This is a genomic window from uncultured Paraglaciecola sp. (genome assembly GCF_943787955.1).
Lineage (GTDB): Bacteria > Pseudomonadota > Gammaproteobacteria > Enterobacterales > Alteromonadaceae > Paraglaciecola.
The window spans coordinates 57,672-115,342 of record NZ_CALSOK010000014.1; the positions used below are offsets into that span (position 1 = coordinate 57,672).

50 protein-coding genes and 2 pseudogenes (1 of these 52 only partly in view) are annotated in these 57,671 nt (G+C 40.0%); 24 read left to right on the forward strand and 28 right to left on the reverse strand.

Features of this window, described 5'->3' with window-relative positions:
• Positions 1-72: 72 nt before the first annotated feature.
• A complete protein-coding gene (locus Q0Y52_RS13855; RefSeq protein WP_297822501.1) occupies positions 73-756 on the reverse strand; it encodes a hypothetical protein in 684 nt (227 codons plus the stop codon).
• A 363-nt stretch (positions 757-1,119) separates the two neighbouring features.
• Complete coding sequence (locus tag Q0Y52_RS13860; protein ID WP_297822503.1) at positions 1,120-1,263, reverse strand: hypothetical protein; 144 nt, start codon at positions 1,261-1,263, stop codon at positions 1,120-1,122.
• Between the two features lie 684 nt (positions 1,264-1,947).
• Between Q0Y52_RS13860 and Q0Y52_RS13865 the strand changes: the two genes are divergently transcribed.
• The gene (locus tag Q0Y52_RS13865; protein WP_297822505.1) at positions 1,948-2,892 is read left to right on the forward strand and encodes a putative nucleotide-diphospho-sugar transferase; all 945 of its coding nucleotides are present in this window, start codon (positions 1,948-1,950) and stop codon (positions 2,890-2,892) included.
• Between the two features lie 310 nt (positions 2,893-3,202).
• On the opposite strand, the gene Q0Y52_RS13870 is transcribed toward Q0Y52_RS13865, so the two are convergent.
• Entirely contained in the window at positions 3,203-3,856 is a 654-nt protein-coding gene (locus Q0Y52_RS13870; protein ID WP_297822507.1) for a hypothetical protein, read from the reverse strand.
• 637 nt (positions 3,857-4,493) lie between these two features.
• On the opposite strand from Q0Y52_RS13870, the gene Q0Y52_RS13875 reads away from it, so the two are divergent.
• Together Q0Y52_RS13875 and Q0Y52_RS13880 are read left to right on the forward strand one after the other, a co-directional pair.
• The gene (locus Q0Y52_RS13875; protein ID WP_297822509.1) at positions 4,494-4,628 is read left to right on the forward strand and encodes a hypothetical protein; all 135 of its coding nucleotides are present in this window, start codon (positions 4,494-4,496) and stop codon (positions 4,626-4,628) included.
• A 350-nt stretch (positions 4,629-4,978) separates the two neighbouring features.
• Positions 4,979-5,160 (forward strand): annotated as a pseudogene (locus Q0Y52_RS13880) (hypothetical protein); the annotation flags it as partial.
• Positions 5,161-5,282: 122 nt separating this feature from the next.
• On the opposite strand, the gene Q0Y52_RS13885 reads toward Q0Y52_RS13880, so the two are convergent.
• From Q0Y52_RS13885 to Q0Y52_RS19580, 7 genes and pseudogenes are all read right to left on the reverse strand, one after another.
• Positions 5,283-6,377 (reverse strand): adenylate/guanylate cyclase domain-containing protein, encoded by a 1,095-nt coding sequence (locus Q0Y52_RS13885; protein ID WP_297822512.1) that lies wholly within the window; start codon positions 6,375-6,377, stop codon positions 5,283-5,285.
• 45 nt (positions 6,378-6,422) lie between these two features.
• Positions 6,423-7,718 (reverse strand): glutamate-1-semialdehyde 2,1-aminomutase, encoded by a 1,296-nt coding sequence (hemL, locus tag Q0Y52_RS13890; RefSeq protein ID WP_297822514.1) that lies wholly within the window; start codon positions 7,716-7,718, stop codon positions 6,423-6,425.
• Between the two features lie 24 nt (positions 7,719-7,742).
• A complete protein-coding gene (locus tag Q0Y52_RS13895; protein ID WP_297822516.1) occupies positions 7,743-8,780 on the reverse strand; it encodes an aspartate carbamoyltransferase in 1,038 nt (345 codons plus the stop codon).
• A 367-nt stretch (positions 8,781-9,147) separates the two neighbouring features.
• The gene (locus Q0Y52_RS13900; RefSeq protein WP_297822517.1) at positions 9,148-10,371 is read right to left on the reverse strand and encodes a DUF3300 domain-containing protein; all 1,224 of its coding nucleotides are present in this window, start codon (positions 10,369-10,371) and stop codon (positions 9,148-9,150) included.
• Between the two features lie 124 nt (positions 10,372-10,495).
• Entirely contained in the window at positions 10,496-11,113 is a 618-nt protein-coding gene (gene ribA / locus Q0Y52_RS13905; protein ID WP_297822520.1) for a GTP cyclohydrolase II, read from the reverse strand.
• Positions 11,114-11,255: 142 nt separating this feature from the next.
• The gene (locus Q0Y52_RS13910; protein WP_297822522.1) at positions 11,256-14,102 is read right to left on the reverse strand and encodes an EAL domain-containing protein; all 2,847 of its coding nucleotides are present in this window, start codon (positions 14,100-14,102) and stop codon (positions 11,256-11,258) included.
• A 166-nt stretch (positions 14,103-14,268) separates the two neighbouring features.
• Positions 14,269-14,364: pseudogene (locus tag Q0Y52_RS19580) on the reverse strand (hypothetical protein); the annotation flags it as partial.
• A gap of 260 nt (positions 14,365-14,624) precedes the next feature.
• Here Q0Y52_RS19580 and Q0Y52_RS13915 point away from each other — a divergent pair.
• From Q0Y52_RS13915 to Q0Y52_RS13925, 3 genes are all read left to right on the forward strand, one after another.
• Entirely contained in the window at positions 14,625-14,951 is a 327-nt protein-coding gene (locus Q0Y52_RS13915) for a cytochrome c (RefSeq protein WP_297822524.1), read from the forward strand.
• A gap of 55 nt (positions 14,952-15,006) precedes the next feature.
• Positions 15,007-15,588 carry an HD family hydrolase gene (locus Q0Y52_RS13920; RefSeq protein ID WP_297822526.1) on the forward strand — a complete coding sequence of 194 codons (582 nt, stop codon included), beginning with the start codon at positions 15,007-15,009 and terminating at the stop codon, positions 15,586-15,588.
• Positions 15,589-15,682: 94 nt separating this feature from the next.
• Entirely contained in the window at positions 15,683-16,363 is a 681-nt protein-coding gene (locus Q0Y52_RS13925; RefSeq protein ID WP_297822528.1) for a glutathione S-transferase, read from the forward strand.
• 69 nt (positions 16,364-16,432) lie between these two features.
• On the opposite strand, the gene metJ is transcribed toward Q0Y52_RS13925, so the two are convergent.
• Positions 16,433-16,750 (reverse strand): met regulon transcriptional regulator MetJ, encoded by a 318-nt coding sequence (gene metJ, locus Q0Y52_RS13930; RefSeq protein WP_297822708.1) that lies wholly within the window; start codon positions 16,748-16,750, stop codon positions 16,433-16,435.
• Positions 16,751-16,904: 154 nt separating this feature from the next.
• Here metJ and metF point away from each other — a divergent pair, with 154 nt between their 5' ends.
• Both metF and Q0Y52_RS13940 read left to right on the forward strand, forming a co-directional pair.
• The gene (metF, locus tag Q0Y52_RS13935) at positions 16,905-17,789 is read left to right on the forward strand and encodes a methylenetetrahydrofolate reductase (RefSeq protein WP_297822530.1); all 885 of its coding nucleotides are present in this window, start codon (positions 16,905-16,907) and stop codon (positions 17,787-17,789) included.
• Positions 17,790-17,818: 29 nt separating this feature from the next.
• Positions 17,819-18,718 carry a virulence factor BrkB family protein gene (locus Q0Y52_RS13940; protein WP_297822531.1) on the forward strand — a complete coding sequence of 300 codons (900 nt, stop codon included), beginning with the start codon at positions 17,819-17,821 and terminating at the stop codon, positions 18,716-18,718.
• Between the two features lie 21 nt (positions 18,719-18,739).
• Here the strand turns inward: Q0Y52_RS13940 and Q0Y52_RS13945 are convergent, their stop codons facing one another.
• Positions 18,740-19,378, reverse strand: a complete 639-nt coding sequence (locus Q0Y52_RS13945) for a DUF2959 domain-containing protein (RefSeq protein WP_297822533.1) — start codon at positions 19,376-19,378, stop codon at positions 18,740-18,742.
• A gap of 2 nt (positions 19,379-19,380) precedes the next feature.
• On the reverse strand, positions 19,381-19,608 hold the full coding sequence (locus Q0Y52_RS13950) for a hypothetical protein (RefSeq protein WP_101197531.1): 228 nt from the start codon (positions 19,606-19,608) through the stop codon (positions 19,381-19,383).
• 96 nt (positions 19,609-19,704) lie between these two features.
• Here Q0Y52_RS13950 and pip point away from each other — a divergent pair, with 96 nt between their 5' ends.
• The 3 genes from pip (at position 19,705) to Q0Y52_RS13965 (ending at position 22,095) form a co-directional block, all read left to right on the forward strand.
• Positions 19,705-20,673: a prolyl aminopeptidase gene (gene pip, locus Q0Y52_RS13955; protein WP_297822537.1), complete on the forward strand. Its 969-nt coding sequence runs from the start codon at positions 19,705-19,707 to the stop codon at positions 20,671-20,673.
• Positions 20,670-21,107, forward strand: coding sequence for a D-aminoacyl-tRNA deacylase (gene dtd, locus Q0Y52_RS13960; protein WP_297822709.1), 438 nt, complete (start codon positions 20,670-20,672; stop codon positions 21,105-21,107). The genes pip and dtd overlap by 4 nt, the downstream gene beginning before the upstream one ends.
• 88 nt (positions 21,108-21,195) lie before the next feature.
• On the forward strand, positions 21,196-22,095 hold the full coding sequence (locus Q0Y52_RS13965; protein ID WP_297822539.1) for a bifunctional GNAT family N-acetyltransferase/hotdog fold thioesterase: 900 nt from the start codon (positions 21,196-21,198) through the stop codon (positions 22,093-22,095).
• A gap of 80 nt (positions 22,096-22,175) precedes the next feature.
• Here the strand turns inward: Q0Y52_RS13965 and rpoH are convergent, their stop codons facing one another.
• Entirely contained in the window at positions 22,176-23,030 is an 855-nt protein-coding gene (gene rpoH / locus Q0Y52_RS13970) for an RNA polymerase sigma factor RpoH (protein WP_297822541.1), read from the reverse strand.
• 617 nt (positions 23,031-23,647) lie between these two features.
• On the opposite strand from rpoH, the gene Q0Y52_RS13975 reads away from it, so the two are divergent.
• A complete protein-coding gene (locus Q0Y52_RS13975; RefSeq protein ID WP_297822543.1) occupies positions 23,648-24,031 on the forward strand; it encodes a succinylglutamate desuccinylase/aspartoacylase family protein in 384 nt (127 codons plus the stop codon).
• 26 nt (positions 24,032-24,057) lie between these two features.
• On the opposite strand, the gene Q0Y52_RS13980 is transcribed toward Q0Y52_RS13975, so the two are convergent.
• The 3 genes from Q0Y52_RS13980 to Q0Y52_RS13990 all read right to left on the reverse strand — a co-directional run bounded on the left by Q0Y52_RS13980 (position 24,058) and on the right by Q0Y52_RS13990 (position 26,947).
• On the reverse strand, positions 24,058-24,459 hold the full coding sequence (locus Q0Y52_RS13980; RefSeq protein WP_366939297.1) for an Lrp/AsnC family transcriptional regulator: 402 nt from the start codon (positions 24,457-24,459) through the stop codon (positions 24,058-24,060).
• Between the two features lie 65 nt (positions 24,460-24,524).
• The gene (locus Q0Y52_RS13985; RefSeq protein ID WP_297822545.1) at positions 24,525-25,643 is read right to left on the reverse strand and encodes an anhydro-N-acetylmuramic acid kinase; all 1,119 of its coding nucleotides are present in this window, start codon (positions 25,641-25,643) and stop codon (positions 24,525-24,527) included.
• Positions 25,644-25,651: 8 nt separating this feature from the next.
• Positions 25,652-26,947 (reverse strand): peptidoglycan DD-metalloendopeptidase family protein, encoded by a 1,296-nt coding sequence (locus Q0Y52_RS13990; protein WP_297822547.1) that lies wholly within the window; start codon positions 26,945-26,947, stop codon positions 25,652-25,654.
• Positions 26,948-27,155: 208 nt separating this feature from the next.
• On the opposite strand from Q0Y52_RS13990, the gene tyrS reads away from it, so the two are divergent.
• On the forward strand, positions 27,156-28,355 hold the full coding sequence (tyrS, locus tag Q0Y52_RS13995; protein ID WP_297822549.1) for a tyrosine--tRNA ligase: 1,200 nt from the start codon (positions 27,156-27,158) through the stop codon (positions 28,353-28,355).
• Positions 28,356-28,421: 66 nt separating this feature from the next.
• On the opposite strand, the gene Q0Y52_RS14000 is transcribed toward tyrS, so the two are convergent.
• From Q0Y52_RS14000 to Q0Y52_RS14015, 4 genes are all read right to left on the reverse strand, one after another.
• The gene (locus tag Q0Y52_RS14000) at positions 28,422-28,844 is read right to left on the reverse strand and encodes a DUF2721 domain-containing protein (protein WP_297822551.1); all 423 of its coding nucleotides are present in this window, start codon (positions 28,842-28,844) and stop codon (positions 28,422-28,424) included.
• Positions 28,845-28,871: 27 nt separating this feature from the next.
• On the reverse strand, positions 28,872-29,246 hold the full coding sequence (locus tag Q0Y52_RS14005; protein ID WP_297822553.1) for a rhodanese-like domain-containing protein: 375 nt from the start codon (positions 29,244-29,246) through the stop codon (positions 28,872-28,874).
• Between the two features lie 102 nt (positions 29,247-29,348).
• Positions 29,349-30,272: a cobalamin biosynthesis protein gene (locus tag Q0Y52_RS14010; protein WP_297822556.1), complete on the reverse strand. Its 924-nt coding sequence runs from the start codon at positions 30,270-30,272 to the stop codon at positions 29,349-29,351.
• A 38-nt stretch (positions 30,273-30,310) separates the two neighbouring features.
• A complete protein-coding gene (locus Q0Y52_RS14015) occupies positions 30,311-31,006 on the reverse strand; it encodes a 5'-methylthioadenosine/adenosylhomocysteine nucleosidase (RefSeq protein ID WP_297822559.1) in 696 nt (231 codons plus the stop codon).
• A 160-nt stretch (positions 31,007-31,166) separates the two neighbouring features.
• On the opposite strand from Q0Y52_RS14015, the gene Q0Y52_RS14020 reads away from it, so the two are divergent.
• Both Q0Y52_RS14020 and Q0Y52_RS14025 read left to right on the forward strand, forming a co-directional pair.
• Positions 31,167-32,324: a tetratricopeptide repeat protein gene (locus tag Q0Y52_RS14020; RefSeq protein WP_297822561.1), complete on the forward strand. Its 1,158-nt coding sequence runs from the start codon at positions 31,167-31,169 to the stop codon at positions 32,322-32,324.
• Between the two features lie 90 nt (positions 32,325-32,414).
• Complete coding sequence (locus Q0Y52_RS14025) at positions 32,415-33,584, forward strand: tetratricopeptide repeat protein (RefSeq protein ID WP_297822564.1); 1,170 nt, start codon at positions 32,415-32,417, stop codon at positions 33,582-33,584.
• An 88-nt stretch (positions 33,585-33,672) separates the two neighbouring features.
• Here Q0Y52_RS14025 and Q0Y52_RS14030 read toward each other — a convergent pair whose 3' ends face one another.
• The 3 genes from Q0Y52_RS14030 to udk are packed head-to-tail and all read right to left on the reverse strand — an operon-like array spanning position 33,673 to position 36,418.
• Positions 33,673-34,512: a 2OG-Fe(II) oxygenase family protein gene (locus Q0Y52_RS14030; RefSeq protein WP_297822567.1), complete on the reverse strand. Its 840-nt coding sequence runs from the start codon at positions 34,510-34,512 to the stop codon at positions 33,673-33,675.
• Between the two features lie 27 nt (positions 34,513-34,539).
• Complete coding sequence (locus tag Q0Y52_RS14035) at positions 34,540-35,748, reverse strand: NupC/NupG family nucleoside CNT transporter (protein WP_297822569.1); 1,209 nt, start codon at positions 35,746-35,748, stop codon at positions 34,540-34,542.
• Positions 35,749-35,794: 46 nt separating this feature from the next.
• Positions 35,795-36,418: a uridine kinase gene (udk, locus tag Q0Y52_RS14040; protein WP_297822571.1), complete on the reverse strand. Its 624-nt coding sequence runs from the start codon at positions 36,416-36,418 to the stop codon at positions 35,795-35,797.
• Between the two features lie 358 nt (positions 36,419-36,776).
• Here udk and Q0Y52_RS14045 point away from each other — a divergent pair, with 358 nt between their 5' ends.
• Entirely contained in the window at positions 36,777-39,983 is a 3,207-nt protein-coding gene (locus tag Q0Y52_RS14045) for a TonB-dependent receptor (protein ID WP_297822572.1), read from the forward strand.
• 81 nt (positions 39,984-40,064) lie between these two features.
• On the forward strand, positions 40,065-41,231 hold the full coding sequence (locus Q0Y52_RS14050; protein WP_297822574.1) for an endonuclease/exonuclease/phosphatase family protein: 1,167 nt from the start codon (positions 40,065-40,067) through the stop codon (positions 41,229-41,231).
• Between the two features lie 195 nt (positions 41,232-41,426).
• On the opposite strand, the gene Q0Y52_RS14055 is transcribed toward Q0Y52_RS14050, so the two are convergent.
• Complete coding sequence (locus tag Q0Y52_RS14055; RefSeq protein ID WP_271864221.1) at positions 41,427-42,842, reverse strand: FAD-dependent oxidoreductase; 1,416 nt, start codon at positions 42,840-42,842, stop codon at positions 41,427-41,429.
• 9 nt (positions 42,843-42,851) lie between these two features.
• A complete protein-coding gene (gltB, locus tag Q0Y52_RS14060) occupies positions 42,852-47,318 on the reverse strand; it encodes a glutamate synthase large subunit (protein WP_297822576.1) in 4,467 nt (1,488 codons plus the stop codon).
• 544 nt (positions 47,319-47,862) lie between these two features.
• On the opposite strand from gltB, the gene arcB reads away from it, so the two are divergent.
• From arcB to galK, 3 genes are all read left to right on the forward strand, one after another.
• The gene (gene arcB / locus Q0Y52_RS14065; RefSeq protein WP_297822578.1) at positions 47,863-50,208 is read left to right on the forward strand and encodes an aerobic respiration two-component sensor histidine kinase ArcB; all 2,346 of its coding nucleotides are present in this window, start codon (positions 47,863-47,865) and stop codon (positions 50,206-50,208) included.
• Positions 50,209-50,352: 144 nt separating this feature from the next.
• Positions 50,353-51,402: a galactose-1-phosphate uridylyltransferase gene (gene galT / locus Q0Y52_RS14070; RefSeq protein ID WP_297822580.1), complete on the forward strand. Its 1,050-nt coding sequence runs from the start codon at positions 50,353-50,355 to the stop codon at positions 51,400-51,402.
• A 4-nt stretch (positions 51,403-51,406) separates the two neighbouring features.
• Complete coding sequence (gene galK, locus Q0Y52_RS14075; RefSeq protein ID WP_297822711.1) at positions 51,407-52,594, forward strand: galactokinase; 1,188 nt, start codon at positions 51,407-51,409, stop codon at positions 52,592-52,594.
• Between the two features lie 261 nt (positions 52,595-52,855).
• Here the strand turns inward: galK and Q0Y52_RS14080 are convergent, their stop codons facing one another.
• Together Q0Y52_RS14080 and mgtE are read right to left on the reverse strand one after the other, a co-directional pair.
• Complete coding sequence (locus tag Q0Y52_RS14080) at positions 52,856-53,119, reverse strand: hypothetical protein (RefSeq protein ID WP_297822582.1); 264 nt, start codon at positions 53,117-53,119, stop codon at positions 52,856-52,858.
• Positions 53,104-54,459, reverse strand: coding sequence for a magnesium transporter (mgtE, locus tag Q0Y52_RS14085; protein ID WP_297822585.1), 1,356 nt, complete (start codon positions 54,457-54,459; stop codon positions 53,104-53,106). Before mgtE ends, Q0Y52_RS14080 begins: the two co-directional genes overlap by 16 nt.
• 998 nt (positions 54,460-55,457) lie before the next feature.
• Between mgtE and Q0Y52_RS14090 the strand changes: the two genes are divergently transcribed.
• The 4 genes from Q0Y52_RS14090 to Q0Y52_RS14105 all read left to right on the forward strand — a co-directional run.
• On the forward strand, positions 55,458-55,670 hold the full coding sequence (locus tag Q0Y52_RS14090; RefSeq protein WP_297822588.1) for a hypothetical protein: 213 nt from the start codon (positions 55,458-55,460) through the stop codon (positions 55,668-55,670).
• Between the two features lie 78 nt (positions 55,671-55,748).
• A complete protein-coding gene (locus tag Q0Y52_RS14095; RefSeq protein WP_297822590.1) occupies positions 55,749-56,375 on the forward strand; it encodes a DUF4082 domain-containing protein in 627 nt (208 codons plus the stop codon).
• Positions 56,376-56,551: 176 nt separating this feature from the next.
• Positions 56,552-56,674 (forward strand): hypothetical protein, encoded by a 123-nt coding sequence (locus Q0Y52_RS14100; RefSeq protein ID WP_297822593.1) that lies wholly within the window; start codon positions 56,552-56,554, stop codon positions 56,672-56,674.
• 110 nt (positions 56,675-56,784) lie between these two features.
• Positions 56,785-57,671: the 5' portion of a glycoside hydrolase family 43 protein gene (locus Q0Y52_RS14105; RefSeq protein ID WP_297822596.1), read on the forward strand. It continues 754 nt past the right edge of the window; 887 of the gene's 1,641 nt are visible here — the first part of the coding sequence; the start codon lies at positions 56,785-56,787; the stop codon falls past the right edge of the window.

Sequence of the window (57,671 nt, forward strand, 5' to 3'; positions counted from 1 at the left end):
GCCGGAAATGGATTGAAGACACTAGAGTTTAAAATCGAATATCGTTAGCAAAAAAAAGACATATCTTCACCTCTATATAGACATTGGTGAATTTTGATATTTGTAGTTGAAATATTTCTCGACATCCCAGTCAATATTGGCTTGGATGAACTCGAGGTCTTGCTTATCAATTGAGGTTTGTTCTTTTGGCACAAACAGTTCTTGCCGTAACCGCCCGCCTTTGATATATCGTTCTTGGTTGACGAAAGGGTTATTAACTTGCAGAATATTGAATTCATTTGCAATATTTTCTAGTGTGCTCATCCCTTTATATAAAGCTTCATAATTGATAAAAGCAATATTTTTGACACGTTTTCTCAAATTTAACCAATGCTGAATCTTCATCGAACGTAAAACCATTATGTTTTCTGCTTCTTCAATAAAATAGGCCCCATCATCACTTAATGGCCAAATACTATTTACTCTAGTTTGTTCATAGGATACCCAACGTTTTCGAATAAATGTTGAGAAGGGTAACCCTACATGTTTGGGCGCATGATACGGGTTGACAGCCATTGAGCAAAGCCAGTCGAATGGGTTACGCAGAATTACTAAGAAAAGTGTGTCGTCACTATCATCTAAAGATCGCGTACATTCCATATCGGTAGAATTATTTGGTAGAGTTCTTGGATAGTGATCCTTGATGAACCAATGCTTAAATCCAAAGCTATTGGTTATATCTATAGCTGGAATGTTTTTCTGAATCAAACTGGCCAAGTAGTTTGTTCCTGAGTTTCTTTCCCCTAGTATCTGTAAATGCTTAATCAATATAGCTTGCCTATATGTAGTGGAATGGTTATACAAGTGTTAGATAATGGGATTTTATTCACCTTAGCCAATATTACCATGCTACGATTTTAAGAAATACTCTAAATCGCGCCGAAGTAATTTAAATAGGTGGCTTCAAAAGGTAGTTCATACGTATTTCAAACCATCAAATGAATGTTCACGATTACTTTTAACCGGCTGTACATGTTCGTAAAACTTCTTATCTGCAGCATACAGTTTTTCTACCATGTCATGATTTGAGGGTGTAAGTAAATAATCATAATACGGTGTGTTTGCATTAAACTTCGGTAGTTAAACTTGCCCAATAATTGGTCGAATACGCGCAAGCTCTTCATCGATGTTATCGACCATCAACTTATGACCGTGAAGGTAATAGTCTTTCATCGGTCGAAAATAATCATAGTGACGACGCTCAAAATAGCGGCCGCCCTCCATTGCTTGTTCTGCAAACTGCAATTATTGTGCAAAATTTATTATTGTAAACTTAAAGTAAGACTTAAATAGTCTTCATTTATTAAACCCGACTGCAGCATGTTGCGAATTGTTAGGTGATGAAGAGAAATAACCTGGTCATCTCTTTCAATCACACCATACATTTTTTTCGGTGTAGATAGACCTAAAGATGATTCAATGGCATTATCTGCGCATCGGGTATATGGAAGAAGATAAAACTTCGTTAGTGGCATACCGGCATAAACTAATTTCTTTAAACGGATATTTCATTCTTATGATAGTAAACAAATTTTTTCATAGTAACTAATAAAACCTGCCTAGGACCTTGTGCGAAAAAGTCTGGCTATATTGTCAAATTATTGATTACAGCTAAATTCCTTGGCAGTTATAAACAAGCAATGTTCTCACTAATAAGTGTTTAGACGATACATTGAGGTTTATCACACTGTGTAAACTAAAGTTTGATGTTTTGGCTGTGTTACTATTCATCCACACAATAAATTCAGTGCGATAAAGCGGCCATGAAAAGTGCATTTGTACTTCTAACTCACTATGGGTTGTGCTGGTTTAAATTACAAAGGCATCCAATGGAATCAAGTGAATTGACCCTGTGTAGATATACCATGGTAATGAATATTATTTTCTTTTTTAAGGCTTTAAGAAACCATGATTACAGAAAGAAAGGTAAAAGACCTTCATCCAAACCAGATTAGATTCTTCAACATAGAGGATGTAGCTTTTAGGAAAGAAGATGAAAAGGTAAAAATGGCTAAGAGGGTTTCACCATTTTTTGATGCCTTCGAGGCAACTAAACAATCTCGCATGATAGAATTGCGTCTAATTATAGATAAGCTTGATGAAGGGCCCATTACGATCACCACTTTCAATGAGGGCTTTATCCAATTATTTGAGAATTGGGCTGCTTCATGTGATCGTAACAAAATCTCGGTCAGAGATTCGACGATAATATTTCCTATGGATAAACCATCCAATGAAAGGGCTTTGTCTTTAGGCTTTCATACTTGGTATAGAGAAGGTGCCTACGGGCCCATACCCCAAACTGCCGCGAGTAATTATGGTGATAGAACATTTATTCTTTGTATGTTTGCAAAGAATGCCATAGTGGAGGCGATGATGCCATTTGACAGAGATATCCTATTTCAAGATATTGATATGGTGTGGAACAAGGATCCAAGAGCCTTTCTTGAGCGTCAGGCGAGGGAGAAGCAGATTGACTTCCAGTTTATGTACGACGGTTACAATCCTCGGTTTCAACCACTTTATTACAATTCAGGTTTTTTTTATATCAAGGCGAATGACTTCACCAGGACTGTTTGGAAAGTTATATTTAACCATTATGACAAAGTCATATATTATAGAAGTCAGCAGACTCCGATCAATATTATTATGAACACATACCGTGAAAGAGGGCTGGTAACTGCGAGGATGCGGGAAGATCTTTTTGTTAATGGCCATGCTATTCCGAAAGAGGCGCATAAATTGGCACCTGAATTAGCGCAGGCGGCCTATGTTGTTCATTGCAGTTGGACTCAAAATCTTGAGAAGAAAATTGACAAGCTAAAACTCTATAATCTATGGTTTCTTGGCTAGGCAGAGTATAAATAATATACCCCCCGCTTTTCCTAGCAAACTAAAAGTCCGTTTGGTTTTTGAAAGGAAAAAGTCTAATATTGAATAGGTTTCTGCAATATTGGTCAAAATAACACCCCGGTCTGGTCTATTATTTTGACTTAACCTCAAACTAGGCCGATTGCTGCTCTACTGTCGTATACGAAGGGCAAGTTTCATAGTTAGCAAAAACTAAAAACTAAAAACTAAAAATTAGAATAGACCTATTTGCGGTGACCCTCGAAATACGAATTAAAGGCATTTATCATCGCCCATTTTATTGCTAACCCGCTTAAAACCACCGACCTGTGGGCTTCTCAAACAGCCTGCAGGCGGTCTTGTAAAGTTCGATGTCTAACTCATTTACCTCTGTCAGCCAAATCGATGTTTGCTGGTCGAAAAGTTCCTCATCCGTCATTTCTGGTCGTGGCAATTCTGGGTATTTGAACATTGGGACTGGATGGTCAATGCCGAGTTTCTTTTTCAGATATTGTGATGTCTTCAAGTAACTCAATTGTTCGGTTAACAGCACAATGTCGAATTTTAGCAAATTCTCTTTTGCTAGTTCAAGCTCTCTTCGCCCTATTTTATTTTGACGAAATTTCGGGTATCCGATTAGCGCCATAATGTAATAGTTTTCAGTGCACACCCAAACAAAATTGCTATCGTTATTGCAGCGATTTTTAGCCGCCCAGATTGAAAATGGCTTCATTGTGTCAATGGACACATTCTTATCGTGCTGCTCCCATCTGCCTTCAAATCGGTATGAGCTTTTAATACGTTCGATCGGGTCCCGAAGGCATTTTACAGCAAGTTCTTGTGACGTTTTTCTAGATAGTCGCTGGGTATCTATCGTGTACCCCTCGTCAATTTGGATCGGGATTTTGTTTTTTGATGAATACTCAACCAAGTATTTTCTGAGACTAGTTCCACCTGCTTTTCGCATATGCTAGAAGTATACTTCGTGATATTTTTTATTTGAAAGTTTCCAAAACATGGTATTTCTTATCAATAGAGAAAACGACAATTAAATTTATGTATTTGGCTGAAGCATAAGGCCCTGTTTCGCATAAATTCATAATTAAAAACTAAGGGGGCACCCATATTTAATTTAAAGAATCTTCAGGGATGCATATGAATAATATAACTGTGTTTATCGGCAATATAAAGTATAGAGAAGATCTGGTGCCTGAATTTGTTATTAATAGGTTGCAACCAAATTAACAACAAACCAAATGTTGATTAAAATTGTTCTAAATAATCCCCATAAGTTTAAAGGAGTGTAATACGTTTAAGAAAAATTCAAAGGACGTCCAACATAATTTGACTGTTTCATGAACGGTTCTATATTTTAAGTTACGTATCGTTATATAAGTGGCTGTCCCTTGACTCAAAAACATGCGTGTCTGGTGTGTCTGTCGGATACACCTTATTACCACTGCGTATCCCGTTGTGTGTCGTTCATTCTTGTGTGGAGCGGCAGATTCGCGCTGTCGATAGTTATTCCGGTCAGAGTTATGAGCACTGGCTGGAGATGGGTTTAAGAGCGCTTGTTGTAACTGTCATCGATGTATGTGATGGATATGTGTAATTATGCCATGATGAGTAATCACGTACATGTGGTCGTGCACGTTGACGTAAATAAAGCACAAGAGTGGAGTGATAAACAAGTTATTAGCCTATGGCATACCTTATACAAGGGCACCTTGATTACATAAAAGTGTATGCGAGATAAATCCCTCAGTTCGAGTGAGGAAGTGACGTTACAGGATACTATCAAAGAATACCGTTTTTGCTTGATAACAGCATCTGGTTTATGCGTAATCTGAATGGATATATAGCTCGTGAAGTCAACAAAGAAGAGGATTGTAACGGCCGATTTTGTGATGGTCGTTTTAAACCTCAAACATCATTAGATGAAAGTGTGATATTGCCCGTATGGCTTATGAGAACCTAAATCCTATCAGAAAAAGATGGCAAATACTCCCGAGGATTTAATTCAAAGAATTATTAAAACACGAATGTTAGCGGTTAGATATAAACGTCTTCAACCACAGACTCTTATCCCTTTAGTCTACAGGATTATTAAGAGTTGGAAGATAACAGTGCATCCGCGAAGATAGAGGACATATAGAGCATCAACACAGCCCTATTCTTAGGCGCTTAGGCTTAAACGCTGAACAATGGCTTTGTCTCATCACTGAATTTGAAAAAACATTTTGCTATGCCGCTCGACGAAAAATGATGAATAGCTTATAGGCATAAAGGCAAGAACGAATGCATGTTATGGGGCGGTGTAAAAACTGTTAACGGGAGTACCATAGGTTAGGTGAATTTGTGTTTTGATAGTTATTTTGTTGAAGCTGAAATATTTACTCTAAGTATATCGAGCCATCCCAATCTTCAGCTAGTTCAGATTGTTGTAACCTAGCACATTGTTCTAGGTGATGAATGGCGAGGGTATCTCCAGGGTATATATCCAAAGCTTGTTGGAAATGAGTGATGGCTTGTTGCCAATTTTGTTGTTTTCTATAATCCAAGCCTTGTTCAATCAACGTAGCATTGGATAATTTTAATTGTTTTACGTTTGTGTCTTGGTGATCGATGATTTCGTAGACTTCTATTGAGGCTTTTCTGCCTTTGACTCTCACCCAGTCTAATAAACGGTATTCAAATATACCCTTAGCTTCTGCTTGGTGCAAAGTCTGGGCGCTGATGACGATGTCGGAATTGTATTTTGGAGCAAGGGCTTCGAGTCGAAAGGCGATATTCACACTGTCACCTATGACAGTGGTGTCCATACGCTCGTCTGAGCCGACAGTGCCTATAATCACTGGGCCAAAATGGATGCCTATACCAATATTTACTGCTGGATAATCACAATTGGCGCGATGTTGATTATATAAATCTATGGCATAGCGTAAGTCGAGCGCCGCACGGATAGCGTCTTGGGCTTTATCGGTATTAGTGCCTGTTGGATTGTCGAATAAGGCCATGACTGCATCACCAATAAATTTGTCAATAAAGCCATTATTTTTATGAATAGGTTCGTTCATACGCAGGAAATAAGAATTTAAAAAATTCATTAATTCTTGAAGGCTCATTTGTTCAGATAGGCTAGTAAAACCCCGAATATCTGAGAATAAAATCGCCAGTTCATCTTCCTCGGCCCGGCCAAGTTCTAATGTATCAGAGCCGTGTTTGGCTAAGTGATCGACAAATTGCTTAGGCACAAACTTACGAAAGGTTTGGTTTAAACGCATCGCCTCGTCAGCTTTGTCTTTGTATTGTTGTAATGTTGCTTCGCTTGGTGATTGATGCCCACGTTGTTGGGCATTTTCGATACTGGTGGAAGCGCTGACCTTTAAACGCGATATTTTTTTAAGCAGCGCGACTAACACTAGTGTGTAGAGTGCAATAATAGCTAATAAAAATAGCGACAATGGTTGTAATACTTGCTCAAACATTAGGTGTAATTTATCTCTTTAAAATTATCGAGTTATTATTGTTATTTAAATGCAACGGGCTGCAACATTAGCCAAAACTTTATCGGCAATGGTTAATGTTTGTTGCACAATTTCGTCGGTATGTGCTGCGGATACAAAACCGCCTTCGTATGAAGCAGGAGCAAAGTACACGCCATTTTCTAACATACCGTGATAAAAGTGATTAAATTGTTCGATGTTGCAACTAGTGGCTTGTTGATAATTGATGACGCGTTCTACGTCAGTAAAAAACAGCCCAAACATGCTGCCTGCATAGTTAACCGACATGGTAATGCCATGTCGGTTGGCTATTTTCTTAATTCCTTCTGCTAAGGTCTGAGTTGTTTTGGTTAGTTGCTCGTATAAACCTTCTTTTTCAATTTCCCCTAATGCCGCTAAACCTGCGGCCATTGCGACGGGGTTACCCGATAATGTGCCTGCCTGATATACCGGCCCGTCAGGAGATATATGCCTCATGATTTCAGCTTTTCCACCAAATGCGCCCACTGGCATACCACCGCCGATTACTTTACCTAAACATGTCAGATCGGGTTTGATATTGTATTTTTCTTGAGCTCCACCTCTTGCTACACGAAAGCCAGTCATGACTTCATCAAAAATAAGCAATGCACCGTATTGGTCACAAATATCTCTAAGACCTTGTAAAAAACCATCAACAGGGGGAATGCAGTTCATATTGCCAGCTACGGGCTCAACAATGATACAGGCGATATCCTCAGGATGTTGCTCAAATACATGAGCCACAGAGTCGAGATTGTTAAAATTTGCGGTGAGGGTATGTTTAGCATAATCAGCTGGAATACCCGGTGAGCTAGGTACGCCAAAAGTTAATGCACCTGAGCCGGCTTTTACCAGTAATGCATCAGCATGGCCGTGGTAACAACCTTCAAATTTTAGAATTTTATCGCGATTTGTAAACCCGCGCGCCAAACGAATAGCACTCATGGTTGCTTCTGTGCCTGAGTTCACCATACGAAGTACTTCCATAGATGGAACTAACTCATTAACCTTTTCAGCCATAAATACTTCTGCTTCGGTCGGTGCGCCAAAACTTAAACCATTGGCGGCTGCATCAATCACGGCTTGACGAACAACCGGATTGTTATGGCCTAACACCATGGGTCCCCAGGATTGCACGTAATCGATATAACGTTTGCCGTCTACGTCAAAAATATAGGGACCATCAGCCTTGCTGATAAAAGGCGGGGTTCCGCCTACTGCCTTAAAGGCTCTAACTGGGGAATTAACGCCGCCGGGGATGTGTCGTTTGGCGCGGGCGAAAAGGCTTTTTGATTTTTGCATAGTAACTTCTTTAATTAAGTGAATTTATTTACTGATGATCCGGTGATCATTTGGTTGTAAGCTATTTACGTGCCAAAGCACTTCTCGATCAAACTGAGTAACAATATTTTCTACCCCAAGGGTCATTGCAAACAATGCCATACGCACTAAAACGCCATTATCGGTTTGGCGGAAAATGGCAAGATTAGGATTGAGATTTAAATCGTTATCCAGCTCATTTGCCTCTACTCGAGAATCACGAGGTAGGGGGTGCATGATAACTGTCTTAGACTGAAAATGTTTGGTGTAGATCTGTTGATTTAAACGAAATTTTCCTCTGTATTGGTTGGCTTCTTCCTGGGAAGGAAAACGTTCTTCTTGAATACGCGTTTGGTAACAAATATCTGCGTCCACAATGCCTTCAAATTGATCTGTGATTTTGCATTGATGACCTGCGTTCTCGATAGCATCAATAATCGAGGTCGGCATGGCTAATTCTTTAGGCGATATCAAGGTAAAACGAACATTATTAAATAAACATAATAACTTAGACAATGAATGCACGGTTCTACCGTATTTTAAATCGCCAATCATAACGATGTGCATGCCATCGATACTACTACCATGACTGAGTAATTCTTTTTGGATAGTGTACAAGTCTAATAATGCCTGAGTGGGGTGCTCATTAGCACCATCGCCACCATTGATGACAGGTATGCGACTGCCTTCTGCAAATTCTGCCACAGATCCAGAATCGGGGTGACGCATAGCTATGATGTCGGAGTAACCACTTAAAACCCGCGCGGTGTCATATAAAGACTCCCCTTTAGCTAAGGCTGAGTTACTTAGTCCTGTTGTTTCCCGTACTTCGCCACCTAACAAATTAAATGCGGTGCCAAAACTGACTCTTGTTCGGGTACTAGGCTCAAAGAACAAATTGCCTAAGATAGCCCCATCTAATACGGTTGTACGTTTTTTCCGCTTAGCATAGGGCAACATTTGGTGAGCTACATTAAATACTTTTTCAATCGCGTCGCGGTCAAACTGATTGACCGACAGGATATGATTACCTTTAAAATTCATCTACTGCTTAACTTATACAAGCTTATATGTTCTATATTTTACCAAAATTAGTCCACACTCCCTAATACCATTGTCATAAATTTACTATTATGATCATCTTTATAGTGTGCAAAGGGTTTACAAAGCTCAAATAAACCGTCCAGAAGGTTATATTCGGTTTGCGAAGTACAATGCACTTATACTTTGGCAGGTGTGGGATACAGATTATCTTTGTTTATTCTTATTTTGACGAGACACTTTTATTAGCCTGGACTTGTTTTGTTTATTTGAACTGGCTCGATAGTTTTTACTTTTATGAACACTTTTATTATTTGAGTTGTAAGTGCTTGCTGTCTTCTGAGTGTCAACTGTGGAGGGTTTTACTTTGTTACTTTGCGCTCCTATCGATACCCTTTTGTGACTTCCCACTATTTTGCTGCTTATTATCAATCTTAGAGGGGGTGCGAGGGCGATAATCATTGTTCCGTTTATGACTTTGGTGTTTTTTATTTTGATTAATAATCCGTTTTTTATTACTCATTAACTTATCAGTCTTCATTACTTTTGTTTGACGGTCAGTCTGTGGTTGCTCACCTAAAGCTTGTTTGAACTTTTTAGTATTAGCTCTGTTATGATTTTTTGAGTAATCATTAACATTTAACACCCTTTGTTTATCAATCTTTTGGTTACCTTGTCTTTTATTACTACCGTTAACGTTTCGCACAATACGTTGACCATTAATTCGATGATGTGCACCCCGTCTATGTTGCTGGTTATGACTCCAGCGAGGGTACTCTTTAACTCGAACCACTTGACGATTATTGTGGACATTGTGATTATTTGACCAATATCTGTTTGCATGGCTTCGGTAGTGATAGTTAGCGACAACATGACGATTACGCCAATTAAAGCCCCCAAAATAGAAGCTGGGGCGAATGTTGAACCCTATGCTCCAATACAAACCAGCATTAAACACGCTATGTACTGGTCTATGCCAATAATAGGGTGGGTGGTTTTGCCACCACCAGTTGCCATAAACAACGCGCGTATCATAGTAGGGCACAGAGACGATTTCTTCCCGCACCGTTTCTATAATAATTTCACCTTCTTCTTGCTCTACATTGACATAGTCATTATTTGCTAAATTACCTTGTTGGTAGGCTTTTTGACGTAAGTTTTGAATGCTTGTTAGTATCTGCTTTTCGTTTACTAAAAACGCACTACCTAGTGATTGTAACCAGTTCAAGTCTGCACTGAGTTTCTGTAATAGTTCATTAAACGGAACCAGTGCTTGGATGCTGGGCTCCCAATTTTTATTTCCCACTGCATTGAGAGCTTGTTGTTCATCTAAGTCTGCATTTGTTGCTCGCCAACGAGCGGCTTGAATGACTTCTAAGGGGTAGGTTGATGCCACCAAAATATGTGAGAGTAACGTGTCAGGATAAAGGGCGATTGGCGCTAATATTTGATCGAGTTGTGCTTGGTCAAGCACAACAGGTTTAGAGGTTTCTGAGCTTAATTCATCCTGCGCTTGAGCAAGTTGCACAACGCTACCTATCAATAGGCATAAAACACATATATAGATGTATATGTACTTGGTTTGATTACGCATAACCCTTTCCTTCTTAAATGGAAAAATCCAGTGCTACCCAAAAGTATAGGCAACATTTATAACTGTAGGTTAGGTTATACGTTAGCTAGCCTTAACCATGGCTGAATGCTCGCTGACGGGAATGTTATTTAAGCAGGGCCTTATCGAACTGATGACCTAACTTCTCTGTTTTAGTACGAATGTAGTTTCGATTATCATCGGTTATGCCATGATCAATGGGGGTGCGTTGTGCCACGTTAATTCCCATATTGGAAAGAGCTAATACTTTCTTGGGATTGTTAGTCATGAGGTTGACATTATTTATTTTTAATTTATGTAACATCAACTTGCAGATACCATAATCCCTGATATCGGCATCAAAACCCAAGTGTTCATTTGCTTCGACAGTATCCATGCCTTCATCTTGTAATTGATAAGCCCGAATTTTGTTGAGTAAACCTATGCCCCTCCCTTCCTGACGCAGATACAACAATACTCCTTTGCCTTGCTGAACAATATTTTCCAATGCCTTTTGTAGTTGTGCACCACAATCACAGCGAGTACTGAACAGTGCATCGCCGGTCAAACACTCGGAATGAATACGAATAGGCACGATATCTTCTGCGTCCCATTGGCCGTATGAGAGGGCAATATGCTCTTGCGCTAGTTCATTATCAATAAAACCATGAATATGAAACTTACCCCAGTGAGTGGGTAATTTGGCCGAACTAACATATTGATACTGATCTATTTTGGACTTCATATTTTGTAAAACGTACTTAATTAAAGGAAATTATGGGTTAAATATACATTTATTGTGTAATGGGATATTCAAGTTCATGAACATATATTTACTTTTTGGATCTCTATATGGGCATCATTCAGTCTTTTGCAATAGCTTGAGATTATCTATGTTGAGTAAAATCAGCCAGTGCATGAGGTTTAGCAACACCATATCCTTGGGCAAAATCAACACCCATTTTACCCAGTTCAACCATTATTTCAGTTGATTCAACAAATTCGGCGACTGTTTCTATTCCCATGGCTTTCGCGACGTCTTTAATTGAATTAACCATAGCCATGTCTATGGGGTCAACCAAAATGCCCTTTACAAAACTTCCGTCTATCTTGATCTGATCAACAGGCAAGTTTTTCAAATAGTTATAGGATGAGAATCCATTACCAAAATTATCCAAGGCAAACAAGCAGCCCAATTTGTGAAAGGTGTTAATAAATTCTAAGGTTTCATCCATCTTTAAAATGGCCATGCCTTCGGTAATTTCGAAGCATACTTTTGTATAAGGAATTTTATACTTTTCAAAGGCACTCAAAACAAATAGTTTGAGCTCTTTATCTGCTAATGAGTGCCCACTTAGATTAATGCTTACTCGCATCAGTTCAGCGTTATGTTGGGGATTGTTCGCCAACCAGCAAAAATAATTTTCTACTACCCAACGGTCTATGTTCCCAGTGAGGTTATAACGTTCGGCAGCAGGTAAAAAAGTAACTGGACGGACAATATTGCCTTCCTGATCGCGCATTCTGAGTAATATTTCATAGTGATGACCTTCTACACGTTTACTCAGTGCTTGATAATGTTGGTAATACAATTCAAAGCTGTCGTTTTCAAAGGCATAATTTATATGTGATACCCAAGATATCTCACACTCATAGCGCTGCATATGTTTATCTTGTGCCGCGTAAGTATGCACTTGATTACGACCACGCTCTTTGGCTAAATAACAGGCTGAATCGGCCATACTTAATAATTGCTCCGGCGAATTGATATTAGGCTGCCAAGGTACTTGGCCAATGCTAATACTTAATGTGAAGATCCGATTTTCCCAAATGAAACGAAACTCCTGAACAGCATTGAGAAGTTTGTTGGCCAGCAGATAGGCCATTTGCGCATTATCCCCCTCAAGTAATACGCCAAACTCAGCACCACCGAGTCTTGCCAAAATTCCTTTTTCCATCACTACTGCATCAAGCTTTTGTGTTATCTGCTTGATTAGCAAGTCGCCTGCTTTATGCCCGCAGGTGTCGTTAACCACCTTAAATTGGTCTAAGTCCATGTAAAGTAGGGTTAAATCATTTTTGTGATTTTGAGCTTTATGTAAACCGCTTTGAAGTCGACGTTCAAATTCACTTCTATTGTAGACCCCCGTAAGCGAATCGTGTGTGGCCAAATATTCCAGACTAATATTTGATAGCTTGCGTTCGGTTACATCTGATATAGAACCAAACAGGTACTCTTTATCATCTTCTCGCTTGATTTGACATGAGATTGAAAACCAAAATTCGCTGCCATCTTTTCGTACACCTTTTATCTCTTTGCTAATGACCTTACCGCTTTTATGTATCTCTCCAAGCATAACTGCACGGTCTTGGGGGTTGGAATAAAATTGAGCCGCATTATATATTTCCCTCAACATCTCTGTCTCGTCAAGATAGCCAAACAGGCTGCACATGGCAGGATTTACACTTATTAGTTGACCGTCGAGGTTGGAAGTATATAGCCCCTCTGCAGAATTCCTAAATAAGTCATAAAAGTGTTGCAGATCTTTAATTGCTAGTTGTTGTTGCATGTTGTGACGGTATGTTAGAACGCGGTCATGTGCTTCAATCGCTAATGCAATTATCATGATGCCTAACATTATTAGCACGGTGAAGATCAGGGATATCTGTTGCGTTAATGGCATGCCAGATAAAAATAACGACACTTGTCCAAAGCCGCTTATGGTAATAAAAGCCAGTCCCAACAAACCAACCAAGTTAACCGTTTTTTTATCAGGTTTATGATAGAAAAATCCTAGTAACCCGATAAGCGTTCCAGATATAGCCGCCATCAGCGTCGAAAATGTGATTTGCAGTGCGCTATCAGAGGAAAATGCCATTCCCAGTGTTATAAATCCAAAGCTATATAGAGCATATCGCCAGACAGTAGGGACTCTCTCTAATATTGCAAAAGTGACTTTTGCTGACGTTAATAATAATAGTCCAAGCAATGCACAGCTAAGATTCGATATGTAGGCAGTAATCCCCGTTATTTGACCTAATACCCCCTTGGTGTTTAAAAATAATAATAAAAATGCGGCACTAGAAAGCGCAAACCAAAAACGCACGGGGCTGCGCATAAAGATGTAGGTAATTAAAAAATAACAGGCTAGCAAAGTAAGCCCACCACTAATAAAACCAATGATTGCTAAAAGAAATTGTTCTCTTTCGACCAATGATGATTGTCTGTCTAGGTTGACGGGAAACACTAATGGGCCGTCGTCGTTAATTCTTATAAAAACTGTTACCGTTTGTTGTTCTGCACTTATCGGGGTAATAAATGTTCTGTATTTGAAAGCCCGTTTTGAATAATCCTGATTACTACCCATTAGGTAAGAGCCTAAAATACGATCTTTTTCATCCAATAAAAAAACGTCAACATAATCCAATTGGGGATTACCAATAGTCAAAAAATACTGCTCTTCGGCAGGATTATCAAATACAATTTTGAACTTGCCCCATAGGCTCTGCTCTTGGTTAATTTGATTAGGCATAAAGCTGGACTGCCAATCTTGTAAGTTTTGAATGTCAGATAGTTGTAAGCTCTTTGCTTCTATCAACCAATCAATTTTACCAAGTAAATTAATATGAGTGTCATGCTTTGATATTATCACCTGCTCTGATGCAATGTTTTTTGGGTGCCAGAATGCACATAAAAAACATAACACAAAACCAATTGAGTAGAGTGATTTCATTTTTTTCCTACAAAAATTACGAATTATATACGTTGGCGTATATTGTATGTTATTGCCACTACTTTTGAAAAATATCTAAGCTTATGCAAGGGCGATATCCCTAACTACTAAAAATATTTCTCACTCTTTTCCCAAATCACAAGGGAAGTACAGAGAATTTTTGTTGTTCATCTATATCTTCTGCCAGAAAGAGTCCGCGTCCACCTCCCAATTCAGGGTTCCATTGTTCAATTTGGTGCCCTCCATATTTTTGCGCCACAGACCTGTAATTCAATACACCTGTTCAGTAAATATTAGGTTGAATAAATGGCTTTCGTGTTGCTACTCACTCTGGAAGTTTAAAGCAGTTGCAAGGCAGTGATTAAAAACTTCTAAGCGTGAGTTTTTCAATTTAATTGGCTTGACTTCACTACTCAGTGCAGTAAATTCCTCAACAAACGAATATTCTAACTTCATATAAAACGCTTATTTAATAACGCTAATATCTACTCATACATTTGGGTGAAATACTGAGGATTAAACATGAAAAAAAATCATAGCAATTTATTATGCATTGTTTTTGCTACCGCTGGACTTATGTCGTCACCCATACTCGCAGCAGATATTGCGGCAGGCAAAGCTAAATCTGTTGCTTGTGGGGCGTGCCATGGTAGTAATGGTATTTCTATGATACCAATGTATCCTAATCTAGCTGGACAGAAAGAGCAGTATTTGGTTTTACAGATGAAAGCATTTCGTGATGGAGAGCGCAAAAATATGATAATGGCACCTATGACCACTGGATTAAGTGATACCGATATTGCCAATCTATCTATATATTTTTCGAGTTTAGATCCAGCTGGGAAGTAAACGAGCTATTAACTTACCTTAATACGATCACTGCCACTCGTTCAGAGAGTAATAAATGACTGAGAATTTTCAAGCTATCACCCAGTTTATCGTCGAAATTGAAAAATTAAAAAATGTTGAACGTAAGATTAAACCTGTTGGTTTATTACGTTATGAAAATAGTGCTGAGCATAGCTGGCAAATTGCTTTATTGTCCTTAACACTTCTGCCCTACGCAGAGCAAAATCCAGACCCACTAATAGTCGTCACAATGTTGTTGTTACATGACATTGTAGAAATAGATACGGGTGATAAGTTCGCTTATGACGCTAACCACGATGACTATGAAAATGAATTGGTATCAGCGCAAAGAATTTTTGCTATTTTGCCTAATGAACAAGCAAAAAACTATCTCAAACTCTGGATGGAATTTGAACAAGCTAAAACACCAGAAGCGCAATTTGCGAAAGCAATAGACAGGTTAATGCCTGTGATACAGAACCTTTATAACGGCTGCCAAAGCTGGATTGATCACGATATTTCTGTTAGCCAAATATTGCTTAAAAACTCTGCTATTGAAAAGGCTAATCCACAATTGTGGCAATGGATAAAGCAGCAAATTATAGAAGCAGGTGAACGGGTGGGTTTGAGGCGTTAGAAAAAGTTGAATTGTATACATTAATAAATAAGGTGGTCTTAGCCAAGGTCTACGTGTATAAAATACAAACAACTTTTTTATTAAGGAAGGCTAGATGATTGTAGTTCACCATTTAAATAACTCCCGTTCACAACGTATTTTGTGGTTGCTGCAAGAGCTTAATCTGGAATACGAAGTTAAACCCTATCAGAGGGATAGTGTAACCAATCTAGCCCCTATCACGCTGACATTAATTCACCCTTTGGGCAAATCCCCAATCATTACCGATGGGAATATTACTGTGGCTGAATCAGGTGCCATAATTGAATATTTAATCGGGGCCTACAACAAAAACGGAGCTGAGGGTCACCTCACTGTTCCACAACGTGGTACTGAGGTACATAGGCAATACATATACTGGCTGCACTTTGCTGAAGGCACACTGATGCCACCTCTAGTGGCTAAGTTAGTGCTGGATAGGGTAAGAACTAATGCTAAGCCGTTTTTTATTAAAATAATTGCAAATAAGATTGTGGATAAATTAATGGCAGCTTATTACGGGCCGATTATAGCTCAAAACATGGATTATATTGAAAGCCATTTAGCACATAACGCTTGGTTTGCAGGTGAAGAGTTAACAGGTGCTGATATACAAATGAGTTTTCCACTTGAAGCTGCAGTGGCACGAGGTAATACCAAAACCTTCCCAAACATTACCAAGTTTGTTGAAAAAGTCCATGCGAGACCTGCTTATCAGGCGGCCTTAGAAAAAGGTGGGAAATATGATTATGTATAGATTATTTTAGAGTCATAAACTTTAAGGTTTTAAATGAACATATTTGGCTTAGGCTTTACCCTCTGCCAATTAGTTTTCTTCTGTTTTTTTAGATAAGTTCATCTCCATCATAAGTTTCCTTACTTCTTTGGGAATGAGTTGAGTATTGTCTTTTTCTAAATCTTCATCATCAGGTAATGGTTGTCCGGTAAAAGCATGTAAGAATGCTTCACACAATAATTCAGAATTGGTTGCGTGACGCAGATTATTCACCTGACGGCGAGTTCGCTCGTCGGTGAGTACTTTCAATACTTTAAGCGGTATAGAGACTGTGACTTTTTTTACCATCTCGCTTTTTTTGCCGTGTTCTGCGTAAGGATGAATATATTCACCGTTCCATTTTGTCAAATTAGCCATTTTTTCGTTCTTTTATCTTTCTTATGCATTGAAATTCTAAACATTACGGGGAAAAGGTCAATGGTAGACTGCTAAACATCTTGACGGCTTTACGTTCAAAGTTTATTTTGGACGTCTATACGGCTAAATATTTTTGGAGTTACCCATGGCGTCTTACGCTCAAGGGATAGATGCATTAAATCAATCATTATCAGAGGTGAAAGGGATTGATGTATCGTTTGAATTCTTTCCACCTAAAACCGAGTTAATGGAAAAAACGTTGTGGAAATCTGTAGAGCGTTTAGCGCCCTTAAAGCCGTCTTATATGTCTGTGACCTATGGGGCGAATAGTGGTGAACGAGACAGGACCCATGATGTGGTGAAACGTATTCAGGCTGAGACCGGCATTAAGGCTGTGCCACATTTAACCTGTGTTGATGCAACCCGTGAAGAACTCATTGAAATTGCTAAAGATTATTGGCAAAGCGGGATCAGAAAAATTGTCGCATTGCGAGGTGATTTACCAGACGGTGTTGAAAAGCCCCAGTCTTATGCTTCTGATTTAGTCACATTGCTAAAAGATGTAGCAGACTTTGAAATTGCAGTTGCAGCTTATCCAGAGAAACACCCAGAAGCACCCAATAGCCAGTTTGATTTACTCAATTTAAAGCGGAAGGCGGATGCTGGTGCCACCGAAGCGATAAGTCAGTTTTTTTTTGATGCCGAAGTCTTTTTACGTTTTCGTGATCGTGCTGCGGCTGCAGGAATTGATTTAGACATTGTGCCAGGAATATTACCTGTGACCAATTATCAAACATTGCAACGTTTTGCCGGTTTTACCAATGTACATGTGCCTCAGTGGTTGCATAAAATGTACAGTGGTTTAGAAACCGACGATCAGACAACTCGAAATTTAATGGGCGCTAACATTGCTATGGATATGGTCAAAGTCTTAGCTAAAGAAGGGGTGAGGAAATTCCATTTTTATACTCTTAATCGTAGTGAACTGAGTTACGCTATTTGCCATATGCTGGGTGTTAGAGCAGACTAACCAGAAGTTATGACTAATGGTATCAATGCATGCAAAAAAATACTTTTGACATTCAAAAAGTAAGACAAGGGTTAATCACAGCAAAAGAATTCTCTTTGCTGTTTGTTAGACACTGTAAACAAGACAAAATAACCGTGTCTGCAGGCCATCTAGCTTTCGTATCTTTGTTGTCCCTTGTGCCTTTTATTATGGTGTCCTTAACTATATTGTCAGCTTTTCCTGCATTTGCCGATGCCAGAGGTGAACTTGAAGCGCTTATTTTTAACAGTTTTGTACCTCATGCAGGTGGGCAAGTGCAAACCTATGTCACGGAGTTTGTGAGTAACGCATCTGGAATGGGGGCCATTGGGATCCTGTCATTGATGGTCGTCGCATTGATGTTGATATCCAATATCGATAAAACCCTTAACAGCATCTGGCAATCACAAAGTGAAAGACCAATAATCTTTACCCTTGCGATTTATTGGATGGTGCTGACACTCGGCCCTCTATTAATGGGGTCAAGTGTAGCTGTGAGTTCTTACTTAATGAGTTTGGCCAATTCAGCCGAAGAATATACACTTGGCGTGACGACAACCATTCTCAAAGTCGTGCCTTTTGTTACTTCTGTTGGTGCATTTTTTCTTATCTATATGTTGGTGCCTAATAAAAAAATTGATCCGAAACATGCTGCCTTTGGTGCTTTAGTCGGTGCTGTGTTATTTGAAACCAGCAAAAAAGCGTTTGCCTTATATGTGACAAGCTTTCCTTCATATCAGCTGATTTATGGTGCTTTAGCGGTGATCCCAATCTTGTTTGTTTGGGTTTATTTGTCTTGGATGGTGGTGTTGATTGGGGCAGAGGTGACCCATGTACTGGAGATGTTTTTAAACGATGAATCACAAGACATGTTTATTGAAGAAGATGAAGAACCCAATTCGACATCCTAGGCTGTGTTGAGCCAGACTTAGTTATTGGCTTTTTATACTAGATATAAAGCTGTTGGATTCAGCAATTGCGTTGTTCATTTCTGATACAAGCTGATTAATCTCTTTCTTTATTCCACTAAATTCGTCTTGCAATGCCCCTATGGCACTGGCGTTTAGATTGTGTTTTAAATACAGCACATTGTCTCTTAAAGCCGATAACACCGGGTCCATCTTTCTTTCTGCTCTACGCATGGCGCTAAGCAACGATTTGTAACGGCGTTGAGTGTCTTTTAGTTTGCGTTGGCTATCTCGTTTGAGCGTTTCATTAGTGTATTTTTCAAGTTCTTCTTCCCACTCATTAAATAAAGCCTCAGCAACACTTTCTACCTTGTCAATTCTGTTGGTTACCGAAGCTGCAGATTGGTCACTGGCTTCAAATTGATCTTTGAGTTGGCTGTATATATCTTGCAGTTCGCCGCCGTTAAAGTTAATGAGCTGACTAAGTTCATCTAATGCTGAGCTAAATTGCTTTTGGGCATTTTCTTGAGATTTTTTTGCGTCTTCAACTCTGTCGACTAAGATATCGCGCTTTTCGACACCCACCTTTTCCCATGCAGCATAATAGGCGCTTTGGCATCCAGTTAAGAAAATCAGTAATGATATTAATATAATTTTTTTCATAGTTAACCTTTATATCGGGCAGCATCAATGATGGCCCAGACATGAAAAATAAAACCAAAGATAGCCATAAAAAATAAAATGCCAGTGGCGGCTAGGGAATAATTGACACTCACCAACACAAAAAATAATATGGCAGCTAGAATTCTACCCTGTACCAATTGCCCCAATCCGGGAATAAAAAAACTGCATATTGCGGCCAATACGTTGCCACCTGAACCTTGTCCTGACATATTCTTTCTCCGTTGATAATAAAGTAACTTTTAATGTGCTTAAGTAGTAAATTAAATCATTACAGAAAAATAAACAAATAGGATATGTAAATTCGTATGACTAAACTCTTCCCTGATATTCAAGCTTTTGCATCAGAAATGTTAGCCGTATCCAGCGATCATTCATTATATGTGGAACAAACTGGTAATCCCAGAGGTATTCCAGTGCTTTACTTGCATGGTGGCCCTGGGGCTGGAATAGGGAAGGATTACCGCCGATTTTTTGACCCTGATAAATATTGGATCATTGGGTTTGACCAAAGAGGGTGTGGGAAATCGACTCCTTTTGGCGAGCTTGACAATAATAACAGTCATGCTTTGGTTGATGATGTACTTTTGATCCAGCAACACCTTAAGATTAAAAAATGGGTTTTATTTGGTGGTTCTTGGGGTTCCACATTGGCTTTGCTGGTGGCAATTCGGCAACCTGATAATGTGATAGGACTTATTTTACGTGGAATTTTTCTAGCAAGAGAGCAAGATTATACTTGGTATCTAGAGGCGTCAGGTGGGGCTGCGCAGCTTTTCCCAGAATATTACCAAGACTTTCTCACACCCATAAAAAGTAGACCTGCGGATTTATCCATTGTTGATGCCTATTACCAAATATTTAACAGTAATAACGAAGTGACAAAAATGGCAGCCATCAAGGCATGGTGTTTGTGGGAAGCTAGAATTAGCCGACTTCATTGCCAGTTTGATGAGGGCCAGTTGGTTTCAGATGTACATCGAGCTATCAGCTTAGCTCTGTTGGAATGCCACTACATAAAACATCTTTGTTTTATTTCTGAAAATTATATTTTGCAAAATGTTGAGAAAATACAACATTTGCCCGTTACTATTATTCACGGACGATATGACTGTGTATGCAAAATTGAAGCAGCTTATTCATTAAATCAACACTGGCAAAATAGTCAACTCAATATCATTCCCGAGTCCGGGCATAGTGCGGGTGAGAAAATGACCACTGAGGCCTTATGTGCCGCCACTCAATCTATGGCCAACTTTTGGTCAGAACAGCAATGATTGCGCTGATCCAACGGGTTAAGCAAGCAAAAGTAGAAGTAGCTGGACATACTGTAGGTGAGATTGGTCAAGGTATTTTAGTATTACTGGGGGTTGAAAAAGATGACGATAAACTGAAGACACAAAAACTGTGTCAGAAAGTTATGAATTATCGAATTTTTTCTGATCAACAAGGAAAAATGAATCTTAATGTACGGCAAGTGGAAGGTGAATTGCTGATTGTTTCACAGTTTACTTTAGTCGCGGATACACAAAGCGGTAATCGACCAAGTTTTTCCTGTGCAGCACCAGCTGAGTTAGGCGAAACCCTGTATGAATATTTTATCGAATGTTGTCAAACCAACGGGATGCCTTCTCAAACAGGAAAGTTTGGTGCAGACATGCAGGTTTCATTATTGAATGATGGCCCTGTCACTTTTCAATTAAAAGTATAATTTGCTGCTGCCTGTTTTATAGTTTCTAATAGTTTGTTTCTGCTGAGAGTGTCTTCAGCCAAATAAATCCATGGGGAGCCTTGAACAGATGTATAAAATTGATACGCCATCAAGTGAACAAGATTTTACAGACTATTTTGCATGTCGGTGGAAAATGTTAAGAGAGCCTTGGAAATACCCTGAGGGCTCTGAAAAGGATGAATACGAACAAGTCAGTCAACATCGAATGATCCGTAACCCTGATGGCGATGTGATTGCTGTTGGTCGAGTACACATGAATACGGCAGAAGAAGCGCAAGTGCGCCATGTTGCGGTCGAAAAAGACTACCAAGGAAAAGGGTTGGCAAAAATGTTGGTGGCCTCTCTAGAAGCGGTGGCCAGATCAGAGGGGGCGGTCCGCATTGTGACCAATAGTACCCAGGCATCTATCGCGTTGTTTACCAGCTTGGGGTTTGAAGCTCAAAGTGGGGCACCTAAAGAACTAGGAGAGCAACAGCGTCAGCAGATGGTGAAAAAGCTCACTGACCCAAGCAGTATTCTGTTGCATCCCAAATGGTGCAAGTTACTTCAAAGCACTTGGCATGACACTATTCCTATTAGTAAACAAATGGGTATCAAGATACATCAATATACAGGGCGTACTATTGAGACTCGAGCATCTTTGAACAAAAATATTAATCTACACGGCACTATGTTTGCAGGCAGCATCTTTTCTTTGGCAACTTTGACTGGCTGGGGTATGATTTTTTTACAGCTCAAAGAAAAGGGGCTAGATGGTGAGATTGTGTTAGGTGACGGTAATATTCATTATCATAAACCTATTACCATGCAGCCTAGAGCATTGTGTAACATTGAGTCACTGAGTGGTAAATTAGAACCTTTGGGTAAAAACAAAAAGTGCCAGATTAAGTTGAGTGTTGCTATTTTAGACGGTGATAATGCTGTAGCTGAATTTTCTGGAGTATTTTGGGTACTGCCCAATAGTTAAATTGAAGATTGAGTTTATTTTAGACAAAAAAAAGCACATTAATTGCGCTTTCTTGTTGACTATCGATACATAGAATTTTGTTAAGCCACCATTGAAGTCTGTAGCTTTTTCATCGCATTCTTTTCAATTTGACGAACACGCTCAGCAGACACTTGGTACTTATCAGCCAAGTCTTGTAAGGTTGTTTTGTCATCTGATAACCAGCGAGTTTGGATGATATGTTGACTACGGTCGTCAAGTGTTTTGAGTGCAGCGTATAATTTTCCGGATGCATTCGAATCCCAGTCTGCATTGATAACATCAGATTCTACGTCTGTCGTTTTATCCTCAAGAAATTGAACTGGTGCAAAGCTACCACTTTCATCATCATCAGCAGACAAGTCGAAAGCTTGATCATGACTGCTCATGCGAGCTTCCATTTGCAATACTTCTTTGGTGCTGACACCTAACGTTTCTGCTACCTTTTGTACTTCTGCATGGGTGAACCATCCGAGGCGTTTCTTGTTTTTACGCAGATTGAAAAATAACTTACGTTGTGCTTTGGTGGTCGCCACTTTAACGATACGCCAGTTCTTCAGTACGAATTCATGTATCTCAGCTTTTATCCAATGCACAGCAAAAGAAACTAAGCGAACACCTACCGTTGGATCGAAGCGTTTAACCGCTTTCATCAAGCCAATGTTGCCTTCTTGAATCAAATCAGCTTGAGGCAAACCATAACCGGAATACGATTTTGCTATGTGAACTACAAAACGCAAGTGAGACATAATCAGCTTTCTGGCAGCTTGTAAGTCACCGTCTTGTTGTAAACGTTCAGCTAACCCACGCTCATCTTCAGCGCTGAGCATATTAATGCTACTCACAGCTTGTACGTAAGTCTCGATACTTCCCGTCTGCGGGACAGTTAATGTCAGTGCGCGTAAATCTGTACTCATAATTACCCCCGTATTTAACCTTAGCTCGCGATTTTAGCAAAAAAAAATTAAATCTGCGAACTAAATTCATTCCATTATATCCAAAAATTGATGCCGAATTGATTGGAACTATACTTTTTTTTGCAAATTTGAATGTGTTAAATGTGACTCAAATATTTATTTCGAGCTAATATAAAAATTATCTTGGAAATATATAATGTATTTTGGTTTCGAATTAAATCCTTTTTATTACGAAATAAAGGTATCTCATGGATCAACAACCTCTTTGATAAATATTCTGGGAAAGTAAATGTTCCATGTTTATATACGTTGCATGCCGAGTAATATTAAATAAGAAAGAAGTTATTTACCTACGAATTATTATTTAGTGATGCTGATAATGAATGCTTAAGTCATTCGCCTGATAAAGCGACATCAAAAATATTAACTAGTAGCTATTTAGATTTAGAATAATTCAGCGGGTAAATCCGTTTTTATTAATTTTTACCAAGATCCGCTATTGTTTGGTTTTTCGTCTTCTCTTGAACCAACGAGGTGTTGATTAAAGTATTAGAAACGGCGAAACATTCTTCTGAGTTGATTCAAAATTTTAGGACATGTAAAGATTTAGGTTAGATATGGGTAGTCAAGAGGTGATTAGTTTTCAAGACGGCGTATATGACGTTAAAAGCATTCTGACTCATTTAATTGCCAAGGGCTGCTTACCTGGTGGTTCATTCTTACCTGAAAACATTTCACCCAATGCTGTCACTCTAAATAACTACAAAACACTTTTTACCCAACAAGGTGGCATAGTGGAATATATCGCTAAGCCTGGTGATATAGTCAAAAAAAGTGGATTACTAGCCAGGGTGCTTAATGTCGAAAATTTAGATATAAATAAAGCGACGACAGATATCTTAGCTCCCTGTAACTTGGTGGCCATTTTACATTTTCCATCCGCTTCTGTGCTTAGTGGTATCCAATTGTATAGGTGTTTTACTGAGTGTTTTGAGCTGTAGTAGCCGAGATTATAGTGAGGTTTACGTCAAACTTTAGGTAGTACAGTTCCGTTTATTTGTTTGTAAATCAGAGCTGTTTCAACATGGTTGACTTCTTTTCTTGCGGTAATGGCATTAAACACAAAATCTCGTAAATGTTCCGTATCACCCAAACTTGCATGCAGTAAAAAGTCGTTTTCGCGACCCATATGATAAAGACTTATCACTTCAGGTAATAAAGCTAATTGTCTTTGAAAAGTATTGATTGTAGGCCGACTGTGATCAGAAAGACGAATAGAAATCATCACTTGAATGTTGCCTCCTAAGGCTTGAAAGTCGACATTTAACCGCACGCCTTTAATGACCTGTTCGCTTTGTAATTTCTTAATTCTTTCAAGACATGAAGACGGTGCCAGTCCAACCAATTCAGCGATATCTTTATTGTTCATTCTAGCGTCTTTGTATTAGGCCGCTAAAATGGCGATATCTGTTTTATCTATCTGGCGTCTTGCGATCACTCTTTTCTACCTGGACAATAAGTGCCTAATATGGCTCCTTTTTTCGCACCCGTCACACTGGCGATACTGCCTTGTATTTTATTAACATGGGCATAGGCAAGCCAAGCAAAGGCCATAGCTTCAACTGCATCGGCTTCTACGCCCAGTTCATCTGTGGTGAATAACTCACATTCGTGTAGTTGAGACTCGAGTTCTTCAACTAAAAACTCATTTCGAGCTCCTCCACCACAAATATACACCTGCTCAACATCTTTAAATTGTAAAACTTGCTTGGCAATTGTATGTGTAGTCAACATTACCAATGTTGCCTGCACAACTTGTGGATCAATAAAGCGTCTCATACTGCTTAGGTTTTGCTGTAACCACGACAGGTTAAATTGTTCACGCCCGCAACTTTTGGGTGCTGGCACTGAAAAATATGGATGTTTGCTTAATAGTTGGAACAGCTCAGAGTCTACAGAACACTGAGATGCCCATTGCCCTTTTTCATCATAGTTTTGTCCCGTATGAAGCTTACACCAAACATCTAACAAAGTATTTCCAGGGCCTGTATCGTAACCGATAATGTCATCAGAATCGTTTTTGGGTAGATAGGTAATATTTGCAATACCACCAATATTGATCACCACCCTTGATTTTTTTGAACTGGCAAACACTGCTTTATGAAAAGCCGGTACTAAGGGGGCGCCTTGACCGCCTAAAGCGATGTCTTTTCGCCTAAAGTCGGCGATTACGTCAATGCCTGTTAATGTTGCTAGTGTGTTAGGATCACCAATCTGCAAACTAAAGCCATGTTCACCTAAGGGAATATGACGAATTGTTTGTCCGTGTGAGCCAATTGCTATGATTTGATCAGGGCGAACATGGTTGTCTTTAAGCAATTGCAATGAAGCCTCAGCAAACGTCTCAGCCACAGCTCTGTCCGCGCGACCCATTCGTTCTATTTCATTATCACTTGGTGCGCTCAGTTGGTGTAATTCATCAGATAAAGAAGATGGAAAAGGAAAGGTTCGGCAGTCTAATAGCCTTGGGTGAGACCCAGAAAAATCTACTAAGGCAGCATCAACTCCATCAATACTGGTTCCGGACATCAATCCTAGATATAGATGTGGCATAGCTGCCCTTAATTCATTGCTAACATAATACGTTTGTTATTATTTAATTGCTGCAATCTGATTGCTGCAATATCAGTAAATTTAACTTTCTCTTTATTTGCGATGGGCTCAGCTTTTGGTAAATTTACTGTGCGGGGATTGCGATGCACACCATTCACTAAAAACTCATAATGTAAATGTGGTCCTGAAGCCAAACCGGTAGATCCTACAGTGCCTATCAGTTGGCCTTGCTTAACGGTTTGGCCTTTTTTTGCTTTACGTTTTGTAAAGTGTAGATATTTGGTCACATATTTTTCACCATGTTGAATAAATACATGGTGACCATTATATTTGTCGTAGGCTGATTTTATCACTTTACCATCACCTGCTGCCATCACTGGGGTGCCACGGTCTGCAGCATAGTCGACGCCTCTATGGGCTTTCCAACGTTTTTGCACTGGGTGAAAGCGGTTTTTCTTAAAACTTGAGCTGATATATCTGAAGTTGACTGGCGCGCGCAAAAAACTTTTGCGCATACTATTGCCTTGGGGAGTGTAGAAATTACCATCATCATAACGAATAGCTGTGAACGCTTCACCCTGATTGATAAATTGTGCGGCGACTATGTTGCCATTTTCAATGAACTCACCTTTTATGTAATGTTCTTCAAACATCACGTAAAAACTGTCTCCGGCTCTAAGGCCTAAAGCAAAATCAATATCCCAGCCAAAAATACCTGCTACTTGCATGATTTGGTTATTGGTTAAATTAGCCTTCAGTCCTGCATTCCAAAAGCTGTTGGTAACGTCGCCATGTGTATAATTTAGACGGGTATCTACTTCAAGTGTATCAATTTCACTGATAAATGTATTATTTTCATTTTTAGTAACAACCAGAGTATCTGTGCTTGAAAATGGGTACTTCAATGAGATTAACTGGCCTTGTGGATCGATTTGCAACTCTAATACGTCACCAGGCATTATTTTTAGTAGTTTTTTTGCCAGTTTACCCGCTTTGCTGACACGATAGGTTTGCTGTGGAGACAAACCGCTGCGTTTGAATATCATAGCCAAATTATCACCTTTTTTGACAACGACCGACTTCGCCTCGTTTATTGTTTCAAGACCCAAAAGGTTTTCTACAGGTAAGTTATTAAAGTTAACTTCTAGTTCATATCGTTTACCAACTTCTAAAGTAGAGACTGTGCTTTTGTATGCGCTGACTGGCTCTGAAGGTAAAAGAAACAAAATAAATAGACATCCTGCAACCGCAGACATCAACCATCTGTGGGGTTTAGGAATATTTTTAAGGGTCTTTTTAATCACAAATACAACACATTTGGTGAGACAGACCTGCAGAATATATGCATTATAAAAGATATTCCAGTTGCCGCTACGTTTTCGCGCCGTTTATTGGGTGTAGGTAATCACTTTTAGTTATCGTAAAAAATACCATAGCCCTTTCATTGCTGGGTCTTGGCAAGTAAAATATAAGTATTAAGATAAATTGCAGATTTTTAAGAAGGTTATAAAAATGTCAGATTGGCAAAGTGCGATGGCTGAAATTCAGCGTGGAGCAGAGGAAATATTATTAGAAGATGAGCTTATTGCTAAACTAAAAGAAGGCAAACCATTAAAAATTAAAGCTGGATTCGATCCTACCGCACCTGACTTACATTTAGGTCATACTGTACTGATCAACAAGTTACGTACTTTTCAGCAACTTGGTCATGAAGTGATATTTCTAATTGGCGATTTCACTGGCATGATTGGTGATCCAACCGGTAAAAATGTTACCAGAAAACCATTGACTAAAGAAGATGTGTTGGCCAACGCTGAAACCTACAAAGAGCAAGTATTCAAGATCCTTGACCCAGCAAAAACATCCATTCGTTTCAACTCTCAGTGGATGGAAAAATTGGGTGCCGCAGGCATGATAAAACTTGCGTCTAATCAGACTGTAGCGCGAATGTTGGAAAGGGATGATTTCAAAAAACGTTATGCCGGTGGTCAACCTATTGCGATCCATGAATTTCTCTATCCTCTTGTGCAAGGTTGGGACTCCGTTGCATTAGAAGCAGATGTCGAGTTGGGTGGCACCGATCAACGATTTAATCTTTTAATGGGTAGGGAATTACAAAAATCTGAAGGTCAAAGACAACAAACAGTATTGATGATGCCGTTACTTGAGGGATTAGATGGTGTACAAAAAATGTCTAAATCTTTGGGGAATTATATTGGGATTACCGATGCGCCAAACGATATGTTTGGCAAGGTGATGTCTATATCTGATGATTTAATGTGGCGTTATTATGATTTATTGAGCTTTATCCCTAAGAATGAAATTGAAGTTATTAAACAAACTGTTGAAGCAGGGGCAAACCCAAGAGATAGTAAAATCAACTTGGCAAAAGAGTTAATTGCGCGCTTTCATAGCGAACAAGATGCAGAAGCGGCACATCAAGACTTTATCCAGCGCTTTCAGAAAAATGTTATTCCTGATGAGATGCCAGAATTTGAATATTTGTTGCCTTCCGAAGGGTTGATGATTGCGAATGTTTTAAAAGATGCTGGTCTAGTTAATTCGACCTCTGATGCTATGCGGATGGTCAAACAAGGTGCAGTTAAGATCGATGGTGAAAAAGTCAATAACTCTAAACATCGTTTTACTCAACCTTTACAGGTGGTTTTGCAGATTGGTAAACGCAAATTTGCTCGCATCACGTTTAAGTAAAATAAGAGGTCAGTTTCCTTAGAAATTGACCTCTTGAAAATATTCTTGGTGAGTTGTCTTTTTGTTTTATCGGTTGATATTTTGTTTATTCCAAGAACGTTTTTTAGCGGGTAAATTCAAGTGACTTAAATGCATATCTAGAGCCTCGACAGAAATATGTATTTCTCTTACTGACAACCAAAGCGAATATAATAATAACACTAGGCTAGAGGCGAATATTGTGCTCCCAACTGTTTGATAGTTAGCATAAATAGCTAACATGGACAAGACACATAAGAAAAAACTTCCCATGCCAGCACCTTGCATATTTTTGATCAATTGAATGCGTGAGCGTAGGCTTTTTATTTGTCCTTGATCATTTTCGTTACTCTCACTTAGGTCAAAGTTTCTGATAATACTTGCTAGCGCTAAAAAACGGTTGGTATAGGCTAGTAGCAACAGCGATATGGCCGGAAACAACATTGCTGGCGTGGTGAGGGTGATATCCATAAGCTGAATCTACCTACTTAATGAAGATTACTTTGCAACGGGCAAGCCTGCTTTTAACCAAGCCTGCATATCACCTTTAAGATGACGAAGGTTTTGGTGACCATTTTTTTGTAAAGCCTCGGCTGCTTTTCCCGCTCGGTAACCGGAACGACAATAAAGCACGATTGGCTTTTCCTTTGAAATTCTCAAAATAGCAGGATTGTCAATAATGTTGCTCAATGGGACATTGATAGCATTCGGTACATGTCCTTGTTGGAATTCTTCAGGTGTGCGAACGTCTACTATTACAACACTATTTGTATTTGCTTCGAGTAATTCTTGTTGGCTTATGTCACCAACGTTGGAAGAGAAGGCTGAAAAACTTAGCAAGCTTAATATCCAAAAGGTAACGTGATTGAACATAATATATTCTCCGTCTTGGTGAGTAAGATCTGATAGTAAATAGTGCGGTACAGCCTGTAAAGGATATTAGCAGTTGATTTGCCAATACAAGTTAACATTTTGTTATTTAGTAATTAAAAATGACAATGCACACCCCAAAAAATAAAGGGTTAACCATACCCATGTTGCCCGAGCTGTTGCGGCTAAGGCTCTGGTGTTATCGGCCAGTATGATTTGTCTGTTTCCACCACATTTTTTAGTGCGTACTTTTTGTTGATCGTAGTAGGCTGGACCACCAAGTTCGATTCCTAAACTCGCTCCACACAAGTTTAAAACAAATAAGTGATTACATTGATAACTTATACGCTGGAATATCGCAGCTGAACCCTGGTTAATGTTGACTGCTATCACAACACTCAGGCTCGCTAGCTTACTAGGTAACCACTGTAATATATTGACAACGTGACGGACAGGTTGGCCAAAATACCTAAACTTTGCTAATTTAGTATTCCAACACAAAGATAATTCGTAGATTAAACGGTAAGTCAGTGCGCCCACTCCTCCGGTTAGTAGATACCAGAAAACCACTGAACAATACTGGTAGCTATATCGTAATAATAATGACTCAATATTGGCTTTGACCATGCCTAATGGAGACATTTGTTCGGTTTCCCTTCTGACTATTTGTGATAGTGCATGCCGCGCTAACATTTTTTGCTGTCTTGATAACGCAGCGCAGACTCGACGGGTTTGTTTGGGAATATTTTGAAAGCGTAAAGCAACAAGAAGCATTAATGCTTCAAAAAAAATAGGATACTCAGATAAGTATTTAAATACCGCTAATATGCTACAAAAAGGTAGCAGTAAAACGATACAAGCTAAGGTGCCTGATATTTCTTGTTGCCGAATAGAATTTCGTTCTGGCGAAAGTACTTTAGCTTGCATACCTGATGCTAAGACTTTTATAAAACTGATTGGGTGGTATTTGTCAGGCCAAGGTAAGTAACGTTCCACAACAATAATCAACAATAATACCCAAAATGGCAAAAAATGCTCATTTAATAAGGTATTGATAATGCTATGCATTACGCTAATTTTGCAATAGTTTGCATCACTAGCGTTGCCGAATTTTTAGCTGCATGGTCGAGGTATGCTTGAAAAGAAACAGTCGACGTTTTACCAGCAATATCAGACAGTGAGCGGATAACCAAAAATGGAGTACTTAATAAGTGGCAACTCTGAGCAATGGCTACACCTTCCATTTCTACTGCACAGACAGCTGGAAAGTTTTGCCTAATAACGTCCGCAGATTCATCACTTCCAACAAATGAATCTCCTGTACAAATAAGCCCTTGCTGAACTTGTATGTCTTTTAGGCTAGTTGCAGCATTAGAAGCGTGCTCAAGTAACACTTTGTCACATTCAAAATATGCTGGCATACCTGCGGTTTGACCAAGTTCGTAGCCAAAGTGTGTTAAGTCAGCGTCGTGGTGTCGTAACTCATTCGCTATAACAATATCCCCAATGTTCAGGTGACTAGAAAAACCCCCAGCCGAACCCGTATTTATAACGAAATCAGGAGCGAAATGATGGATCACCACGCTAGTTGAAACAGATGCTGCCACTTTACCTATTCCACATTTGACCAAAGCAACATCGACTTCACCAAGTTTGCCAATATATACGGTAAGGTGATTAAAGTGTTTTTCTTGGCAACTTTTCAAAGATGCACGAATAAGGGTTATTTCTTCATCCATGGCACCTAAAATAGCAATTTTCATATCGTTTTCTATATTCACAATTAGTTAATATCATTAACCTAAGTCTATTACGTCTGCTAGTGTTATAGAACAACTCAAAGGTTTAAATTTCGAGAAAATCAAAAACAATACATTATATTGGTAAAAGTTCGACAACCTTTTTACTAACTGTAGGTGAGCTATGAAACACTTCAGTATCTTACTCGTTACTATTATATTTATTGGTTGTCAGGCGGTTCCAAAAATATCGGTTAGTCATAAAACGTTACTTTATGATGAGGGGTTTGAAGGGTTTGAAAATGTTACTGTAGAAAGTGAAATAGAAATTTTCGAATTAAATGATGAAGCTAAAGCCTTTGCTCAATCTGCGATAAGAGGAGTATCAAAACCCAAAGAACAAATTCAAGCTCTGGTTCAACATATTTTTTCTCGTTCAGATTTGAATTTATTGTATCGAGCTGAAGCCAATACTGTTGCCAATCAAACGTTTCGCAATAGAGCTGCCAACTGCCTTTCAATGTCAATTATGACTTATGCTTTAGCCAATGAGCTAGGTTTTAGTGTGCGATTCCAAGATATAGAAATCCCCGAGTACTGGACAATAAGAGAAGGGCAAAGTTTGCTAAATGGACATATTAATTTGCAGATATTACCCCGTTCCAGACGCAAGCGTACTCAATTTTTGACGCAAGGCTTTGAAGTCGATTTCGATGCACAAGCTACCCGAGAGCATTTTCCTAAAACACTGCTTAAGCTCAATCAAGTTGTTGCCATGTTTCACAATAATAATGGTGGCGATGCATTGTTAAAAAAAGATTACGTAAAAGCATATGCTTATTTTCGATCTGCTTTTTTGCAATCCCCCAACCTGTCTTCTGTTTTGACAAACTTAGGTTATTTGTATCGACTCATAGGTCAGTATGAGCTTGCTGAAAAAACTTACCTTTGGGCCATTAAAAAAAATAAAGAAAATTTAACTGCCTGGCGTAATTTATCGTATTTATATCGGTATATGGGGCATGCTGAAAAAGCCAACAATATCGAGAGTCGGGTGACACGTCAGCGTTTAGAAAATCCCTTTTTTCACATTAATAGGGGGGATAAAGCGTTAGAGAAACAACAATGGCAAATTGCGCTAAAGCATTATCAACGTGCTCTAAAGTTAGATAAAAGCAATCACGAAGTATTCTTTGGGTTGGGTAAAACCTATTTTGAATTAGGTGATATTAAACGAAGTTATCATTACTTGAAGCTCGCTAAAAAGAAATCAAGAACTGAACAGCAACAAGCCACGTATCAGAGGGAAATTGACATGTTAGCGACCATTAAGCCTGGATAAGTCAGCAGTTTATTATGTTGAAATAACTAGTCGTTATTGCTTACGCCAGCTATGTTATTAGTATGTTGATTTACTAGTGAAGTGCATCGAATGCAGCTAACCTCATATACCCAAAATATTCTAATTACACTCGTTACCTGTTTGTCTTTTTGTGCCTGTCAATCCACCACCCTCTATGTTACTCCGTCTGAGTCATTGTTATACGATTTAGGCTTCGTTGGCTTTGAGGAAATTCAAGTAGAGTCAGAGCAGGAAATATTCATATTAGATGAAGAAGCTAAAGTATTTGTAAAAGCAACCATTGAACCAATTACAAATAAAATTGATCAAATGGAAGCTTTGGTTAGAGCCATATTTGATCGCTCAGATCTCAATTTACTTTATCAGGGAGATGCCAACAACACCGCCAATGAGACCTATCATTCCCGTACAGCAAATTGCTTGTCTATGTCTATCATGACTTATGCCATGGCAATTGAAGCGGGTTTTTACGTGGATTTTCAGGAAATTATGATCCCTGAATTTTGGACAAGAAAAGCGGGTTTTAGTTTGTTAAATGGGCATATCAATTTAAAGATGTCTGCTCCCCATGACCCAAGCGCTTTTATGCTTAACGCACGTAGTTTTCAGGTTGATTTTGATCCCCAGTCATCAAGAAGTGGATTGCAAAAAAAAATCGTGAATAAACAAGCTGTAATGGCTAGGTTTTATAATAATAAAGGTGCTGATGCTTTGTTGCGAAAAGATTATACATCCGCTTACGCTTATTTTCGTGAAGCTCTGTTATTTGACCCCTATTTTGACTCAGGGTGGGTCAATCTGGGGATTGTGTATCGATTAAGCGGGTACTTTAATCAGGCTGAAAAAACTTATCAACATGCATTGGGATTGAACTCTGATAATTTAACTGCTTGGGAAAACCTTGCTTATCTGTATACATTTACCGGACGAGAAAAAGAAGCTGAGAATATTTTGGCGGAAGTTGAATATAAGCGAAACCGCAATCCTTATTACCACTTAAATTTAGGTGAACAAGAGATGGAGCAGGAACATTGGGATCAAGCTTTGGCACATTTCCGAAGAGCTTTGGCTTTAGATAGAAGTAAACATGAGGTATATTTTGGACTGGCTAGAGCATACTTCGAAATTGGTGAGTTGCAACAAAGCCTACGCTATCTTAAACAAGCTAAAATTAAGGCGCATAACCGCCAAGACGAAGACAAGTATCAAAACAAATTAGACTTTTTAGGTAATTTGTAGATATTTGATAAATGCCTGCATCTTGCATTGTTACCATAGAAACTGCCTTGTTAATATTTTCGGCGGCTGTTCCTTTCTAAGTGTTAGATTAAGCGACACCTAATTCCTCAAGGCGTTCTTTCAGGTAACTTTTAGCTGTGTATCTTGCCGACAACACTACTTCAGGATTGGGATGTAAAAACAGTGGCAAAGAAACCCGCGCTTTAGTCTGATCGCTTTCTTGTGGGTTAACAACCCTGTGAGTCGTCGATGGAAAATACCCGCCTGATGCCTCTTGAAGCATATCGCCAATGTTGACAATTAAGTTACCAAAATCGCAGGGCACGTCTATCCATGAATCACCTGTTCCTTTGACTTGTAAACCGGGTTCATTGGCTGATGGTAATAGTGTGAGCAAGTTAATGTCTTCATGAGCCGCAGCGCGAATCGCATCTGGTTCTTCAGAGCCATCTAAAGGTGGATAATGTAAAATACGTAGCAAAGTTTGTTCACTATCGGTCACCATACTTGACAGAGGTTGTGTGAATTTAGCTGACACTTCTGGTGGTGAATACTTTTCAACCCATACGAGTAACTTTGAAGCCAATGCATTGGTGTCTCGATAATAGTCTGCTATTTCTTGTTTTAATGCTTCTGGGCAACGTCCCCATGGATAGAAGTGAAAATATTCTTTGATATCTTTTTTCTTAAAACCTTTAGCTGTTTCAGATATATCAGTTGAAAAAAATCCATCGTGGGTATTTTTATCAAACGTATATTGATTTTTTTCTTCACTGTTAAAAAAAGCCTCCCACCGTTTGTAAATACTGCTGACTCTGTCTTGACTAATAGGGTGATTTTTCAATACACCAAAGCCAGTTTTATGCAAAGATTCTACAAAAAGTTTGTCTGCATTGGGTGCTTGATAATCTACAGCAACTAGTTCCATAATTTTTTTCTCTAAATGTAAATATGTTTAAAGGCTAAGGTAAAACCCTGCCAACGCGGCACTCATTAAATTGGCTAGAGTAGCGGCTAATACGGTTTTTAAACCCAATTGGGCAATCTCTTTACGTCTAGTTGGAGCCATTGCTCCTATCCCACCCATTAATATGGCAATAGATGAAAAGTTTGCAAAGCCACATAAAGAAAAAATAACGATGGCTTGAGTAATAGGAGAGAGTTGCTCTTGATACTTGAGGAAGTCTAGATAAGCAACAAACTCGTTCACCACCATTTTTTGGCCAATAAAACTTCCGGCTATATTCGCTTCTTCCCACGGCACACCCAGTGTCCAAGCAATCGGCTGAAAGACATAACCCAATATCACCTGAAAGCTTATATCTTGTGCACCAAAGAAACCGCCACCCCAGCCAATGAGGCCATTTAATAAGGCGATCAAACCAATAAAGGCTAATAACATTGCACCAACGTTTAACGCCAGATGTAAACCATTGGCAGCGCCACTGGCTGCGGCATCAAAAATATTGGTGTACTCATTGTCCTGTGCTTCCTTTGCAGTTAACTCATTTTTAACTTCTTCTGTTTCAGGGATCATGATTTTGGCCATTAATAAACCACCCGGTGCAGCCATAAAACTTGCTGCCAGTAAATATTTTATTTCTATCCCCATGCTTGCATAACCTGCCATAACTGAGCCTGCAATGGAGGCTAAACCACCTACCATGACAGCAAAAAGTTCAGAGCGGGTTAGATTGGGGATATAAGGTTTAATCACTAACGGCGCTTCGGTTTGACCCACAAAAATATTAGCGGCTGCAGACATAGACTCGGGGCGACTAGTTTTAAGGAAATATTGCAAAAATCCGCCAATTACTCGAATAATTATGTTCATGATTTTCAAATGATATAAAACCGTAATCAGTGATGAGAAAAACACAATCACAGGCAACACATTAAAGGCGAAAATAAATCCCATTGATTTATCACCTAAAGGACCAAAAATAAAGGTAATGCCATCTTGGCTATAACCAATAATATTTTCTACATAACTTGTTAGCGACAATAAAAACTGGATCCCCGGAGGAAAATACAGCACTAATGCACCTACAGAGGCTTGAATAGCAAATGCACCGCCTACCGTTCGCCAGTTGATTGCTTTTTTGTGAGACGAAAATGTAAACGCGATAAGCAGCATAAGTGCCACGCCTATTAGACTAACCATATGATTTCCTTTTTATTTTTATTAGTAATCAATAAAGCTCTGCAATTTAAAGTAGGCTCTGCTGAATATGAGATTTAATCACATCGAGTGCAATCCGGTTTTTACCGCCTTGGGTGACAATCACATCAGCAGTAAAGCGGCTGGGAGAAATAAATTGGTGATACATGGGTTTAACAGTGGACTCGTATTGTTCGGCTACAGACTCTAAGGTGCGGCCTCTTTCGGCAATATCTCTTTTCATACGGCGTAACAGACATATATCTAAAGGCGTATCCACAAAAATTTTAATGTCAAACATGGGTTGTAAACCATCGTTAGCTAGCAACATGATGCCTTCAATAATGATAACGGGAGCCGAATTTAAGGTTTGGGATTTTTCTAGGCGTGTATGCGTCTTATAACAATATTGCGGATACTCAATAGATTTCCAATTTCTTAAGGCTTCTAAATGTTTAACCAACAGCTCATGCTCGAATGCTTTTGGGTGGTCGTAATTATTTTTTTCTCGCTCTGCCATAGGTAAATGATCTTGAGAACGATAATAGTGATCTTCTCGCAAAATTTGTACAGATTTGCCTTCTTCAGAGAATTCTTTTAATAAATTCTCGGTAAACAATGACTTACCTGAACCAGATGCGCCTGAAATGGCAATAACTAAAGGGGTTGACATAGCAAACCGTTTCTAAAATAAGTTAATTAGGAGGAAAGATACCAGCGAACTTGCTAAAAGTCAGTTCACAATGTAAGTTTTTATGCCTGACTCGTTAGTCAGGTTTGTAAGCTTTATGTTAACACATGTTGTTAACTTGTATGATTTGGTCAGAGAAATGCGACAGTTTGATGAATTTACACCGACACTGTTACGACTTTAATAAAAGTGTCATAATCAATCTGTTAAAATTGCGATAAGCGGAATGAGAAGTCGGTTTGAATCGACCACACAAGCCATCGGCAGTGCCACATGGCATTCTGTACAAACAACTGTTCTGACCAAACGTTCGGAACACACAAAACTTAGGAAACACATAATGTTTAAAACAACTAAACTCAATCGCATTGCGATTGCAGTCGCTATGTCGGTAGGACTATCGTCTGCTGCCATGGCGCAATCAACTACCTCATCTATCCGAGGTAATGTTGCAACTGAAGCAGGAACTATTTTCTCTGGAGCGTCTGTCACTATTACGCATACACCATCTGGCACTGTGTCGATTGCGACAACAAATGCAAGTGGTGTGTTCTCAGCACGTGGTTTGCGTGTTGGTGGTCCTTATTCAGTGAAGATAAGTGGAGGCGAATTCGATTCTGTGCAATATGATGATCTTTACTTATCGCTAGACCAGACGTTCTCTCTTCCTGTTACAGTGGAAGAAACTAACAATACTGAAGTTATTCAAATAACCGGTAGTAATAGTGCAGTAGCCGGTTTCTCGAATGATGGGCTAAGCATGAGCTTAGGCCTTGAAGCGCTAGGCGAAGTGACGTCGATTGATCGTGATATCACAGATGCAGCTCAGCTGAATCCTTTTGCATCAGTCAACGTGCAAAGTGGTGGAGCAAAAGAGCTAACGATTGCGGGTGCAAACAGTAAGTTTAACTCGTTAACCATCGACGGCGTTGCTTTGAATGACCGATTTGGTTTGAATGCAAATGGTTACCCAACACAGGGTTCTCCAATTTCTTATGATGCAATCGAGTCTCTGTCAGTTCAAACAGCCCCTTTTGACGTTGAATATAACGGCTTCACTGGCGGCACTATTAATGCCGTTACTAAATCTGGAACTAATGAACTCCATGGTTCATTGGGCTATTATAATACTAGCGACTCATTGATAGGTGATAAAAGCGGGGATAACGACTTCGACTTTACTTTTAAAGAAGAAACGTTTGTTGCAACACTTGGCGGATCGTTAATTAAAGACAAGCTATTTTTCTTTGTTGCTTACGACAAATACGAAGAAATTGCTCCTCTTAGTAATGGCCCTGCAGGTTCAGGTGCGCTTAACGAACAACCAAACATTACGCTTGACGACGTTGCTCAAGTTGGTCAGATTGTTTCGGATGTTTGGGGCTTCGATATTGGTGATTTTAATAAAGGCCCAGCCGAAAATGAAAAAATCCTTGCCAACATAGACTGGAATATTAGCGCCGACCACCGTGCTAAATTTACCTATATCATGTCTGACGGAAACGCCATTCGTGAGCAAAATGGTAACAACTTTTTAGCGTCAGACAATAGACTTGGTGCATCTTCGGCTTGGTATGACCGTTCAGAAAAAGTAGAAAGCATTATCGGTCACGTATTTTCTGACTGGACTGAAAACTTCTCTACTCAAGTTAAGATAGCCAGTACCACGCAAGCCACAGGTCAGAATTCTTTGAATGGTGCTGAATTCCCCAATTTCGCGGTATTTTTACGTGAAGTTGATGGTGATGAAAATTATCTTTCAATCGGTCCAGACCGTTTCCGCCATGGTAATTCATTGGATCAGGATTTCTTACAATTCAAACTTTTGGCCTCATACTCAATAGGCGATCACATACTTAAAGCTGGTTTTGAGAGAGAAGAGGTTGATATAAATAACCTGTTCGCGCAAAACTCAGAAGGCTCTTACGTTTTTGACAGTATTGAAGACCTCTCCAACGCTACTGCTTCTGGACTACTTTATAATAATGCTGTCACCAACAATGAAAACGATTTGCGTGCTATTTGGGGCTATAATTCCAATTCCTTATATGTTCAGGATTCATGGGATGTTAATCCAACCCTGAGCATCGAAGCCGGCATTCGTTATGACTGGTACGAGTCTGAAGGTTCAATCCGCGACAATCAAAACTTTAACGACCGTTATGGTTATTCCAACGCTACAGATATCGATGGTTTGGATGTGATTCTTCCAAGGATTTCTTTTGAGTGGTTGGCTTCAGATGACATCACAGTTCGTGGTGGTATTGGTCGCTTTTCTGGTGGATCACCTGGGGTTTGGCTTTCAAACAGCTATTCTAACGATGGTGTGATTTCTGACAGCTCTAATGCTTTCGGGACCGTTATAGTTCCAACGACACCTGATGCCGCAACAGGTCAGTACATTCCACAAGATGTGCTTGCTTCACTGGCAAACGAAGCGCCAGATGGCGGTGTTAACGCACTTAACCCATCATTTGAAATTCCAACCACGACTAAGGTTAGCCTTGGAGCTGCTTACTATGCTGACCTTCCAGTGCTAGGTGAAGGTTGGTTATTTTCTGCAGACTTTCTTTACAACAAGTTAGACAATGCAACTTATTGGTATGATCAACGTTGTGAAAACCCAGTAGCCACATCACCAGATGGACGTGGTGTCTATGACTGTAGTGAAGGACCTGAAGCTCTGATTGTTGGCTCATTTGATGCTGGTGATAGTAAGTTATATGCGCTGTCAGCGACTAACGAATGGGATACTGAATTCGGTGAGTTCGACATGTTCTCAAGCTACACCTATTCAGATGTAGAAGATATCGGTTACGGCACATCGGCTACAGCGTCATCTAACTACTCTGATTTTGCTGCATATGATCGCCAAGCGCCACGTGCGGGTACCTCAAGTTTCCAAACTGAGCACTTGTTTAAGTTGCGTGCTAACTGGAAAAAAGAGTTAATCGCAGGATACGAAACCAAGGTGTCGGTGTTTATGACGCGTCGTACTGGTCAACCTTACAGCTATACATTTAACGAAAACAATGCCTGTCTGCTTGACGTAGGTGGCGGTCGTTGTTCACGTGAAAGCCGTAATGATGATGCCGGTCACTTGCTTTATGTTCCTAGTGGTCCGAATGATCCGATTTTTGCTTCCACTTCATTTGAGGGAGATGCAGCAGCCCAACAAGAGTTCTTTGATTATATCAATAGTTCTGAGCTGGCACAGTATGCGGGTAGCATCGCTCCGCGTAACAATGACAACTCTGCTTGGTCAACCATCTTAGACATTCGTATCCAGCAAGAACTGCCAGCTTTTAGTGCTGATCACAGTTTCAAGTTGTTTTTCGATATTGAAAACTTCGGTAACCTTCTTAACTCAGATTGGGGTCGTATTGAGCGTACTCGATATGAGTACGAACGCGATGTTGTTTCGGCTAAGATCGTCGATGGTCAGTATGAGTATTTTAATCTGAACAGTGACAGAAGTATTAAGAACTTAGAAGTGCTTTCTCAATCTGTATGGCAACTTCAGCTTGGTTTGAAATACGAATTTTAATGATTATTTGACTAATCATTAGCTACTATAAAAGCCGATCTTTATGATCGGCTTTTTTTTGCAATTCTCAAAAGGTTAACGATGTATAAATTACTTACCTTTGTATTGACGGTGTTCAGCATGTCTTCAAATAGCCAAAACATTAGAATTGCCACGTTTAATGTCAGTATGGACGCCACAAATTATGTTTCACAGCACGAGTCGCCAACAGGTGATGAATTGCAAATCAACTTAAGCAACGGTGAGCATAAGCAGATAAAAAACATTGCAGAAACTATTCAGAGGCTCAGCCCTGATATTGTTCTATTAAATGAATTTGATTATTCAAATCAATCGACAACAGACGCCCAAAATTTTATAAAGCATTATCTAAACGTATCTCAGAATAATAATCAGCCGATTGATTACCCCTATTTCTATAGTGCTCCGGTCAATACAGGAGTGGATTCTGGATTAGATCTCGATAAAGACGGCATTGCGTCGGGCACTAAAGGCGATGCCCTTGGTTTTGGTTTATTTCCGGGCCACTATGGCATGTTAGTGCTGAGTAAATATCCTATTCAATTTGAAGAAATCCGTACGTTTCAATATTTTCTTTGGAAAAATATGCCAGGTAATCTTATGGTAACTATCAAGGACGAAAACGGTAAGTCATATTACAGCCAACAAGCGCAGCAAATACTTCGTTTGTCTTCTAAGTCTCACTGGGACATCCCCATTAAAATAGATAACCGCAGTATTCATTTACTGGCCAGTCATCCCACACCACCCGTATTTGATGGACCAGAAAATCGTAACGGTAAACGCAATCATGATGAAATACGCTTTTGGACTGATTACTTATCTGGTAGTGAACAATCTGCTTATATCTACGATGATAATCAAAAACCAGGTGGCTTCAAGGGAGATCACTTTGTTATTTTCGGTGATTTGAATGCCTCACCAGATGAAGGTGATGGCATCAAGAGTGGCATAAAAGGATTACTTGCACATAACTTAGTAAATGACACTACTGTGCCACAAAGTGAAGGTGGCAGGGCTCACACACTCGATAACCAATATTCAGCTCAGCATACTGCAGAGTGGGCAATGCGTGCTGACTATGTATTACCTTCAACCTCGCTTGAGGTGAAAGTAAGCGGTGTATTTTGGCCTAAACCAAATGAGCCTTTATATCGCCTTATTAAAGACCGTAAAAGCTCTTCAGACCATCGGTTAGTGTGGGTAGATATTACCGTTACAAAATAAAATATTGCTCACCACCGAGCACAATGAGGTCACAGAGGAAAAGAAAAGTGAATATTAAGTTTGTTTCTATGTGAAGCGAAGCGTTCTGCGTGCGGCACCCGGAGTCCTCTGTGGTGGAAACTCTTTTGCTTTCTCGTCTAAGATCAAAAAAGGGGCATATGCCCCTTTTTCAGTTTTACTTAGGTGTTTAACAACTTACACGCCTAGGTAATCCAGTATACCTTCAGCAGCGTTACGGCCTTCATCAATGGCTGTCACGACTAAATCAGAGCCCCGAACCATATCTCCGCCGGAGAATATTTTAGGGTTAGATGTTTGAAATGCAAACTTGCCATGTTTAGGAGCACGTACACGGCCTTTTTCGTCCAATATAATCCCGTAATCTCCAAACCAGCTAGCAGGACTAGGTTGGAAACCAAAGGCAATAATCACCGCGTCAGCTTCAATCACGTGTTCAGAGCCTTCTACCTTCACAGGTCGACGGCGACCTTCTGCATCAGGTTGGCCCATTTCGGTCTTAACCATCTTCACACCAACGGCTTGGCCGTTTTCATCTACGACAATATCGAGCGGCATAAGATTAAACTTGAAATTTACACCTTCTTCACGTGCGTTAACTACTTCACGGCGTGAGCCTGGCATACTTGCTTCGTCACGTCGATACGCACAAGTGACATCGGGTGCGCCTTGACGTATGGCAGTTCTTACACAATCCATAGTGGTATCACCACCACCTAACACCAGCACTTTTTTACCTTTCATATCAATAAAGTCAGCAGGCAGTTTTTCTAGGCCTAATTGGCGATTAACATTGGCAATAAGGTAAGGTAGAGCTTCGTATACACCTGGTGCTTTTTCGTTATCAAAACCACCTTGCATCGGTTTGTAAGTACCCATACCTAGGAAAACGGCATCATAACCCTTTAATAAGTCTTCGAAAGGAAGATCTTTGCCTACTTCGGTATTTAGAACAAATTCCATTCCCATTTCAGAAAAAATTTCATGGCGCAGTGCGATGACTTCTTTTTCTAATTTGAACGAAGGAATACCAAACGTTAATAAACCACCTATTTTTTCGTATTTATCAAATACAACAGGCTTTACACCGTTGCGTACGAGTATATCTGCACAGCCTAACCCTGCTGGACCTGCACCAATAATAGCGACTTTCTTGTTGGTTTTAACAACATTGGACATGTCTGGACGCCAACCTTGTTTAAAAGCGGTATCGGTAATGTATTTTTCAATACTACCAATAGTCACTGCACCAAAATCATCGTTTAGGGTGCAAGCCCCTTCACATAATCGGTCTTGTGGGCATACACGCCCGCATACCTCAGGTAATGTATTGGTTTTACTCGATAATTCTGCTGCTTCAAAAATACGTCCTTCATTGGCAAGACTTAACCATTGTGGAATGAAGTTATGTACTGGACATTTCCATTCGCAATAGGGGTTACCACAATCAAGACAACGATCGGCTTGACCCGCTACTTGGGTCTCACTCATTGGCTGATATATTTCAGCAAATTCTTCTCGTCTGAGGATAGAGGGTTTTTTAGGTGGATCAATACGCTCTACATCGACAAATTGGTATACATTTTTAGACATGATACCCCCTTATTGGACTTGAACACGAAGTTCGGCAGTAGACCGACTTATGTGGCCAAGTAAATTTTTAACGTCACTGGTTTTTGGCTTAACCAGCCTAAACTTCGGTAAATATGTGGCAAAGTTGCATAATATTTTGTGAGCATGTTCACTGCCTGTTGCTTCATAATGCTGATTAATTAGGCCTCGTAAGTGCTCCATCAAAATCACTTTATCTTCGATAGACATAAGCTCTACTAATTCACCATTTACGCGCTGCTCGATATCATTTTGTTCATCCAGAATATAAGCAAAACCACCGGTCATACCCGCGCCAAAGTTTACACCAGTGCGTCCAAGCACTGCCACAATACCGCCAGTCATATATTCACAACCGTTATCACCTATGCCTTCAACCACGGCTATAGCACCAGAGTTACGCACTGCAAAGCGTTCGCCCGCAAGCCCCGCAGCAAATAATTTACCACCAGTTGCGCCATATAAACAGGTGTTACCTGCTATCACGCTCTCATTTGATTTAAAGCTAACACCTCTAGGTGGATGAATAACGAGCTTACCGTCAGCCATTCCTTTGCCTACGTAATCGTTGGCGTCACCCGCTAGGGTCATTTCTAGACCGCCGGCATTCCATACACCAAAACTTTGCCCAGCCGTACCGGTAAAGTTTAATTTAATGGGATCTTCACTCATGCCTTTATTGCCATGATGTTTGGCAATTAAACCAGAGATAATAGCGCCAACAGACCTGTCTGTATTACCAATATTATAATTGAATACACCGCCGCTTTTGTTTTTCACCGCAGACGCTAAATCTGCTAATAATAACTGATTCAAATCGCCTTTATCAGCAGGAGCATTAGCACCTTCACTGCAAAAGAGTTTAGTGTGGTCGCCTGCTAACGGTTTAGCTAAAATAGGACTGAGATCTAACTTGTTCTGTTTAGCTGTTACGCCGTTTAATATTTTTAACAGATCAGTACGTCCAATCAGATCATCTAATTTACGCACACCTATTGAAGCCATAATTTCACGCACTTCTTGGGCAACAAATTTGAAGTAGTTCATTACCATATTAGGTAAACCTGCGAAATAATTATCACGAAGGTTCTTATCTTGTGTAGCGATACCTGTGGCGCAATTATTCAAGTGACAAATACGTAGATATTTACAGCCTAAAGCCACCATTGGCCCCGTACCAAAACCGAAGCTTTCCGCACCCAAAATAGCACCTTTAACAACATCTAAACCGGTTTTTAAACCACCATCTGTTTGCACCCGTACTTTATGGCGTAATCCATTGCTTACTAAAGCTTGCTGAGTTTCTGCAAGCCCTAATTCCCAAGGGCTACCTGCGTACTTAACTGAAGATAATGGGCTGGCACCTGTACCGCCGTCATAACCTGAAATAGTAATTAAGTCGGCATAAGCTTTAGCAACACCACAGGCAATGGTGCCGACGCCTGGCTCCGACACTAACTTCACTGAAATCAGTGCATCAGGGTTCACTTGTTTCAGGTCGAAAATGAGCTGAGCTAAATCTTCGATAGAATAAATGTCATGATGCGGTGGTGGAGATATTAACGTCACTCCAGGTACCGAATGACGAAGTTCAGCAATATACTTGTTAACTTTATCACCCGGTAATTGACCACCTTCACCAGGTTTAGCACCCTGTGCAACCTTTATCTGTAAGATTTTAGCATTGACTAAATAGTGCGGTGTTACCCCAAAACGACCTGATGCGATTTGTTTAATATTTGAGTTACGTTCATTACCAAAACGTTTAGGATCTTCGCCACCTTCGCCCGAGTTAGAATTACCACCTAAACGGTTCATAGCGATAGCTAAAGACTCGTGAGCTTCAGGGCTTAAAGAGCCAATAGACATAGCTGCCGTGTCAAAGCGTGGATATAAGTTTTCTGCAGACTCAACTTCGTCAATCGAGATGGCTTCTGAATCAGGTGATAATGCTAATAAATCACGAAAACAAGCAGTGGGTCTTTCATTTACCAAAGTACTAAATTTTTGGTAATCCTGATAGTCACCACTTATCACGGCCTTTTGTAGCGTTGTGACTACGTCAGGGTTGTAAGAGTGGTATTCACCGCCGTGTACATATTTTAATAATCCGCCGTGGTCTACGTTTTTGCGTTTTAACCAAGCGACACGATTTAAGTTAACTTGATCTTGTTGGAAATCCTCAAAGTCAGCACCTTGAATACGGCTTGGCACCCCTTTAAAGCACATGTCCATTACCGCTGTGTTAATACCAATCGCTTCAAATAATTTTGAACTGCGGTAACTAGCAACGGTTGAAATCCCCATTTTTGACATGATTTTGTACAAGCCTTTGTTTATCGCTTTACGATAATTAACAGTCGCTTGCATTGGCGTCATATCTAGTTGCCCAGACTCACACATTTGTTCAATAATTTCGTATGCCAAGAACGGATATATTGCTGTAGCACCCAGACCAATCAATACTGCATAGTGATGCGAGTCTCTGACCGATGCTGTCTCTACTACTATATTTGCATCACAACGTAATCCTTTATCTACTAGTCGCTTCTGTACCGCACCCACCGCCATCGCTGCTGGTATAGGTATGCGTGACGTTTTAATGGCTCGGTCTGATAAAATAACGAACGCGGCACGTTTGTGTGAGACTAAGTGCTCTACCTCATTACATATTCTATTAATTGCTGCCTTAAGCCCTTCTTCTGGTGGGAAATTAAGATCGACGACTTCAGAATAATAATGTTCAGGATCGTAATTACGTAACTGCTTTAGATCCGTATACACCATGATAGGTGAATCAAACAGTACACGATCAGCGTATCCTGATGTTTCCGTGAACACCGATTTTTCGCGGCCAATACAGGTAGCCAAAGACATCACGTGATTTTCACGTAAAGAATCAATAGGCGGATTGGTTACCTGAGCAAACTGTTGCCGGAAATAATCGTAAACGGTGCGGCTTCTTCCAGAAAGAACAGCCATAGGCGTATCATCACCCATCGAACCTGTCGCTTCTTGGCCATCTTTGGCTAAAACCTTGACTACTTGTTCAAGTTCTTCATAACTGTAATTAAACTGTTTTAAATAAGTATTAATCATGTTGTCGTCAAACATACGTTTGCCGATTTCAGGCGCATCACACTGTTCAATAGGTGTTAAGCGGCGAATACTTTTCTCTAACCATTCTTTGTAAGGATGACGACCCTTTAAATCATCATCTATTTCATTTGAGCGCCATAATTTACCTGTCTTAGTATCTATAGCTAGCATTTCACCTGGTCCAACACGACCTTTTTCAATCACATCTTCTTGCTTATAATCCCAAATACCCACTTCTGAAGCTAAGGTGATTAAACCATCTTTGGTGATGACATAACGTGCGGGACGAAGGCCGTTGCGGTCAAGGTTACAGGCAGCATGGCGACCGTTAGTTAATACAATACCGGCTGGGCCATCCCAAGGCTCCATGTGCATGGAGTTGAACTCGTAAAAAGCCTTTAAATATTCATCCATGGTTTTGTTATTTTGATAAGCAGGTGGCACTAACAGACGCATTGCACGGAATAAATCCATACCGCCAGCTAAAAACAGCTCTAACATATTATCTAGTGATGAAGAGTCAGAGCCTACTTCGTTGACAAAAGGTGCTGCATCCGCCAAATCAGGTAGTAAAGGCGTTTTGAATTTACCTGTTCGGGCTTGTGCCCAATCGCGGTTACCACGAATGGTATTAATTTCACCATTATGTGCTAAGTATCGAAATGGTTGAGCTAACGACCAACGTGGCAAGGTGTTAGTTGAAAAACGTTGATGAAACACACAAATAGCTGACTTCATATTTTCGTCGGCTAAGTCTAAATAAAACTGAGGTAGGTCACCGGCCATTACAAGGCCTTTGTATATTGTGACTAGACTGGACAAACTTGCGATATAGAAATCTTCGTCATTAGAAAGACGTTTTTCTGCCCGTCTGCGAGCCATAAATAAACGGCGTTCTAAATCTTGAGAGCGCCATCCTGATGGGCCGTTAACAAATACTTGTTCAATTTGAGGTACACACGAAGCCGCAAGATCACCTAAGACTGAATTATCCGTAGGCACAACTCTCCAGCCAACAACATCTAAGGTCTCTTTTTCTAGCTCTTCAGTGATGACCTGTTTGGCCAAATCCGCTAGTGCTTGGTCTTGGTTAAGAAAAATCACACCAACACCGAACATTTTACTTAACTTCCAATTCTGCTGTTCAGCTATTTTGCGAAAAAATGCGTCGGGTGTTTGTAGTAATAAACCACAGCCATCGCCTGTTTTGCCATCTGCAGCGATACCACCACGATGTTGCATACGGTCAAGGCCTTCAATTGCGGTACTGACCAATTTATGACTTGGCTCACCTTTAGTGTGGGCAATTAAGCCAAAACCACAATTATCCTTTGAATCATTAGGATGATATAAACTCATTAATGCAGACTCCTTCAACCTTCGGCTGGGCAGGGTGTTGTGTGTTGTTATTGCTAATCATACATTTAACTACTTGTATGAGCGTAAGCTGGCTCCATGACCCGATGCTTATTTTCCGGTTGTAATTATATTGGGGATACAGTCGGGTATCGAATATTTATACTAAGCAGGCTGTACAAAATACCGAGGATTATTTTATAAATCAATTCTCTTATATGGTGTATTTAATATTTTTCATGATATACGGGCTGTTTTTCATTTAAAATATATACTATTCAAAGAGATAGTTGATTATTATGGCTTGGTTATAAGCTATAAATAAAAGCTTAAAAACAGTGCCATATGTTATCAATAAGTTACAAAAAGCCTTTTTTTTATTTTTTTCGCATAGTTCTTATTGAATTAATATTTAGGTTAACTGAATAAATAGTCTTTCAGGGTTTTAGATATACACTTTAATACTAGGCTAAATTTTGATCCTCGGAATATTCTTGCTAGCATACCGCGAATTAGCAAAACCACAGATGTTTGAGACCAAGATATTATGACAAAAATGACCTCAGTTGACCCATGGGTGATCCGTATTGCTCAGCTTATCAACCGTTTTGGTGCGGTAAAGGCCAGTGTTTTATTTGTTTTTTTGACATTAATATTTACCTTTGCTGGCACCTATTTTCTTAGAATGATATTCGGTGACCAAGCTCATTCTGAAGACTTTTTAATTGCTGTTGTATTGGCATTACTCAGTGCACCTTGGGTATTGTGGGTTTTTAGCGAGTTAGTCAAACAACTGGAGCGTTCAAGAGAAAGTATTGCCGATGCGGTGACTGAGTTAGAACGATTGCGCAAGGAAGATGAGTTACTTAACCGCACTTTGCAAAATAATATCAAGCAGCTTAATCATGAAATTGAGCAGCGTAAAAATGCTCAGCTAGAGCGTGAAAATGTTTTCACCGATTTAGAGCGTGAAATCACTGATAAATCAGAAAAAGAACAACAAGCGTTACGGTTATCTACTCTACTGAGATCGATTATCGATGCGTCTCCAGACTTAATCTATTACCGTAATGAAGAAGGGCAGTTTGCTGGCTGCAATCGTGTTGCTGAACAAATGACGGGTAAAACCGAAGAAGAATTGATTGGCTTAACGCCTCACCAAGTTTATGGCGAAGAGCTCGCCCGACAAGTGGTTGCTAGTGATCAAGACGTGCTCGAAAAAAACCTTAGCATTACTGAAGAATTATGGTTGCGCTTTTCCGATGGTCCCAGCCGCTACTTTGAAATGCGTAAGGTGCCATTTTTTAGCGCAGACGGCACCCGTCTTGGACTACTTGCTTTCGGACGAGATATCACTGAGCGTAAACAGGCAGAGGATGCTTTGGCTAAGGCCAGTAAAGACAAAACTGCTTTTATTGCTACTATTAGTCATGAGCTGCGTACACCACTAAATGGTATTGTCGGCTTAAGCAGAATGTTGCGTGATACTGATCTGACTAGCGAGCAGTTTGCTTGGGTCAGTACGATTTACGCGAGTGGCATTACCTTAGGTAATATATTTAACGATATTATTGATTTAGACAGGCTAGACAGAGACAGGCTTGAATTATCCCTGAAAACATTATCCATAAAAGATTTTACCCAAGAGCTTGGCAGTATTATTGAGCTGTTAGCTGATGATAAGGATCTTACTTTTGCTGCACACGTAAAGGATCCCTTACCCGCTTTAGTTGAGGTAGACGGTACTCGCTTAAGACAAATTTTGTGGAATTTATTGTTTAACGCGGTCAAGTTTACACAAAAAGGTACAGTCTCATTAGAAGTGAAAGCTGAAAAGATTGATGCTGAAACATCTATGGTCACATTTAAGGTATGTGATACGGGTGTAGGCATACCTCAAGAGGACCTAGATAAGATTTTTGCTATGTATTATCAAGTTGACTTACCCGAACATCAAAGTGCAACAGGAACTGGCATTGGTCTTGCTATTTGCCAACAAATGGTGTCTTTGATGAATGGTGAAATTAGTGTCAGCAGTGTGATAGGTGAAGGTACCTGTTTTACTGTTGACTTGCCCCTTGGTATAAGTAAAAAGCCTATTCAAGTTGAAACACTTAAAGTCACAGGTTTACAAATATTATTGGTAGAAGATATTGAGTTAAATGTGATGGTCGCCAAAGCGTTGTTGGAAAAGCTTGGACAATATGTTGACGTTGCTATTACAGGTAATGAGGCCATTACTATGGCACGTGAAAAACAATATGACTTGATTTTACTGGATATTCAATTACCTGATATGAATGGTTTTGATGTAGCAAATGTTTTGCATGAAGAATCGTTGGTAGAGCAAACCAGTATTGTGGCGTTGACCGCAAATGTGATTAAAACTCGTCAAGAGTATCTTGATAACGGAATGGATGAAGTCATCTCGAAGCCGGTCAAAAAGAGTCGTATTATTGAAGTGTTTAACAGTTTGTTTTGTGAGCAACCAAGGGTGCCCCACCAACCTTCTGCAGAGCCTAAAAAAGACATGCTAAACACTGTTCTCGATATAGAACTGTTACAAATGCTGGTGGATACCATAGGCCACGATATGGTGTGCACCAGTGTTAACGTTTTTCAGGAAAAGATGCCTGAATATTTGGAAATTTTGCAGCTGAATTTAAGTGCCAATGAAAAAGACGAAGTGTGCTCCCAAGCACACAAAATAAAAGGAGCGGCGAGCTCAGTAGGCTTAACCCGAGTTCAAAAAATTGCTAACGAAATCCAACAAGGTGATCATCCAGCATGGTGGCAAAATGTGCATGATTGGGTAGAACAATTAAATCAGGCCGCTAACCAAGATATGCAAAAATTAATTAACTGGTTGGGTCAGCAAGACATAGACGATTAGAGGGGCCTAACTGGCCTCTACCTAAACAATAGTTAATTCATCAAATATTATGATACGGTTTTTGTTGGCTAGCTTGTTTTTAGATGTAACATATTGGTTATTCGCCATTTAAATTAATGGCAGCACAAATAGGTTATATAAGTTATGTCAAAATTTGATCCCGTTGATCATTCACATCGTCGTCGCAATCCTTTAACCGGAGATTGGGTCTTAGTCTCACCCCATAGAGCGAAACGTCCTTGGCAAGGTCAAGTGGAAAAGCTACAGATTGCTTATACTGCATCACACGACCCAGAATGTTATCTTTGTTCGGGTAATACCCGTATTAATGGTGAAATTAACCCAGAGTATGCTGGGACATTTGTATTTACGAATGATTTCGCAGCATTGATGCAAGATACCCCTGCAGCAAAACAATCGAATGACGACCTATTTACTTTGCAAGCGGCCAGAGGCACTAGTCGCGTTATTTGCTTTTCTCCCGAGCACAACAAAACGTTACCCGAATTATCTTTACCCGCTTTGGAAGGGGTAATTGATACTTGGCAAGAGCAAGTGGCCGATCTATCAAAAGATTATGTTTGGGTACAAGTATTCGAAAACAAAGGGGCAGCCATGGGCTGTTCTAACCCTCATCCCCATGGGCAGGTATGGGCGAACGACTTTATTCCCAGTGAAGTAGCGAAAGCTGAGGCGAGCCAAAAGACGTATTTTGAAAAACATGCTAGTTCGCTATTGCAAGATTATGCAAAAAGAGAATCAGCAGATGGTGCTCGCACCGTTGTGGAAACCGAACATTGGATAGCGGTAGTGCCATATTGGGCCTCTTGGCCGTTTGAAACCTTGCTTATACCTAAGTTTGCTTGTGCCAGACTCACCGATGTTAATGCCATGCACAAAACCGATTTGGCTATTGCTATCAAAAAACTTACAAGTCGCTATGATAATTTGTTTCAATGCTCTTTCCCTTATTCAATGGGCTGGCATGGTGCACCCAATAATCTAGAGTCGACAGAACATTGGCAAGTCCATGCTCACTTCTATCCGCCTTTGTTGCGTTCAGCCACGGTGCGTAAATTTATGGTGGGTTATGAAATGATGGCAGAGCCACAACGAGATTTAACACCAGAACAAGCGGCACAGCGTTTACAGGCGCTCAGTGATGTTCATTACAACGAATCAACTGGAGCCTAGTTTTATGTCTAACAATGCGTCAAAAATTGAGTCTAACATCTCTCAAAGTATGTTAACTGAACTTGATTCGGTATTTATTCAGACATTTGGAGCCGCGCCCGTACGTCATTTTCAGGCACCTGGCAGGGTTAATCTGATAGGTGAACACACAGACTACAACGATGGTTTTGTGCTGCCTTGTGCTATTGATTATCAAACGTTAGTTGCAGTGACACCTAGAGATGATATGACCGTCAGTGTTGTGGCTGTTGATTACAGTAATGAACAAGATGAGTTTTCATTAGACTGTGATATCGAAGTCCACTCTACACAAATGTGGAGTAATTATGTGCGTGGTGTTATCAAGCACCTACAACGTAGAGGGCATATATTTAAAGGTGCCAATTTAGCAATAACCGGCAATGTGCCGCAAGGTGCTGGGCTAAGCTCGTCTGCTTCTTTGGAGGTGGTAATAGGTGAAACCTTCCGTGGTTTATACAATTTATTACTAACAAAAGCAGAGGTGGCGTTAAACGGCCAAGAAGCTGAAAATCAATTTGTAGGTTGTCAATGTGGGATCATGGATCAGATGGTCAGTGCCTGTGGCTCTAAATTCAATGCCTTGTTATTGGATTGTCGTTCTTTGCAAACAGAACTGATATCTATGCCGGAAAACTTGGCGGTGATGATCATCAATTCCAATGTAAAACGTGGTTTAGTCGACAGCGAATACAATACCCGCCGTTTGCAATGTGAAGAGGCAGCTCATACGCTGGGGTTAAAAGCCTTACGTGATATTAGCTTGATTGAGTTACAAAATAGCAAAATTAAGCTACCTGATGTGGTGTACCGACGAGCTCATCATGTTGTATCCGACAGTGAACGTACTGTTTTAGCTGCAAAAGCGCTTAGAAACAATGACGTAACTCAATTATCACAATTAATGGCCAAGTCACATATCTCCATGCGTGACGATTTTGAAATCACCGTACCTCCCATCGACTTTGCTGTAAAAATATTAACTGAATATCTTGGCGATAAAGGGGGTGTACGTATGACTGGTGGTGGCTTTGGCGGCTGTTTGGTGGCTCTTATGCCCCATGATATGGTTGATGGGGCAAAATTGTTGATGGCTGAGCGTTACGAGGTCGAAACTGGTTACAAAGAGACAATTTATATTTGTAGTGCTAGTGATGGTGCGGGTGAGATCTGATTTTTGAAATATGAAAGCGCAGCCAAAGCAGTGACTTGCGTTTTCAGTTTTTTAATGTGTATTCCTAATATCAAACAGAACTAGCACTATTTTCATCGCATTTTAGCATCTAGATGTTGATAAAGTGACAATTAGCTGTTGGTATATCTAGGCATTAATTTTACTTAGCAACCAATTAATCGTGCCTTAAACGGCACTGCTGCAAATGATATTAGTGCTCCTGTTGCATAGCTAAGAGTGATAGAGGGATTAAAAAGCCTTTCATAAACAAACAAACAAAGATAAGGCGCCAGCGTGTTTACCATATTGATTGATGTTATCTATGGCTAATTTGTCCTTGATGGTACTTATGAATACCAAGATAAATATCACACCTAGCAATCGAATAGATGTGAAATCTGTAAAAATAAGCTGCTCTTTATGAAATACAAAACGACACCATGCAGATTGAACTGCAATGGTGAACAAGGCTAAAAGTGTTAATACCATTTTACGAGAAAAGCTTAAGTTTAGATTAACAGCCAAGTAGCAGAGCCTAAAAATGCGAATATACCTACTACATCAGTGATAGTGGTTAAAATGACGCTACCGGCTAAAGCAGGATCTATTTTTAATTTTTTCATGATGATGGGTAAGCTTGCCCCTGCTAATCCGGCGGCGATCATATTGATCAGCATAGCAAAGGCAATGACTGCGCCTAACATTAAGTCTTGTTTCCAGATGGCAATCACTGATGCAATTAGCACAGACCATATCACCCCATTTAAAAAACCTATGGCTAATTCTTTGCTAATTAACCATCTCGCGTTAGCCGAATTCACATGCCCCAGCGCCATGCCACGGATCACTAAGGTAAGCGTTTGATTACCTGCTACCCCACCCATGCTAGGTACGATAGTGTTGAGTATTGCCAACACCGCCAGTTGGCTTAAAGTGGCTTCAAATAAGTCACTCACGGCAGCTGCCATTAAAGCGGTAAGCAAGTTGACACCTAACCAAATTGAACGGCGCTGGGTGCTTTTTACGACTGGCGCGAAGGTATCTTCTTCATCATCTAAACCGGCCATGCTCATCATTGAGTGTTCTGCGTCTTCACGAATGATATCGACCACATCATCAATAGTGATACGTCCTAACAATTTGTTGTTTTCATTTACAACGGGTGCTGATAACCAATTATATCGCTCAAATAAACTGGCTACCTCGTTATCCATCATATTGGCTGGTATAGCTTCAGAGTCCTTAATTAACGATTCTATTGATGTGTTAGCAGCGGCAGTTATCAACCGAGTCAACGCTACACCGCCCATTAATTTATCGTCGCGATCAACCACATATAAGGTATCTGTGTGTTCCGGTATATCGCCTTTCAAGCGCAAATATCGCAAGATCACATCCACATTAATGCCCGGGCGAAGCCTAATAGCATCGGTGTTCATAATAAAACCGGCTGTTTCTTCACCGTAAGATAATCCAAGCTCGGCGCGGGAACGGTCTTGTTCATCCATGGCAGCCAATAAATCTTGCGCTACTTCCTGCGGTAAGCCACGCAAGGTATCAACGAGGTTATCGGTGTCCATCTCTTCTAGGACATCGGCTACTTTTTCTGGGAGCATTTTTCTGATAATGCCATTACGTACATCATCAGACAGTTCTTCGAGCACGTCACTGTAGAGATCAGGGGGAATGAGTTGCCAAATATCCAAGCGATTGCGGCTGCGGCTCGATTCTAAAAGTAAAGCAAGATCACCGGGTTGCAGCTGATACAACATCTCTTTGACTAGCTCAGTTTGACCGCTACCTAACGCTTCATTGATGTCATGAAGTTGGTTGTTACTGCTTTTGGCTTCGAAGGTATTTGGCATGGCTCAGACAGACTTACTCATTGGGTCAATACGCACTAAAACGTAGTGCTTTAATTATACAACTCTAGTTTAATCTATGGCCACGAGCTGGTCAGCACATATTTCACTATTGGAGTGTGAAATAAGTTGAATGCAGTCTAATAAACGGCAGTTTTGACCTGTTATATAGAGATAATGTAACAAGCTTATAAGACTTTTTGCTCAATGCCATCAGTACCTGCCAAAAGCCCTTTCGCCAAGGACAAATTTTTTATGAGCTAAACGGTGTTTTACATATTGTGTGAAGCGTTGGGTTTGGCTCCTTGGTAAGTTGTCATTACTTTTACAGGAGACGGTTACGGCTTTCTGCGCAATTGGCGAATTGTGCCAATACCCGTCATTCGGAATCACTACAGTTAAACCGATTTTCGCGATAAATTGTCAGTATCGCTCGCAGCCCAAAAGGACAACTAACGACCTAAAGCGGACGTAAGAGAATTCGAACTATCAGACTATATTGAGCTAAAAATCATCATGCGATTAATCAAGCTTGACTGACGGTAATGAGCGATCAACAGACTGTCAGGATTTTTTACACGTTTTAGCATTTACCAATGTAAGCTGACGATCAGTATTTTCGCGTTGTTTCAAATATTGGAATATAAACTTGAGGTTATATTTCATGCACCATCTGGCTCCTTTGATCACCGGACATACGACTAGGCGGTGTAATATAGCAAGGTCAGACTGCGTTAGCGGACTATCAATCGACGCCTTTTCAAGTGCTGTGACCCCTTGATTTTTTCCAAATTATTTTAAATTTCGTGGGGATACGTCAGACCCTGACCCCAGATTTATTGGATTTCGTTTGTCAGGTTTTTTACATATTCAATTATTTTTCCTAACGCATAGCCTCTGAATCTTTGCCATATATAGAGCAGCATAGATTATGCCAAGGTAATTACTAAGTTTAATATTGGCATTTCGCTGATAAAAAACGCAATAGGAAGAAAATTAAAATGATTAAACGATTATTAGGTTCATTCGCAGTATTAATCTTTTTATGTGGCAGCGCAAACGCGACGCTATTGGTAGGGTATTTACCGGATGCGGAGCCAGCAACTGGAGTCAGCGCATCGGCAATATCAGCGGGTTCAGGGTTAGAATCTTATGACGACTTTGAAGATTGCGCTGGTATTATGTCTTTTTGTAACCTAGTTATTAATCAGTGAGGTATTATTAATGGCGCGATATGTGCGTTATCTTTTATACAATTGTTTGTAATTAACCATAAATTTAAAAGTAATGTAATGAGAAAGATAATTATAAGTTTGATGTTTGTTGGACTTACCTTAACTAGCTCAATTGTGAGTGCGACTATGATTTTGGCAGTGACTTCCTTTAGCGGTGGAAATGAAAGTATCAGTAGTGGTACTGATTTGCCGCGACTCGTCGGTTGGAATCTTTTCGTTAATAGTGACATGTCGGTATCTAGCCTTGGATTTTGGGATCAAGGCCTAATCGGACTTTCAGCTGCTCACCAAATTGGATTGTGGGACAGTAATGGCACCTTGTTATCGGATGTAATAGTTCAGGCTGGCACCTCAAGTACTCTAATCGATGGCTGGCGCTATGAAACTATTGCAGCAATTATGCTAAATGCAGGAAGCTCTTACACCATCGGTTCGACGATCTCACTAAATGATGATACCTACATCTGGAGCCCTAGCACTGTAAGCACGACAGGTGATATCACCTTTGGGAATGGCGTACGCGGTTCGGAAAACATTTCCTTTGAATTTCCAACACTAGAATCGAATTCGGGCAGGTTTGTCCCCAATTTTATATATTCGACGATTGAGGTTTCAGAACCGTCATTGTTAGGACTGTTAAGTCTAGGTTTAGTGTTGTTAATCCAAAGAAGGCGCGCTGATTAGGAGCGTTCACATGCTGCGGTTGGGATATCGAATATACCTAAAGCCACCAGTATAAAAGGAGTATGTACGACTATTTTGGTGACATCAGAGCACGTTATTTGCTTTTTATGCAACTACTCTTCTCTACTGTGCCTGATACTGTGTATTACGGTGTAAAACGTTGAGGTCGCGGTGCTATGTCAATGAGCTTTTTGTGGCATTTACAGGCTCTAAAATTTAGCATTGCAATAGTTGGTGCCGCGGGGGAGTGGATGCTTTCGGGTTATGGCTATCAGCCAAATGAAACCCAAACCGAATAGGCCATATTTGGTATTTTATTAATCTTTGCCATTAGCTTAGTAGCAGCAGGGATAATTGTGTTGTTATTTCTCTATCAATTTAAATTAGTAAAAGGATTTAAGGACTCTTTATGACACATTCTCTAATTACCAATCCTATTTTACCTGGGTTCAATCCTGATCCTAGTATTGTGCGAGTTGGCGATGACTTTTATATTGCTACTTCAACATTCGAATGGTATCCGGGTGTGCAAATTCATCATTCAAAAGATCTCAAAAATTGGCGATTATTAACTCGACCGTTAAATCGCAAGTCTTTGCTAGATATGCGCGGTGAGCCAGATTCATGTGGCGTATGGGCGCCTTGTTTGACTCATCATGATGGGTTGTTTCATTTGATTTATACTGACGTGAAGCGTTTTGATGGTGATTATAAAGACGCTCATAACTACTTAACAACTTGTGCCACTATCGATGGAGAATGGTCTGATCCTGTTTACATGAATTCTAGTGGTTTTGACCCGTCTCTATTTCATGATGAGGATGGAAAAAAGTGGTTGGTAAACATGATTTGGGATCATCGTCATAATCAACATAGGTTTGCCGGTATTGCGCTTCAAGAATATTGTACAAGTCAAAAAAAGTTAATTGGTCAGCGTAAAAACATCTTTCAAGGTTCAGTACTTGGAGTGACTGAAGCGCCACATTTATATAAACGTAATGGCTATTATTATTTGGTAACGGCTGAAGGTGGCACAGGATATAACCATGCTATGACGATTGCCCGTTCTGAACAGTTAGAAGGGCCTTATGAAGTGGATCCCCAAGGTTACCTGTTAACAGCCAAAGACAATCAACATCTGCCCTTGCAACGCTGTGGACACGGCGATTTAGTCGAAACTAAAACAGGTGAACACTATTTGGTGCATTTGTGCGGCCGACCTTTAACCGGTGAACGCCGCTGCCCCATGGGTCGAGAAACAGGATTACAAAAAACCATTTGGACTGATGATGGTTG

Excerpts from the sequence above, each read along its gene's own strand:
- Q0Y52_RS13860 (WP_297822503.1), bottom strand. The coding sequence starts at position 1,263 with ATGGAGGGCGGCCGCTATTTTGAGCGTCGTCACTATGATTATTTTCGA.
- Q0Y52_RS13865 (WP_297822505.1), top strand. The coding sequence starts at position 1,948 with ATGATTACAGAAAGAAAGGTAAAAGACCTTCATCCAAACCAGATTAGA.
- Q0Y52_RS13870 (WP_297822507.1), bottom strand. The coding sequence starts at position 3,856 with ATGCGAAAAGCAGGTGGAACTAGTCTCAGAAAATACTTGGTTGAGTAT.
- Q0Y52_RS13875 (WP_297822509.1), top strand. The coding sequence starts at position 4,494 with ATGTGTAATTATGCCATGATGAGTAATCACGTACATGTGGTCGTGCAC.
- Q0Y52_RS13885 (WP_297822512.1), bottom strand. The coding sequence starts at position 6,377 with ATGTTTGAGCAAGTATTACAACCATTGTCGCTATTTTTATTAGCTATT.
- hemL (WP_297822514.1), bottom strand. The coding sequence starts at position 7,718 with ATGCAAAAATCAAAAAGCCTTTTCGCCCGCGCCAAACGACACATCCCC.
- Q0Y52_RS13895 (WP_297822516.1), bottom strand. The coding sequence starts at position 8,780 with ATGAATTTTAAAGGTAATCATATCCTGTCGGTCAATCAGTTTGACCGC.
- Q0Y52_RS13900 (WP_297822517.1), bottom strand. The coding sequence starts at position 10,371 with ATGCGTAATCAAACCAAGTACATATACATCTATATATGTGTTTTATGC.
- ribA (WP_297822520.1), bottom strand. The coding sequence starts at position 11,113 with ATGAAGTCCAAAATAGATCAGTATCAATATGTTAGTTCGGCCAAATTA.
- Q0Y52_RS13910 (WP_297822522.1), bottom strand. The coding sequence starts at position 14,102 with ATGAAATCACTCTACTCAATTGGTTTTGTGTTATGTTTTTTATGTGCA.
- Q0Y52_RS13915 (WP_297822524.1), top strand. The coding sequence starts at position 14,625 with ATGAAAAAAAATCATAGCAATTTATTATGCATTGTTTTTGCTACCGCT.
- Q0Y52_RS13920 (WP_297822526.1), top strand. The coding sequence starts at position 15,007 with ATGACTGAGAATTTTCAAGCTATCACCCAGTTTATCGTCGAAATTGAA.
- Q0Y52_RS13925 (WP_297822528.1), top strand. The coding sequence starts at position 15,683 with ATGATTGTAGTTCACCATTTAAATAACTCCCGTTCACAACGTATTTTG.
- metF (WP_297822530.1), top strand. The coding sequence starts at position 16,905 with ATGGCGTCTTACGCTCAAGGGATAGATGCATTAAATCAATCATTATCA.
- Q0Y52_RS13940 (WP_297822531.1), top strand. The coding sequence starts at position 17,819 with ATGCAAAAAAATACTTTTGACATTCAAAAAGTAAGACAAGGGTTAATC.
- Q0Y52_RS13945 (WP_297822533.1), bottom strand. The coding sequence starts at position 19,378 with ATGAAAAAAATTATATTAATATCATTACTGATTTTCTTAACTGGATGC.
- Q0Y52_RS13950 (WP_101197531.1), bottom strand. The coding sequence starts at position 19,608 with ATGTCAGGACAAGGTTCAGGTGGCAACGTATTGGCCGCAATATGCAGT.
- pip (WP_297822537.1), top strand. The coding sequence starts at position 19,705 with ATGACTAAACTCTTCCCTGATATTCAAGCTTTTGCATCAGAAATGTTA.
- dtd (WP_297822709.1), top strand. The coding sequence starts at position 20,670 with ATGATTGCGCTGATCCAACGGGTTAAGCAAGCAAAAGTAGAAGTAGCT.
- Q0Y52_RS13965 (WP_297822539.1), top strand. The coding sequence starts at position 21,196 with ATGTATAAAATTGATACGCCATCAAGTGAACAAGATTTTACAGACTAT.
- rpoH (WP_297822541.1), bottom strand. The coding sequence starts at position 23,030 with ATGAGTACAGATTTACGCGCACTGACATTAACTGTCCCGCAGACGGGA.
- Q0Y52_RS13975 (WP_297822543.1), top strand. The coding sequence starts at position 23,648 with ATGGGTAGTCAAGAGGTGATTAGTTTTCAAGACGGCGTATATGACGTT.
- Q0Y52_RS13980 (WP_366939297.1), bottom strand. The coding sequence starts at position 24,459 with ATGAACAATAAAGATATCGCTGAATTGGTTGGACTGGCACCGTCTTCA.
- Q0Y52_RS13985 (WP_297822545.1), bottom strand. The coding sequence starts at position 25,643 with ATGCCACATCTATATCTAGGATTGATGTCCGGAACCAGTATTGATGGA.
- tyrS (WP_297822549.1), top strand. The coding sequence starts at position 27,156 with ATGTCAGATTGGCAAAGTGCGATGGCTGAAATTCAGCGTGGAGCAGAG.
- Q0Y52_RS14000 (WP_297822551.1), bottom strand. The coding sequence starts at position 28,844 with ATGGATATCACCCTCACCACGCCAGCAATGTTGTTTCCGGCCATATCG.
- Q0Y52_RS14005 (WP_297822553.1), bottom strand. The coding sequence starts at position 29,246 with ATGTTCAATCACGTTACCTTTTGGATATTAAGCTTGCTAAGTTTTTCA.
- Q0Y52_RS14015 (WP_297822559.1), bottom strand. The coding sequence starts at position 31,006 with ATGAAAATTGCTATTTTAGGTGCCATGGATGAAGAAATAACCCTTATT.
- Q0Y52_RS14020 (WP_297822561.1), top strand. The coding sequence starts at position 31,167 with ATGAAACACTTCAGTATCTTACTCGTTACTATTATATTTATTGGTTGT.
- Q0Y52_RS14025 (WP_297822564.1), top strand. The coding sequence starts at position 32,415 with ATGCAGCTAACCTCATATACCCAAAATATTCTAATTACACTCGTTACC.
- Q0Y52_RS14030 (WP_297822567.1), bottom strand. The coding sequence starts at position 34,512 with ATGGAACTAGTTGCTGTAGATTATCAAGCACCCAATGCAGACAAACTT.
- Q0Y52_RS14035 (WP_297822569.1), bottom strand. The coding sequence starts at position 35,748 with ATGGTTAGTCTAATAGGCGTGGCACTTATGCTGCTTATCGCGTTTACA.
- udk (WP_297822571.1), bottom strand. The coding sequence starts at position 36,418 with ATGTCAACCCCTTTAGTTATTGCCATTTCAGGCGCATCTGGTTCAGGT.
- Q0Y52_RS14045 (WP_297822572.1), top strand. The coding sequence starts at position 36,777 with ATGTTTAAAACAACTAAACTCAATCGCATTGCGATTGCAGTCGCTATG.
- Q0Y52_RS14050 (WP_297822574.1), top strand. The coding sequence starts at position 40,065 with ATGTATAAATTACTTACCTTTGTATTGACGGTGTTCAGCATGTCTTCA.
- Q0Y52_RS14055 (WP_271864221.1), bottom strand. The coding sequence starts at position 42,842 with ATGTCTAAAAATGTATACCAATTTGTCGATGTAGAGCGTATTGATCCA.
- gltB (WP_297822576.1), bottom strand. The coding sequence starts at position 47,318 with ATGAGTTTATATCATCCTAATGATTCAAAGGATAATTGTGGTTTTGGC.
- arcB (WP_297822578.1), top strand. The coding sequence starts at position 47,863 with ATGACAAAAATGACCTCAGTTGACCCATGGGTGATCCGTATTGCTCAG.
- galT (WP_297822580.1), top strand. The coding sequence starts at position 50,353 with ATGTCAAAATTTGATCCCGTTGATCATTCACATCGTCGTCGCAATCCT.
- galK (WP_297822711.1), top strand. The coding sequence starts at position 51,407 with ATGTCTAACAATGCGTCAAAAATTGAGTCTAACATCTCTCAAAGTATG.
- mgtE (WP_297822585.1), bottom strand. The coding sequence starts at position 54,459 with ATGCCAAATACCTTCGAAGCCAAAAGCAGTAACAACCAACTTCATGAC.
- Q0Y52_RS14090 (WP_297822588.1), top strand. The coding sequence starts at position 55,458 with ATGATTAAACGATTATTAGGTTCATTCGCAGTATTAATCTTTTTATGT.
- Q0Y52_RS14095 (WP_297822590.1), top strand. The coding sequence starts at position 55,749 with ATGAGAAAGATAATTATAAGTTTGATGTTTGTTGGACTTACCTTAACT.
- Q0Y52_RS14100 (WP_297822593.1), top strand. The coding sequence starts at position 56,552 with ATGTCAATGAGCTTTTTGTGGCATTTACAGGCTCTAAAATTTAGCATT.